Raw genomic sequence first — 49,662 nt, 5'->3', positions numbered from 1 at the left:
GACGGCTCAGAGGTGCGGGTGCGAGGGCGGCGGTAAGCAGTGGGGGGCGGGCTGCACGAGCGGGTGGCGGGCGGGCGAGGGGGTGAGGCGCGGGGGGGCGCCGGCGCCGGCGGGGCGGCCACCATCGTCTGCGCGACGGGCGGAGCGGCGGGCTCGGGAGGCGCGGGGCGTGCCGCGGGTGCGGGCTTCGCGACCGGGGGCTGTTCCACCTTGGGCGCGGCCATCGCGGCCCTGGCCTTCGACGGCACCGGCGTCTCCTTGAGCTGCTCGCCGGTGGCGCTGGCGTTCTTGGTCTCGGATGGCGGATCGGACGTCGCCTGCAGGCCGAGGACCACCGACAGCGAGATCACCAGGGTGACGCCCGCGGCGACGAGGACAGACGCCAACACGCTGGTCCTCGACATCCCGCGCAGCCGCATCATCGCCGTCGGGCCGCCGGCCAGCGAATTCACCGCCATGGCCGACGCCACCGCGGCACCGCGGGACATGGCCATATCGGCTTCCGCCGAGGAGATCACCGGGGCCGCCGCAACGGTGTCCATCGAGGCGACAATCGGGTCGAGGTCGGCCGAGCCGACCACGAAGATGGCGTCCAACTGGCGGTCGTTAAGGTCAAGGGCGATCACGCTGGCGGCCAGCTCGACGTCGTCGGGAAGGTTCTGCGGCTCGGCGGTCACCCCGTCGGCGTTCACCACCGCGACCATCGTGTAGCCGGGTTCGAAGACGCAGACGGCGACATTTTCGTATCCGCCGATGTCGGCGATGCCGCTCGCCAACGCCTCGGCGGCCTCTGACTCCGAGACGGAGATGGCGTTGTGCACGCCCCTGTCCTGCAACGCCTCGACGATCGGGCCCGCGATCGGCTCCCCTGCCGGAGTCCACGTAACACCGACGGCATGCACGCCGTTCTCGACGACCGCCTCATTGGCGTCCAGCAACACCGTGAGCAGGGCTTCGGCGTCGAATTCCACACCCTCGACGATGTCGAGCGCACCGCGGTCGACGGCATCGCCATCGCCGGTCACGCCTTCGACGAGCACCCACCGGACGGCCGTCGAGGTGACCGACAGACCGAGTACCAGGTCCATTCGCTATCCCCCTCTGCCTTACATCCGCGTCAAACACTACCGCCGCGGCCTGTCTGTGGACATACAGCGAGTTAGCGGGCGGCCCGCAACCGGTCAGCTATTAATCCAACTAATGCATCAGTCATGCCTTAAATGGTCTTGGACAAGCATGGATGTCGCTTCTACCGTTGAGGCCAGACCACCGACCAACACCGACCTTTCAAGGCCGAGGACAACATGACTTCCACCATGCCCGACACTGCGCTGACGGGACAGATGCTCATTGCCGGTGAACCGGTTCGGGGTTCGGGGAAACAGATCCGCGCCTTCGATCCGACCGCAGGCCAGGAGCTCGAGCCCGCCTATTCTTATGGCGACGCGTCCGACGTCGACGCCGCATGCGCGGCCGCAGCGGCCGCCTTCGCCGAGTACCGATCCACGACCTCCGAGCAGCGCGCCGGATTCCTCGAAGCGATCGCCACCAATCTCGAGGCCGCCAAGGACGTCATCGTCGAGCGCGCAGTCGTCGAAAGTGGACTGCCGCAGGCCCGTCTCACCGGCGAGGTCGGCCGCACGACCGGACAGCTTCGGCTGTTTGCCGGCGTCCTACGTGAGGGCAGCTGGAACGAGGCCCGCATCGACCCGGCGCTGCCCGACCGAAGCCCGTTGCCCCGGCCCGACATTCGCCAGCGGTCGATCCCTCTCGGCCCTGTCGCCGTATTCGGCGCCAGCAACTTCCCGCTGGCGTTCTCTGTCGCGGGCGGTGACACCGCATCGGCGCTCGCCGCGGGATGTCCCGTCGTCGTGAAGGCGCACGACGCCCACCCCGGTACGTCCGAACTCGTCGGCCGCGCCATCACCGACGCGGTCGCCACCGCAGGCCTGCCCGCAGGCACCTTCTCGCTGCTGTACGGATACGGGCCCGAACTGGGTGTCGCGCTGGTAACCGATCGACGCATCAAGGCCGTCGGCTTCACCGGATCCCGTTCCGGCGGAATGGCACTCGTCGCCGCGGCGGCCGGTCGACCCGAGCCGATCCCGGTCTACGCCGAGATGAGCTCGATCAACCCGGTGTTCCTGCTCGACGGCGCACTGGCAAACCGCGGCGACGACCTGGGTCGCGCATTCGTCAACTCGCTCACGCTCGGCTCGGGGCAGTTCTGCACCAACCCCGGCCTGGTTGTCGCCGCCGACGGACACGGACTCGACGCATTCATCACCGCGGCACGCGACGCGCTCGAGCAGTCATCGGCCACGCCGATGTTGACCCCCGGCATCGCAAGTGCGTTCGCCGCCGGCGTCGCCCGGCTCACCGAAGAAGCCGACCTGATCGGCCGCGGCGAAGCGAACGACAGCCAGACAACTTGTCGTGCGGCACTTTTCGCGATCGACGCCAAGAGCTTCCTTGACTCCGAGACGTTGCAGGCCGAGGTTTTCGGCTCCTCCAGCCTGATCGTCCGCTGCGCCGACGCCGCCCAGATGCGGACGGTCGCCGAGAGCATCGAAGGCCAGCTCACCGCGACGGTGCACGCAGATGAGTCCGACCACGACGACGCCGGTAAGCTTCTGCCGCTCCTCGAACTGAAGGCGGGCCGGATCCTGTTCGACGGCTGGCCCACCGGTGTCGAGGTCTGCAACGCAATGGTGCACGGTGGCCCGTCACCCGCAACGTCGGATTCGCGCGCCACGTCGGTCGGTGCGCGCGCGATCGAACGCTTCCTACGGCCCGTCTGCTACCAGGATGTGCCGAAGTCCTTACTGCCCAGCGCAATCGCTGACGGCAACCCCGACAACCTGTGGCGGCGCATCGACGGCCGACTCCAGCAGGACTGACCCAACCACTCACCAAGGAGTCGTTTTGACCGCCCCAACGTGCCCTGCCTTCGAGGGAGTTCTGTTCTTCCCCGTAACCCCGTTCACGGAAGCCGGTGAGGTCGACCTGGACGCATTGTCGCGTCACATCGCCAGCGGTGTCGATGCGGGTCCCGGCGGAGTCTTCATCGCCTGCGGCACAGGCGAATTCCACGCTCTCGAGCTGCAGGAGTTCGGCCCCATCGTGCGCACCGCCGTCGAGGTCGTCGCCGGTCGCGTGCCCGTCTACGCCGGTGCAGGCGGCTCGGTTGCACAGGCCAAGCAGTTCGCCGTGGCCGCCAAGGAGGCAGGAGCCGACGGCCTGCTGCTGCTGCCCCCGTATCTCGTCGAGATGCCGCAGGCGGGCCTCGTTGCCTACGTCCGCGATGTCGCCGGCGCCTCCGATCTACCCGTCATCGTCTACAACCGCAACAACGCCCGTTTCATCGAGGCATCCGCGATCGCCGTCTCGAAGATTTCGAACGTCATCGGATTCAAAGATGGCACAGGCGATCTCGATAACGTCGCGCGCATCGTGCATGCGGTCACAAACGCCATGAAGGGTGAGGCCAAGGACTTCCTGTTCTTCAACGGCATGCCAACCGCCGAGACCACCCAGCAGGCTTACCGCGCCGTCGGCGTCCCGCTGTACTCGTCGGCGACGTTCGCCTTCGCGCCCGACCTCGCGCTCGCCTTCTACAATGCGCTCGAAACCGGCAACGCGGAACTGACCACCGCCCTGCTGCGGGAGTTCTTCCACCCGCTCGTCCGGCTGCGCGACACGGTGCCCGGCTACGCGGTATCGCTCGTCAAGGCCGGCGTCACGTTCGAGGGCATACCGGCCGGACCGGTCCGGCCGCCGCTGATCATGCCGACCTCCGATGACCTCACCAAATTGCGCTCGATCATCGACGCGGGACGCGCCGTGCTCGCCGCGGCGCTCGCCCAGGCGCGCTAGCGATGGCGCCGAGCCCTATCCGCATCACCGGCGCCCGCATCACCCCGATCGCGTTTGTCGACCCACCGCTGCTCAACGCCGTCGGCGTGCACGAGCCCTATGCGCTTCGCGCCATCATTGCGCTTGACACCGATGCCGGTCTGGTGGGGCTAGGCGAGACCTACGCCGACCAGACGCACCTGGCAAGGCTTGAAGCCGCCGCCGACGCCATCGCAGGTCTGGACGTCTTCGCGCTCAACATGATTCGCGCCGCCATCGACGAGCGGCTGCGCGGCGATTCCCGCGCCGTCGGTACCGCCGGGATGATCACCACCGCCAGCGCGGTCGACCAGGTGCTGTCGCCGTTCGAGGTCGCCTGCCTCGACGTACAGGGCCACGCGACCGGCAGGCCGGTGTCGGATCTGCTCGGCGGCAAGGTGCGCGACACCGTGCCGTTCAGCGCCTACCTCTTCTACAAGTGGGCAGGCCATCCCGGCGGCGCGCCCGACGCGTTCGGCGAGGCCGTCGACCCCGACGGCATCGTCGCGCAGGCACGCCGCATCATCGACGAATACGGCTTCACCGCAATCAAACTCAAGGGCGGCGTCTTTGCGCCCGAGGAGGAGATGGCGGCGATCGAAGCGCTGCACGCGGCCTTCCCCGGCCATCCGCTGCGTCTGGACCCCAACGCCGCCTGGACGCCGCAGACGTCGGTCAAGGTGGCGTCGGGTCTGGCAGGCATCCTCGAATACCTCGAGGATCCGACGCCCGGCCTCGACGGGATGGCCGAAGTCGCCCGGCAGGCGCCGATGCCGCTGGCGACGAATATGTGCGTCGTCGCTTTCGGCCATCTCGCACCCGCTGTCGCCAAGGATTCGGTGCAAGTGGTGCTTTCTGACCACCACTACTGGGGTGGCCTGCACCGCTCGCGCATGCTGGCCGGTATCTGCGACACGTTCGGTCTCGGGCTGTCCATGCACTCCAATTCGCATATGGGCATCAGCCTGGCCGCGATGGTGCACCTTGCGGGCGCCACTCCGAACCTCACCTACGCCTGCGACACCCATTGGCCGTGGAAGACCGAGGAAATCGTCAAGCCGGGCGCTCTGGAGTTCGTCGACGGCTCGGTGGCGGTGCCGACGACGCCCGGTCTCGGCGTCGAGCTCGACGAGAACGCGCTGGCCGCACTGCACGAGCAATACCTGCGCTGCGGCATCCGTGACCGCGACGACACCGGGTACATGAAGACCATCGATCCCGGCTACGAGGCGGTCAGCCCGCGCTGGTAGCGCATAGCGCACTGGCCCGACATTCCACGCCATATAGCGCCATATTGATGGCGAATCGCTCGGAACATCCCTGGCCATCCATTGACCGTCCGTTGGACACGGCTACATTTTTCTGAGCGGCCCGACGGCGGTACCCATCGAGTTCGCTCGTGCGTAGCCACCGGAGTTCGGCTCAGCCGCCGCCCTGGCTTCGGCGGGCACGCTTGGCCTCGTACATCGCAAGGTCCGCGTCGCGCAGTATCTCGTCGGCCGTCCGGTTGTCACCGGGATGCACCTCGAGGACCCCGATGCTGGCACCGATCGGCAGGTTCGTCGCACCGATGCTCGCGGGCGTATCGAGCTCGAGGCGCAGCCGCTCTACCATCTCGTCGAGTTCACCCTTGGTGACCTCACGGCAGACCAGCACGACGAACTCGTCGCCGCCCAGCCGTCCCGCGACGTCCTCAGGCGCCACCACGCGACGCAGACAGGCCGCGACCGCCCGCAGCAGGTCGTCGCCCGCGGTGTGACCGTGAGTGTCGTTCGTCGACTTGAGGTCGTCGATGTCGATGAACAGGACCGCACGCAACCGGTCGCCGTCGTCGGGCGCCGCGAGCGCCCTCCTGAGCCTGCGCAGAACAGAAACCCGGTTCGGCAGCTCCGTCAACGCGTCATGCCTGGCGTAGAACAACACCCTGTCGGCGGCGTTGCGTTCAGCGGTGACATCGGTGAACGACATCAGCATGTCGGACTGCCCGGGCATTTCGGGGTCGAGGAGTCGGCAGCTGGACAACAGCCAGGAACGTTCGCGGCCGAGCTGGTCGAAACCGAACACCTGGTTGGAAAAGGGCACACCGGTCCGCAGCACAGCGCGAGCGGGTCGCACGTCCGGCGGGATGTTCACGCCGTCGGAGTCATAAAACGGGAATTGATCTGTAAGCGCGAAAAAATCCGCCCCTATGTACTCGGGTCCCACGCCCATGATCTGAAAGGCAGCCGGGTTGATCGATTTGATGCGCCCGTCCTTGTCGATCAGGATGACGGCTTGGGTCATCGACTCCACGATCGCTTCGAACTGCTTCTCTGCGCGGTGCAGAGCGGTCAGATCGCAACAGACGAACACGTATCCGTTCTCCATGGTCGCGGCCGACACGCGCACGTCCAGCGGCGCGCCGTCGGTGGAGCGGTGGGTGCAGTGCACGACTCCCCCCGACTCGACGATCGTGATGGGATCCACTGCAGCGCCGACCAATTCGCTGATCAGATTGCCGATCGCCTCGTCGGCGGGCCGCCCGTAGATAGCTTCGGCTGCGGGATTCCAACTGGTCACCACGCCCGTCGGCGTCGTACCGATGATGGCATCGCTGACGTTAGTGACGAGCGCGGCCTGGTACCGCAGCGTGACATCGGCGGCATGCCGCGCGCTGACGTCGCGGGTGATCACCTGGTGGGCGAGTCCGTCCTCCCAGACCATCAGCACGACGACGATCTCGACGGGCAGCAGTGTGCCGTCGACCCGGATCATCTGCGCCTGATAGTGGGGCGAGCAGTCACCGGGCTCACGCAGCGCAGCGACACCAGCCCGCATCGGTGGAACCGAATCGGCGGTGACAAAGTCGGTGATCGGACGACCGGTGATCTCATCGGGTGAGTTCGCGAGCATCAGCCGAACACCGGCGTCGTTGACGAAGACAACGCGGCCGTCCTTGTGCACGCAGATCCCATCGGGACTGCGTTCGACCAATCGGCGATAGCGATCTTCGGCCAGCGCGTGACCGGGATGCCGATCATCCACCCCGCAAAGCTACCGGCTCGCCGGAAAGCACGGCACGCGATTACCCCATCATTAGACTGATACATACGTTTCACATAGAAAACGCCCAGCTATGCGCGGAGTGAATCAGTGTTATCCCTAGCGAGGCTGTCCTGTTTCGTCGCCGTGGCCGAGGAACTCCACTTTGGGCGGGCCGCCGAGCGGCTGCATATGACCCAGCCGCCGCTGAGTCGTCAGATTCAACAGCTGGAGAGCGAACTCGGCGTACAGCTAATCGAGCGCAGCACGCGGGCCGTCACCCTGACACCGGCCGGAGTGGCCTTCCTGCCCGACGCCCGCAGAATCCTGCAACTGGCCGAGGGCGCAGCGCAGACGGTCAAGCGCATACCCGCGGGCGATCTCGGCACCGTCGTCATCGGCTTCACGGCAGCGTCCGCGCATGTCGTCTTGCCGCGGCTGCTGGGAGCGGCCAGAGAAAAGCTGCCCGACGTGAAACTGGATCTACGCGAGATGGTCACCGCCGTTCAGCTCGAGGGCCTGATGACGGGCGAGGTGGACCTTGGCATGGCGCGGCCGCCGGTGAGGCGCCCCGGTCTGGTGTCGCGACCGCTGCTGCACGAGCAGCTGATCGCCGCTCTGCCGGAGGCTCATCCGTTGGTGGGGCTCGGACGGCAGCTCACGTTGAACGACCTCGACGGTCAGGACGTCATCATGTACTCGCCGGTGCAGGCCCGCTATTTCAACGAGTTGCTCATCAGCACCTTCACCATCGCAGGCGCGACGCCGCGCTATGTGCAGACCGTGACGCAGGTGCACACCATGCTGGTGTTGGTGCGGTCCGGCATCGGCATGGCGCTGGTCCCCGCGTCGGCGGCCACCCTGCATCCAGAGGGTGTCGTGTTCCGCTCGATCGGTGCATTCCGCGAGCGACCCGTGGAACTCGATGCGGTGTGGCGCGGCGACAGCACCAACCCAGCACTTCTGCGTCTGCTCAGAGACGTTCTCCCGCAACGCGAATGGACGACCGATGACCTGGTCGAGGACGTGGTCGGCTAGCGGCGTCTGATGACACTTTGATCAGATTCCGCCGCCGCAACCTCCACCTCCGCAACCTCCACCCCCACCGCCCATTCGCGACGAGTAACGAATGTGGATCGCCTGGTACAGGCCGAGGATGGGTTCGATTGCGGCAAGCGTCATTTCGCGCAGCCGATCGCGGTGATTCGCGTGACCTGTGAAAGCCGAAACCACGGCCAGCTGCGCCTGTACTGCGATCAGACCCACGGCGAGCGATCTCGGTTCGACCGCTCGGTTCTCTAGGATGTCGCGGAGCGTGTCGGTGACCCGATGGGCCAAGCCGCCTACCAGGTCGTCGTCGTAGACCTCGAACCTGGCAGGAACGATTCCCACCATCCGACGGCGCTGCCCGTGGATCCAGCCGACCGCTGCGAGCTGGTGATGGACGTCCTGGCAGGTTCGGTTGCCGCTGGAAACCAGCTGAGACCAACCCTGCCCCGCGGCACGGTTCAACATGTCGTTGAGCACCGGATCATCGTGGCGCGTCTTCAATCGGCACGCCTCACCGTTGCGGTCCTCGATGTATCCGGTGAGATGCAGATCGGTCAACATGGCCGAACGCAGTGCGAACTCGAACCGCCACTGCTTGTTCCAACCACTGTTGCAGTCGAATTGGAACTGCCTGCGCTTCTTGTCATACGCCAGCAGGTACAGCTGACCATGCAGCGTCTGCGGTAGCTCCACCGGGATCTCCTTCCGGCGAGGAGTGGTTGCCCGATTATCGTCCTTCAGACGTCGATATGAGTGCGATCTACCCAGAAGCTTTCGCAGGCATCGGCACCGGGGTCACCAGCGCACCAGTCGCCAGGAAGCTCTCGAGGTTGCGTAGCGTGAGCGCCTCCATCGCAGCACGCGTCTGCACCGTGCCGCTGCCCACGTGCGGCAGGACGACGACGTTGTCCATCGCCGACAACTCCTCCGGCACGTTCGGCTCGTCGGCGAAGACGTCCAGTCCCGCACCAGCCAGGCGGCCGGCTCGAAGCGCCTCAACCAACGCTTCCTCGTCGACCACGCTCCCACGTGCGATGTTCACCAGGTATCCGTCGACGCCGAGCGCAGCGATCACCTTGCGGTCGACCAGCTTTCGCGTACCGGGTCCACCTGCAGCAGCGACGACCAGAACATCGACCCGCCCTGCCAGCTCCTCGGCCGACGACACGTACTCGAACGGTGAGTCGTCGATCCTGTGCCGGTTGTGGTAAGAGATGGTGCAACCAAAGGCAATGAGTCGCTTGGCGATTGCGCTTCCGATCCGGCCAAGGCCGATGATCCCCACCCGCGTGTTACTCACCTGACGTGTCAACGGGTACATCCCGTCGACAGGCCAACGGCCGGCCCGCACGTAACGGTCGGCCGCCGAGAACTGTCGCATCACATCGATCATCAGGCCGACGGCGGTGTCGGCCACGCAGTCGGTCAACACGTCCGGCGTGTTGCTGACGGCGACCCCTCGTTCTGCGGCGGCGTCCACATCGGTCGTGTCGTATCCGACTCCGAAGTTCACGATGGCGCCGAGCTTGGGCAACGCCGACATCAAACCGGCGTCGACGCCGGTTCGGCCCGAGGTCACCACCGCCGTGATCTCCTGGCCGTGGGTGGACAGAAACTCCCCACGACCGTCGGCCTCATCGGGCAGCACATACGCCGCGTAGTCGTCACGAAGGATCTGCGCCAGCGACGACTTCAGCGGCCCGACCTGTAGGACGGTCCCACCGTGCGGGCTGCGGGGTGAGGTACTCATGTTGCGACCACGGTACGGCGACCTGCGAATACCCGTCCAACATTGAATTAGCATCGACTGATACCTAAGCGGCATGGCTAGCCGATTCATCCCACCGCGAAGGTATCGAGGGTTAGGTCAATTGGTCGAAATGACTGGTCACGGCGTATGTAGCCAGCCCTAATTCGACCGCTGCCGCGTCGCCGACGGTGCCGATTTGGCCTATTCGCCGGGGTTGACGGCCGAGATGCCGCGTTCTTAGCTTGTGTCTGCGATCACACGTCTCATCCACATACGTAGACGTCACAACTGCAGTTCCGGGAGGATCCATGAGCCCCGCAGCACACACTCCGCGGCGCCGCACCGCAGTGGCCGCTGCCGTCGCGATCGCGGGAATCACCCTCGCCTCGACCGGGTGCACGGTCGCCAACTCACGCCACGGTGGATACGACCCCAACACCCTGCGCATCGTTCTGCAGCAGGAGCCGCCCACCCTCGAGCCCTGTGAGAGCTCGCTGACCTCCACCGGAATCGTGGTCCGGTCCAACATCACCGAGCCCCTGATCGAGCGTGACCCCAACTCCGGCGACCTGCAGCCGCTGCTGGCCGACAAGTGGCGCCAGACGTCCCCCGACGAATGGGAGTTCGACATCCGCAAGGGCGTGACGTTCTCCGACGGCACCCCGTTCACCGCGCAGGACGCCGCCTTCTCGATCGACCGCGCCGTCAACTCCGACCTGAACTGCAATGTCGACGGCTATGTGTTCGGCGACGACCCGCTTGACCTGTCCACACCGAACGACACCACCCTCGTCGTCCGCACCAAGACTCCGGATCCGATTCTCCCGCTGCGTATCTCGTTTGTCGAGATCGTGCCGCGCGGCACCAGCATGACCGAGAAGGTGCGCGAGCCGATCGGCACCGGGCCCTACGCGATCGACGACTGGGAGTACGGGCAGAAGCTGATCCTCAGGCGCAACGACACCTACTGGGGTAAGAAGCCGGCGTTCGCCCACGCCGAATACCAGTGGCGCAGCGAAGGCAGCGTCCGCGCCGCGATGATCACCAACGACGAAACCGACATCGCCACCGGGCTCGGCCCCGAGGACGGGGCAGGCGACCTCGGCGTTCCGTTCCAGAACAACGAGACCACCGCCCTGCGCATGCAGGCCACCGAGGCACCGCTGAACGATATGCGGGTACGGCAGGCCATCAACTACGCCGTCAACCGCGAGGGCATCGTCAAGGCCCTCTTCCGCGGCCTGGGAGAGCCTGCGTCTCAACTGATTCCATCCGGCGTGGTCGGATACAACGACCAACTGCAGCTGTGGCCACACGACGCCGAGAAGGCCAAGCAGCTCGTCGCCGAGGCCAAGGCCGACGGCGTTCCCGTCGACAAGCAGATCCGGCTGATCGGCCGCACCGCCCAGTTCCCGAACATCAGCGAGACCATCGAGGTGCTGCAGAGCGAGTTCGCCGACATCGGACTCAACGTCAAGATCGAGATGATGGACACCTCCAACCAGCTGCTGTATCAGCTGCGGCCGTTCCCGGAGGGCGCAGGCCCGTACCTGCTGATGATCATGCACGGCAACCAGGCCGGTGATGCCGCGTTCACCATGGATCAGTACATGCTCAGCGACGGGCCCCAAGCCGCCTACGGCACACCGGAATTCGACAAGAGGATCCGGGCCGCCGAAGCGTTGACAGGGCAGCAGCGCCAAGACGCCTTCGCCAAGCTCTTCGCTGAGGAGCCGAAGGAGACCATGCAGATGGCTTACCTCGCGCACATGCAGGGCATCCTCGGCAAGTCGGCGCGCGTCGACTACACACCCAACTCCGCCACCGGAGACGAAATGCGGTTGGCCGAGATGACACCCGCCCAAACCGGCGCCGACCGCTCCGACCAGTCCTAGAGAGTTCCGGAGGCCATCGCCCATGTTCCCGTTCGTTCGGCGCCGGATGTACACCAGCGCACTGCCGTTGATCATCGTGTTGCTTGGCGTGTTCCTGCTCGCCCGGCTCACCGGTGATCCCACCAACCTGTACCTGCCTGAGTCGGCGACCCCCGAGCAGCGCGCGCAGTTCGCCGCCCAGAACGGCTTCGACCAGCCGGTCTGGACCCAGCTCGTCGACTACTTCAAAGGCGTCATCCACCTCGACTTCGGCACCTCGCTGCGCACCGGCGAGCCCGCATCAGAGATGGCGCTGCGGGCCTTCCCCGCCACCCTCCAATTAGCCATCACCACAATGCTTCTGGCGATCGTCCTCGCCGTCGTCATCGGCTGCTGGGCCGCCTACCGGCCCAACTCGCTGGCCGACCGGTTCTCCAGCCTGCTGTCCATGACCGCCGCCAGCATCCCCGACTTCTGGTTCGCGATCACCGGTGTCTGGCTGTTCGCCGTCCTGCTCGGCGTGCTGCCCACCTCCGGTGTCGACAGCGGCATCCTGTCGTGGATCCTGCCGATCGCCACCCTGATGATCCGCCCGCTCGGCGTGCTCACCCAGGTGGTGCGCGGCGCAATGGTTTCCGCGCTTTCAGCGCCCTACGTCCGGCTGGCCCGCAGCAAGGGCGCAAGCGACTTTCGCGTCGTCACCCACCACGCCCTGCGCAACGCGGCGGCGCCCGCGCTGACCGTGGCGGGCGACCTGGCCGTCGGCCTGATCAACGGCGCCGTCGTCGTCGAGGCCATCTTCGGCTGGCCCGGCATCGGCAAGCTGATGATCGACGCGATCCTGCAGCGCGACTTCGCGGTGCTGCAGGCGGCGGTGCTGCTGACCGCGGTGAGCATCTTCGTCCTGAACATCATCATCGACGCCTGCTACGCGCTGCTCGACGCCCGCGTCCGCGAACCAGTCATGGCCTGAGGGAGACACGAGACATGAGCACTCAAATCGATCTGGTTCCCGTCAAACCCACGACGGCCATCGTCGGCGAGGCCGACACCGCCAGGAAGGGCCGCGGGTCGAAATGGTTCCGGCTGTTGGTCAACGACCGGGTCGCCACCGTCGCGGCCGTCATCCTCGGCGTGGTCTTCCTGACCGCGATCTTCGGCCCGATGCTCGTCGGCAACCTCGCCACGCACATCGATCTGGACAACTCCAACCAGGCGCCGTTCACGCTGTCGCACGGCTGGGCCAACGTGCTCGGCACCGATCCGCTCGGCCGCAGCATGCTCGCCAGGCTGATCGTCGCCTGCCAGACCACCTTGTCCGTCGCGATACCCGCGGTCGTCATCTCCGGCGTCGTCGGCTCGGCGATCGGCATGTGGGCCGGTTACTACCGCGGCTGGCGTGAGACCGTCGCGATGCGGGTCGCCGACGTCATCATGAGCTTCCCGTCACTGCTGCTGGCCGTCGTCGTCCTCTACGTGTTCTCGCCCAGCGCCGCAAACATCGTTGCAGTGCTGGCGATCACCCGCATCCCGGTGTACCTGCGTACCGCCAGGGCCGAGTCCGCCGAACTGCAGAGCCGGCTGTTCGTCGACGCCGCCCGCACCTTCGGCGCCAGCGCACGGTCGATCATCTGGCGCCACGTCCTACCGATTGTGCTGCCGACGCTGCTGACCGTCGCGACGCTGGACTTCTGCTACGTCATGCTGGCGGAGTCCTCGCTGAGCTTCCTCGGCATCGGGATTCAGCCGCCCGACATCAGCTGGGGCCTGATGGTCTCGCAGGGCCGCACGTACCTGCACACCGCCTGGTGGCTGTCGTTCTTCCCCGGCGTGGCCATCGTCATCACCACGGTGTCGGCCACCATCCTGGCCGCCTGGGCCCGCATCGCCACCGATCCAGGGCAGCGCTGGCGTCTCACCGTCCCGCAGAAACGGCTGTCCAAGTTCACCAAGACCACGAAGGCACTGTGATGACCGCTGTCATTGACCATCAGGCTCATACCGACCAGGTAGACGCCGACCCCGTGCTCGACGTCGAAGGCATGAGCGTCGAGATCCGCACCATCACCGGTGTTGTGCGGGCCGTCAACGAGGTGAGCTTCCAGGCCCGCCGCGGTGAAACACTCGCGCTGCTCGGTGAATCCGGCTGCGGCAAGTCGATGACGGCCACCGCACTGGTCGGCCTGCTCGAGCCCGTTGCCGACATCGTCAGCGGCACGGCCACCCTCGGCGATGTCGAGATCCTCAACGCGAGCCGCAAGAAGCGGCGCGAGATCGCGGGCACCGAACTCGCCATCGTCTTCCAGGACGCGCTGACCGCGCTCAACCCGCTCTACACCGTCGGAACCCAACTGGCCGAACCCTTCCTGATCCACCACGGTATGAGCGCCAAGGAGGCCAAGGCCAAGGCGATCGAGTTGATGATCCGCGTCGGCATACCGCAACCAGAGACCCGGGTGAACTCCTACCCACACCAGTTCTCGGGCGGCATGCGCCAGCGCCTGCTCATCGCGATGGCCGTCGCACTGAACCCGAGCGTGTTGATCGCCGACGAGCCCACCACCGCGCTCGACGTCACCGTTCAAGCCCAGATCATGGCCCTGCTGCGGGATCTGCGCACCGAATACCGGATGGCGGTCGTGCTGATCACCCACGACCTGGCGCTGGTCGCCGAGGAAGCCGACCGCGTCGCCGTCATGTACGCAGGCAACATCGTCGAAACCGGACCGGTGGCAGAGGTTTTCGCCAACCCGCAGCACCCCTACACCAAGGGTCTGCTGAACTCGGTTCCCGTGCACGCCAGACGCGGCGACGAGCTCAAGTCCATCGGCGGCTCGCCTCCCGACCTGCACGCGATCCCGCAGGGCTGCGTCTATCAGGCGCGCTGTCCGCTGGCCCGCGACATCTGCGCCACCAAACGACCCACCCTCGACACCATTGCCGGCACCGCCGGCTATGCCCCAATTGCCGGCACCGCCGGCTATGCCCCAATTGCCGGCACCGCCGGCTATGCCCCAATTGCCGGCACCGCCGGCGCAAGCCGGAAGGCCGCATGCCACTTCCCAGAAGAGGTCACAAATGTCTGAGTCGGAGAACCTGCTCGAGGTCCGCGACCTTCGCAAGTCGTTCCATGTACCCAACGCAGGCAAGAAGAGACTGCAGGCGCTCGACGGCATCACCCTCGACGTCGCCCGCGGGCAGACCCTCGGCCTCGTCGGTGAGTCCGGCTGCGGAAAGTCCACGCTGGCAAGGACATTGCTCATGCTGGAGCGACCCGATTCCGGCACCGTCCGCTTCGACGGCATCGATCCGTTCAGCCTGCGGGGCAAGGACCTGCTGAAGTTCCACCGCCGCGTACAGATGGTGTTCCAGGATCCCTACGCCTCGCTCAACGCGCGAATGACGGCGGCCGACATCATCGCCGAGCCGTGGCGCAGCCACCCGGGCATGTACAAGAGCAAGCGCGATCGCGACATGCGGGTACGCGGCCTCCTCGACCTTGTCGGCCTCGGCGCGAAGGCCGCCGACAAGTACCCGCAGGAGTTCTCGGGCGGTCAGCGTCAGCGCATCGGCATCGCCCGCGCGCTGGCGCTGGACCCCGACATCATCATCTGCGACGAGCCGGTGTCCGCGCTGGACCTGTCCGTGCAGGCGCAGGTGCTCAACCTGCTCAACGATCTTCAGCAGCAGCTGCAGATCTCTTACGTGTTCATCTCGCATGACCTGTCGGTGGTCCGGCACGTCGCCGACCGGGTAGCGGTGATGTACCTCGGCCGCATCATCGAATCCGGCCCGATCGAAGCGGTTTTCGAACGACCCAACCATCCCTACACCGCGGCCCTGATGTCCGCTGCACCGACGCTGGACGGCGAACAGCGACGCGAGCGGATCCTGCTCACGGGCGAGGTGCCATCGCCGTTGAACCCGCCATCGGGATGCCGATTCCGGACCCGCTGCTGGAAAGCCACCGAGATCTGCGCGACGACAGCGCCGCCGAACGCACTCGATCTCGAGGTCGTCGGACACGCCGCCGAATGTCACCACCCCCTCCTGGAGGAGGGCAGCGTGCTGGTCGGCGCGTGACTGTCCTGGGGTATTGCATCGTGGCAAGCGCGGTCATGCTGGCATCGGCGCTGCAGGCATCGATCGGCTTCGGCATCGGGTTGCTCGCTGCCCCGATCGTCGCGCTCGTCGACCCGCGCCTCCTTCCAGGAACGCTGATCATGGTCGCAACCGTCGTCACCCTGATAGTGGTGATCCGCGAACGCGAGGACATCGACCTGCGCGGCACCGGCTGGGCGCTCGTGGGCCGCGTGCCAGGCACGATCGCCGGAGCCCTGCTGCTGGCGATGCTGCCACATCGAGCGCTGGTCATCCTGCTCGCCGCTGTCGTTCTCGGCGGTGTCGTCGTCACCAGCCTCGGCTGGATCCCGGTGGCACGCAGGCGCAATGTGGTGCTCGCAGGCGCCGCGTCCGGCGTCCTCGGCACGGCGACCGCGATCGGCGGCCCGCCGATGGCGCTTGTGTGGCAACGTAATACCGGCGCGCGGCTGCGCGGCACGATGAGCGGATTCTTCCTTGTCGGTTCGATGATGTCGATCGCCGCGCTGGCCGCCACCGGGGCGATCGACGGCCGGACGATGTGGGGGGTCGTCGTGCTTGTTCCTGCGGCGGTTGCGGGTTACCTGCTGTCGCGCCCGATGAACAAGTTCCTCGACCCGAAACGATTGCGCTGGCTGGCGATCGGCGTCTCCTCTGTGGGCGCCACGGTGCTGATCGGCCGCGAACTGCTGGCGATAGGAGGGTGACGTGACAGACGAATCCCAGTCCGATGCCTTCGCCTCAACGCCGGCATCACCCGACCTCGTGGTCCGCAAGGTCAAGTCCGCCGTACGGACGGTCGAACTGCTGGAGTACCTCGCCGCCCGGCACGACAACCCGGCAAGGCTGCGGGAGATCAGCGACGCCCTCGACATGCCGCGCAGCAGCGCCCACGCCCTACTGCGCACGCTCGTCGCGCAGGGCTGGGTGCGCTCCGATGCGTCGGGCACCCTGTTCGGTATCGGTATCCGCGCGCTGCTCGTCGGCACGAGCTACCTCGACAGCGACCCGTACCTGCCGCTCATCACCCCGTTCCTCGATGAGCTGCGTCAGGACCTCGACGAGACATTCCATCTCGGCCGGCTCGACGGCACCGACATCGTCTACCTGGCCACGCGGGAGTCCAAGCAGTACAGCAGGATTCAGAACCGGGTCGGCCGCCGGCTACCCGCCTACGCGACGGCGTTGGGTAAGTCGCTGCTTGCCGAGCGGTTCGGCGTCGAGCGCGACACGCACGTGCCCGCCGCGCTCACCCCGTTGACCACCGAGACGATCGTCGACCGAGCTGCTCTCGACGAGGTTCTCGAGGAGGTACGGGTACGCGGCTATGCCACCGACAACCAGGAGAACACAACTGGTTTGAAGTGTTTCGCCGTGGCGCTGCGCTACTGCAGCCCGCCGCAGGACGCGATCAGCGTATCGATTCCCATCGAGCGGCTTAACCCGCAGCGCGAGCAAGCGCTCGTCGACGCCATGCGTGCCACGGGCGACAAGGTGACCCGTGTGGTCCGGCCACTGGCCAACGGCGACAAGTGGTTTGCATCTTGAGCAATAGGAGAGCCCGATGAATGTTCCAACCGTCCGCGAGATGACGGTGATCCCGGTCGCCGGCCACGACAGCATGCTGTTGAACCTCAGCGGCGCTCACGGCCCGTTCTTCACCCGAAACCTGGTGATCGTCACCGACTCCGACGGCAACACCGGTGTCGGCGAGGTGCCCGGCGGAGAGCCCATCCGGCGCACGCTCGAGGATGCGCGGGCGATCGTCACCGGTCGCAGCATCGGTGATTACAACGGCGTTCTCAACGACCTCCGTCGTGCGTTCGGCGACCGCGACGCCGGCGGCCGCGGGGCGCAGACGTTCGACCTGCGGGTGGCGGTGCACGCGGTGACCGCCGTGGAGTCCGCCCTGCTCGACGTGCTCGGAAAACACCTCGACGTGCCGGTGGCGGCGCTGCTCGGGGACGGTCAGCAGCGCGACCGGGTGCAGGCGCTTGGCTACCTGTTCTATGTGGGCGACCGCACCAAGACCGATCTGGCGTACCGGTCGGCGGCCGACGAGAACGCCGACTCCGACGAGTGGCTGCGCATCCGGCACGAGGAGGCGCTGTCGCCCGAGGCGGTCGTCCGGCTCGCCGAGGCGGCCAAGGCGCGCTACGGCTTCGCAGACTTCAAACTCAAGGGCGGCGTGCTGCCCGCCCCCGACGAGGCGAAGGCGGTGATTGCGCTCGCCGACCGCTTCCCCGAAGCCCGGATCACGTTGGATCCCAACGGCGGATGGCTGCTCGACGATGCGGTGAGGACATGCCGCGAGCTGACCGACGTGCTCGCCTACGCCGAGGATCCCGTCGGCCCGGAGGGCGGATTCTCCGGGCGCGAGGTGATGGCCGAGTTCAAGCGCGCCACCGGGCTTCCGACGGCGACGAACATGATCGGCACCGACTGGCGCGAGCTCGGCCACGCGCTCCGCGCCAACGCAGTCGACATCCCGCTGGCGGATCCGCACTTCTGGACGATGGCCGGCTCGGTGCGTGTCGCGCAGCTCTGCGACGCCTGGGGGCTGACATGGGGTTCGCACTCCAACAACCACTTCGACGTATCGCTGGCGATGTTCACCCATGTCGCCGCCGCGGCGCCCGGCACCGTCACCGCCATCGACACCCACTGGATCTGGCAGGACGGTCAGCGGATCACCAAGGAGCCATACGAGATCGTCGACGGCTACCTGACGGTGCCCGATAAGCCCGGCCTCGGCGTCGAACTGGACGACGAGGCGGTCGCCGCGGCGCACGAGCGGTATCAGCGCGAGGGCCTTGGCAGCCGCGACGACGCCGCTGCCATGCAATTCCTGATTCCCGGCTGGACGTTCGACAGCAAGCGTCCAGCGCTACAACGGGATTGAAAGGAGAAGACCGCTGAAGATTCTAGTTGCCGATGCCAACCTGGCCCCGCACCGCGAGCGGTTCGAGGCAGCACTGCCCGGCGCTTGCGTGTGCTGGCAAGGCAGCGGGGTGGCACCCGACGACCTGCGTGACGCCGACGTGTACGTCGGTAGCCGCTTCACCGCGGCGATGGCCGCTTCCGCGGAGAAACTGAAGCTGATCCACATCGCCGGTGCTGGAACCGACAAGGTGGATTTTGCCGCACTCCCGCCCGACATGTTGGTGGCCAACACATTTCACCACGAGCAGTCCATCGCCGAGTACGTCGTCGCCGCCGCGGTGATGTTGCGCCGCGGCTTTCTCACCCAGGACCGACTGCTACGCCGCGACATCTGGGCCACGTCGGTGTACGAACCGGCGATACCACAACCGGGGACGCTTGCCGACGCCCATATCGGCTTCGTCGGCTTCGGGCACATCGGCCGGCGCACGTGGGATCTGTTCCGCGGCTTCGGATGCACGGGCGCTGCGGTGACGGGCTCGGGCCGGGTTCCCGACGCAGGCCTTGCGTGGGCGGGTGACACCGGCGAGCTGGATCGACTACTGCGCGAATGCGACGTGGCCGTCGTCTGCGCACCGCGCAACGAGCACACCGAGGGCATGATTGGCCCGCCGCAGCTGCAGGCGCTCGGTGCGGACGGGGTGCTGATCAACGTCGGACGCGGGCCTTTGGTGGCCGAGCGTGCGCTGTACGAGGCACTGGCCGGCGGCGTCATCCTGGCCGCTGCCATCGACGTCTGGTACCGCTACCCCTCGGGCGGCGACATCAGCGCACCCGGGCACCTGCCCTTCGCTGATCTGCCGAATCTCCTGATGACGCCGCACTCCTCCGGGGTCACCCGCGACACCTTCGCCGGCCGCGTCGATGACGTCGTCGCCAATATCGGGAGGCTGGCGCGCCGCGAGCCGCTGCGCAATGTCGTGCACGGCGGCTGAGTCTGTCGGTGTTAACTAGCCTGTCGGTGTTAACTAGTCGGCGTGCGAGTCGACGGGCGGGAAATCACCGTTTCGGGCAGCTTGCTGCAGCCGTTGACGCGACGCACCAGCGACATCCTGCGGCTGCTGCTGGCGGCGATCTTCCTCGCGGTCGTCATCGCCAGCTCTCTGATCACCCGATATGACTGGGTATCCCTTGAGAGGTCGATCTCCGACATCGTCGGAGTCCTCACGCCAACCCAGTCCAACCTGGTCTACCTGGCCTACGGCATCGCGATCCTGGCGCTGCCGTTCGCCATCCTCATCGGGCTGATCGCAGGCAGGCACTGGAAACTCCTTGGCGCGTACGCCGCGGCGGGCATCATCGCCCTGCTCGCGTTGTCGGTCCGGCCGGGGGGCTTCGCCGCACCGCAATGGCACTGGGACCTGGCCGACCAGCCCAAAACCTTCCTCTCCCAGTTCCTCGACGACCCGCGCTGGATCGCGATGCTCGCCGCGATGCTCACCGTGTCCGGGCCGTGGCTGCCTGCACGGTGGCGGCACTGGTGGTGGGCGCTGCTGCTGGCCTTCGTGCCCATCCACCTTGTCGTCAGCGCCGTGGTGCCTGCCCGCTCACTGCTCGGGCTTGCGGTGGGGTGGTTCGTCGGCGCGCTGGTGATTCTGGTCGTCGGCACGCCTGCCCTCGAGGTGCCACTCGAGGGCGCGGTGCGGGCGATGGACCGGCGGGGTTGCACGGTGACCGGGTTGAGGGTGCTGCGGCGCGCCGGTCGCGGGTCGCTGCTGCTGGCCGCCAATTGTGCCGACGGCGCCACGACCGAGATCGAGTTGTACAGCCCGAACCAGCGCAGCGGCGGGACGGTGCGCCAACTCTGGCGCAAGCTCACGCTGCGCGGCGGGGAAACCGCGCCTTTCCACGCGTCGATGCGACGCATCGTCGAGCACCGCGCATTGATGGCGATCGCCATCGGCGACCTCGGAATCGCCAACACCTCACCGATGGCCGTTACGCCGCTCGATCGCGGGTGGACGTTGTATGCGCACACGCCCGACCGGGGCACTCCGCTTGACGAAGTCACCGAAACGACCTTGATGCCGCGGATCTGGGGATCATTGCGGACCCTGCACGATCAGCACATCTCTCACGGCGACCTGCGCGCCAAGAAGATCACCGTCGACGGTGACACGGTGTTGTTCGGCGGCTTCGATTTCGCCGAGTACGGGGCGACGGACGCGCAGCTGCAATCGGACGTCGCGCAATTGCTGATGACGACGAGTGCGCTTTATGACGTCCCAACGGCGGTGCGCGCAGCGATTGGCGTCTTCGGCAAGAGCGCGGTTTTGACGGCGTCAGCGCGTCTCACGAAAGCCGCTGTGCCCAAGCGTATTCGGGAGGTCATCCCGGACCCCAAGCGGATACTCGGCACGGTCCGCGATGAGGTGAAGCTGCAGACCGGCGCCGACGAGATTCAGACGGAGACGGTAACCCGGTTCAACCGCAACCAGATCATCCAGATGGTGCTGCTGGTCGCGTTGATCTACGTCGCGTTGCCCTTCATCAGCACTGTGCCCACGTTCCTGTCCGAGCTGCGGACGGCGAACTGGTGGTGGGGCCTGCTTGGCTTGGTGGTGTCCGCGCTGAAATACATCGGGGCGGCGGCGGCGCTGTGGGCCTGCGCCGACGGGCTGGTGAGCTTCCGCAATCTCACGTTGATGCAGGTGGCCAACACCTTCGCCGCCACCACCACGCCCGCGGGCGTCGGTGGACTGGCGTTGAGCGCACGGTTCCTGCAGAAGGGCGGACTCGGCGCGCTCCGCGCCGCCACCGCCGTGACGCTGCAGCAGTCGGTGCAGGTGGTCACCCACGTCGCGCTGCTGATCCTGTTCAGCGCGTTCGCAGGGGCATCGGCCAACCTCTCTCATTTCGTGCCGTCGACGACGATTGTGTTGGTGGTCGGCGGCGTCGCGCTGCTGTTCGCCGCGGCATTCGTCATCGTGCCCAAACTACGAAGGTGGTTGACGGCGACGGTTGGCCCGCGAGTACGAGAGGTGCTGCGCGACCTGCGCGAGTTGGCCAGCGAACCGAGACGGCTTGCCCTGATCGTCATCGGCTGCGCAGCAACGACTCTTGGTGGGGCACTGGCGCTGTGGGCATGCATCTTGGCGTTCGGTGGAGACACCTCGTTCGTCACCGTCACCGTGGTGACGATGATCGGCGGGACGCTGGCGTCGGCCGCACCAACACCCGGCGGCGTCGGCGCGGTGGAAGCGGCGCTGATCGGTGGTCTCGCGGCATTCGGGGTGCCCGCTGGAGTTGCGGTGTCGTCGGTGCTGCTCTACCGGGTTCTCACGTGTTGGCTGCCGGTGTTCGTCGGCTGGTTCCTGATTCGCTGGCTGACCGAGAAGGACATGATCTAGCGGGGCGGCGCTACCGTGACGATTCACGTGAACATTTGCGAGATTCACTCGAACGTCGATTTCACTAAGCCATTGTTGGCCGATTAATAAGACGTTCATTAGCTGTTGGAATTTCGAAGCGCGATTGTCTCCAAGGTATGTCAGCATTGCGCGGTGAGGCGACGCAATATCGCCATATTCGTGGGGGCGGCGACCATCGTGAGTCTGACTCCGGTGGGCGCCGTCCAGCCCGCGTTCGCGCAGCCGTGTCCCGACGTAGAAGTGGTGTTCGCGCGCGGCACCGCCGAGGCGCCCGGTCTCGGTCCGACCGGTGAGGCCTTTGTCGATTCGCTGCGACCCCGCATTGGCGCAAAAACGCTCGAGGCGTATCCGGTGGACTATCCCGCCACCACCGAATTTCCCAAAGCCATGGACGGAATCCGGGATGCGAGCAGTCGAATCGAGTCCGTGGCGGCGAGCTGTCCCGACACCAATATCGTGCTCGGCGGATTCTCCCAGGGCGCAGCTGTCGCGGGCTTCGTCACGGCGAACGTGATTCCGGATGGGGCGCCCGAGGGCGTGCCGAACCCGATGCCACCCGACGTAGCGAATCGTGTCGCCGCTGTCGCGTTGTTCGGCAAGCCCAACGAGCGATTCATGCGCGTTATCAGACAGCCGCAGGTCGAAGTGGGGCCGTTGTATGCGAGTAAGACCGTCGAACTCTGCGTCCCCGATGACTTCGTCTGCTCCAGCGGGCGCGACTTCAATGCGCATACGCAGTACGTCGAGATGGGAATGGTCGACGAGGCAGCCACATTCGCCGCGAATCGCATAGCGGCGGCTACGCCCGCTCCCGAAGCGACCCCGCAGACGCCGGCGCAGGCCGGTCAGGCGCATTTGCCTTCGCCCGCCGCACCGTCGCTGTCCACCATTCCCGTCGCGCCGCCATCACCGCAACCACATCTGCAGAGCAGTCCGGAGACGATCAACTCGTGTGCAGTCGAATGCCGTGTCGTCGGACCACAGTGAGGGAGTCTCACGACGTGAGGTCCTCAGATACGCGCTGTGCGGTCCAGTCGTTGCCGGCCTCGGCGCGCTGACCGGCAACGCACCGAAGGCATCAGCCGACAGCTCCAAGCTGATCGATTTCGCCGAGCGGCTTGTCCCGGCGGACCAGGTTGCGGCGGCCGGCTATGCAGGCGCTCTGGTCTATGTGTCCGAGCTGCGCCCTGGCGCCACCTTCGACTTCAAGCCCGTCACTCGCGATTACGCGGACGCGCTGCGCGCGTTAGGACTTCACGTCGTCAGCTGCTACCAGTACGGCAAGCCCGGATGGCCGACTCCGTCTGACTACACCCGCGGTTACGACGGCGGCATCTCCGACGCCAAGACCGCCCTTCGCCTACACGCCGCGGCAGGAGGCCCGGACTCGGCGCCGATCTTCTTCAGCATCGATGAGGACATCAATTCCGGCACATGGAAAAGCGTTGCAGTCCAATGGCTTCGGGGCATCAACTCGGTGCTGGGTGTGCAGCGCACGGGCGTGTACGGCCACGCCGCGGTGTGCGGGTGGGCGATCGCCGACGGAGTCATCGGGCAATCGACCACTCCCGGATACCGCTGGGCATGGCAGACCAGGGCGTGGTCCGCCGGCGAACGCGAACCCGCCGCAGTGCTCTATCAGAGAGTCATCGTCACCGCGTCAGACCCCGGTATCAGCCTCGGCGGTACCCACGTGGACGAGGACGACATCCTCGCAGCTGATTTCGGGCAGTGGGATCTGTCTCGCTGATCCGAAACAATCGAGTAGTCGAATACACACGCCGAGCGCACTGCGCCGCAATACCGTTACTTCGAGGAACTCGTACTGAATTCGTGAGCAGTGAGTCAGTCTTCGCACGGGAGGGGCAGGCGCATGACCATGACGATTCCGCGCCGTCTCATCGAGTACATCCTGCTTGGCAGCGGGGACAGCAAGCGCCAGATCCAGGACTCGCCGATCCTCATTGACGTCTGGGTGGAGTACGCCCTGCACCCCACCGACGGTCGACCTCCTGATCACGTCACACGACGAGAGCAACTCACCAGACCTGGCACGCAAGATCTACACGGGGATCAGGCGTCCGGACGGTGCGGAACACGATCCGGGCATAGCCCCGCTACAGAACCTGGTTGCCGCGCGGCTGTACTTGGGCGAGATGCTCAAGCTTCTGGTCCCTCTCACCGAGTGGTGGCAGGACAACCGAACACAGGAGGAGCTCAACGGCTACGACGACGCGGGTTCGGAGAAGCTCACTCAAACGGTGGAGGACGTCCTCGAACTGCGTGACCGATGGCTGGCGGGTGACACCGCCGCTGCGATGCCGAACAACCGATCGGCATTCGAGCGATTCGTTGCCATGTGCACCCTCGTCGGGCTAGCCGGCCTCGACGCTTGGAACGAATCCGAGGACTTGGCGCTGGGCGTCAAGACGCTCGCCGCCGCGACGACAACGCGCATAAAGGCGAAATCAACGTCGGACATCGAGACGGCCGTGCTGGGATTTCTACAGACTATGAAGCCGCAACCCAAGCCGATGGTGTTCACGATCGCTCTCAATCGACGTGCCACCACGGCTATCCAACATTCGGTGCCGACCGTCAAGGCCGACGCCGGCCGCCGGGTTTTCGAAGTCGACTGTTCCCGCATCGATTGGGCAGTGCTCGACACCGGTATCGACCAGACGCATCCGGCGTTCGGCAAAAGAGTCAAGGCGACATACGACTTCACCAACTTTCGCGAGATCGTCTATCTGGGCAACGAGAGGCAGCAAGTCCGCGAGATGAGCCTGAAGATGCTCGGGGAGGCGCGCGACGGCAAGCTCCCGGCGGGCGCCGACGCCAAACTCAAGCGGATCGCCAAGGCCGGCGTCGCGGGACACCCGCTGCCGTCCTCGGCCGATCTCAGATACCGCCCGCGGCTGCCGAAGGCATACCAGGTCGAAAAGGAGCCGTGGTCTGGCCCTCCGTCCGGATAGCCACGGCTAGGCTCGCCGGTATGAGCGAACCGAGTCGCACGACCGCGGAGCTTATCGTCGAGTGCCTGGAGAACGAGGGCGTCACGCATGTCTTCGGCATCCCCGGCGAGGAGAACATCCGCTTCACCGAGGCGGTGTCGAGATCGTCGATCGAATACGTGCTGACGCGCCACGAGCAGGGCGCCTCATTCATGGCCGAGGTATACGGCCGCCTGACCGGCCGCGCAGGCGTGTGCTCGGCGACGCTTGGCCCGGGAGCGATCAACCTGCTGCTCGGAGTCGCAGACGCGACCACGAATTCGACTCCGGTGGTGGCCCTCTCGGCGCAAGTGGGGATGGGTCGCAGTTACAAGGAGTCACACCAGAGCATCGACCTTGTGTCGATGTTCGCACCGGCGACGAAGTGGTCCGCGCTCGTCGCGACACCGGGTGCAGTGCCGGAGATGTTCAGGAAAGCTTTCAAGCTCGCCCAAACCGAGCGTCCCGGCGCCGTCTATCTCGCGGTACCCGAGGACGTCGAAGAAGCCGCCGCCCCAGCGGATGCAAGCCCCTTACCAGTCAATGTGCCACGGCCAGAAGATCCCTCGGCTGCGCAGCTGGATCGGGCCGTGGAGATTCTGTGCTCCGCGCGCAATCCCATCCTGCTGGCCGGTCACGGGGCTGCCCGTGGCGGCGCCGCCGAAGCGGTACGACGATTCGCCGAGGCGCTCGATATCCCGGTGGCGACAACGTTTCACGGCAAGGGCGTCATGCCCGACGATCACCGGCTCGCGCTTGGTGCCGTCGGTTTCATGCGCCACGATTACGTCAACTTCGGCTTCGACCAAGCCGACGTCATCGTCGCCGCCGGTTACGAGCTGCAGGAGTTCGACCCCGTCCGGATCAACCCGGGCGGCGATACCAAGATCATTCACATCCACCGATTTCCCGCTGAGGTGGATGCACACTACGACGTCGCGGTCGGTTTGCAGGCCGACATCGGCGGCGCCCTAGATGCACTGGCAGCCCGGGTAACGCGCACTTATCCGTCATCACCGGGTCATGAGCGCATCCGTGAACTGCTCTTCGCCGAGCTCGACCGTGGGCGCGCCGACGACAGATTCCCGCTCGCGCCTGCCCGCATCGTCGCCGACACGCGAGCGGCCATGCGCAGCGACGACATCGTCTTGGTCGATACCGGCGCGCTCAAGATGTGGATGGCCAGGCTTTATCCGACGTACGAGCCGAACACGTGCCTGATCTCCAATGGACTCTCGACCATGGCATGGACGGTGCCGGGGGCCATCGCCGCCAAGATCGCGCGGCCCGCCGCGAAGGTTCTCGTCGCCACTGGAGACGGCGCATTTCTGATGAACTCGCAAGAGATCGAGACCGCGTTGCGAGTCGGTACACCGATGGTGATCCTCATCTGGGACGACAACGCCTACGGGCTGATCAGCTGGAAGATGGACCTCGAGATCGGCCACAACGTGGAAACCCACTTCGGAAATCCCGACTTCGTCGCCTATGCCGAGAGTTTCGGCGCGAAGGGCTATCGAATCACCGCTGCCGCAGAACTGCTGCCGACCCTACGCACAGCGCTCGCCGACGACACCGTCAGCGTCATCGCCTGCCCCGTCGACTACTCGGCCAACAGCGCCCTGATCGCCGCGCTGGGTGAATTGGACGAGTCTCTGTCCTGATCACCTCTGCGGCCGATGCGGAGCCTGATGTCAGAAGACGATGGTCTGGTTGCCGTGTCGGATGACGCGGTCCTGGCAGTGCCACAGGACTGCCCGCGATAAGACGGCGCGCTCGACGTCGGCGCCGAGCCGGACGAGATCGCCGACGCCGTGCCGGTGGTCCACCCGCACGACGTCCTGCTCGATGATCGGTCCCTCGTCGAGGGCTCCCGTCACGTAGTGGGCGGTGGCGCCGACGAGTTTGACGCCGCGCTCTCTGGCCCGGCGATACGGGGCTGCGCCGACGAACGACGGCAGGAAAGAGTGATGGATGTTGATCAGGGGGCAGCCGACCGCGGACACGAACTCCGGGGTGAGGATCTGCATGTACCGAGCAAGGACAACCAAGTCGACGTTGTTTCGCAGCGCGTCGAGTTGGCGTCGTTCTGCCTGCGCCCGAATATCTTTGGAAGCGGGCACATGCAGGAACGGCACTCCGAACGGGCGGGTCTGATCGGCGAGCTCAGGGTGGTTGGAGATGACCATCACCACCGACATGTCCAATTCACCGCGTCGGTTGCGCCACAGCAGGTCCAACAGGCAGTGGTCGTCCCTCGACGCCATGATCGCCACTCGCTTTGGTCTGGACGCTTCGGCGAGACGGAACTCCATGTCGAACGGCACCGCCACCTGATCAGCGAAGTCCCCTTCCAACGTCTCCCGCCCGGCCGCCAACCCCGGCAGGTGAAAGATGGTGCGCTGCATAAATGTTCCGCCGGTCTGCGTGGTCGAATGCTGATCCAGCGAGACGATGTTGGCACCCGAGTCGGTCAGGAAGGTACTGACGGCGGCGACCAAGCCGGGCCGGTCGGCGCAGCGCAACAACAACCGCCCGACGTCGGCGACCGGCGATATACGATGATCGACTTGGGGGTACAGCGCAGTGTTCACCGCATCTGCGGCGTGAGCACCGTTGAGGACTTCCATGGCTGTCCCTTCTCTTCGATCTCTTCGATCTTGATGTGACATGAGACCGGGGGCGCCGGCATAGCCGACGCCCCCGATGTCGTTCAGCAGTGGCTTCTCAGTGAAGCCGCCGCCTTACTGCGTGTTAGGAAGAGGCGCCGTCGGCGCCGTCTGCGCCTGCGGTCCCGCCTGCTCCGTTGGCACCCGCGGTGCCGTCAGCGCCTGCGGTGCCTGAGGCACCGGTAGCACCTGTGGCACCGGTAGCGCCTGTGGCACCGGTGGTGCCGCTACTGCCGGTCGTGCCAGACGAGCCAGTCCGACCGAATATTCCGCCGCCGCCAGCTGTGCCGGCTGCTCCGCCGGTTCCGCCGGTTCCGCCGGTTCCGCCCGCAGCACCGGTTCCGCCTGCGCCGCCTGCGCCTGCTGCGCCGCCTGCGCCCGCAGCGCCGCCCGGGCCGCCTGTGGCGCCCGAACCGCCTGCGCCGCCGGTCCCGCCGACACCGGTGCCTCCGGCACCAACGCCTGCGCCGCCTGCGCCGCCGACCCCGCCGTTGCCGCCGTCATCGCCGTCGCCACCGTTGCCGCCTGTGGCTCCGTCACCGCCGGTTCCGCCTGCGCCGCCGGCCTGGCCTTCGCCGCCGGTTCCACCGGTTCCGCCGGTTCCGCCGCTACCGGCATTGCCGCCGCGACCGAAGAGTCCGCCGGTGCCACCGTTACCGCCAGCGCCTGCGGCGCCGCCGTTGGTGCCACTGGTGCCCACTACGGTGCCGTTGGCTCCCGCGCCGCCAGCCTCGCCGGCCTCGCCGGCACCGCCAGCCTCGCCTGCCGCGCCGATTCCGCCGCTTCCGCCGTCTCCGCCGTCGCCGCCTATACCAACACCGCTGGTACTGGTCGCAGCACCGCCTGCGCCGCCTGCGCCACCGGTACCGGTACCGGTTCCGCCTGCGCCGCCATTAGCTCCGCTGCCGCCGATGGCTACTCCGCCGACGCCCGTCGTGCTCGATGCGCCGCCTGCGCCGCCTGCGCCGCCGTTGGCACCCGCGGTTCCGTCGCCACCTGCTGCGCCGTCACCTCCGGTCGCGATAGGCGCTGTGCCTGCCACTGCGCCGCCGGCACCGCCGGCACCGCCGCCGTTGCCCTCACCACCGGGGAGGCCGTTACCACCGGTGACGGTTCCTGCACCGCCAGCTGCGCCTTCGGTCCCCACTGCACCACTGGGAACCGTGTTCGTCCCGTCGGCACCGTCGGTGCCCACCGTGGTTCCGTCGGCACCGTCGGCGCCGTCGGCTGCTGGGGCTACTGCCGCCAGGGCTGCCAGGGTTGTGACGTCGCTTGCGCTTGACCGGGCGACCGTGGTGTCCACAGCGTCGGTGCCTGTGGTCCCGTCGCCGCCGAGGCCGCCGTTGCCGCCGTGGCCGAACAGCCCGAACTTCCCGGCGTTGCCGCCGTTACCGCCCGCGCCGCCGCCGTATCCGCCTTCGCCGCCGTCACCGCCATTGCTGAACAGCGCGAAGAAGCCGGCGTTGCCGCCGTCGCCGCCCGCTGCGCCGGTTCCGCCGGTACCGCCGGTGCCGCCGTTACCGAAGAACAAGCCACCGTTACCCCCAGTACCGCCGGCCTGCCCCTCGGCACCCGACCCGCCCTGGCCGCCGTAGCCGATCAGCAGCCCGGCGTTGCCACCGTTGGCACCCGTGCCTGCCGCGCCGTTGGTGCCGTTGGCGATAAAGATATTGACGATCGGGATCTGACCCGCGATTTCGATGAGCCCGTAGAGCGGCTGGTCCAACCCGCCGCCGATGAGTCCCGCAGACAGCGAGTTGGGTGTTGGGGTATTCGGGGAAAGGACAAGCGAGCTGGCCCCGACGAGTCCACTAGGGAGACATCCGGAAGTCGGCACCACACACGTCACTGGTGACAGTGACGGCGAAAGTACCGGCGCGGCCTGTGCTGTGCCGGCGCCAAGCGCCAACGCCACGCCGGCTCCGGCGATTGCTATTCCCGTTGCGCACGGGTAGACGTAATTCTTCATTTCAAAGTTTCCTATTCAGGCTCTCAGAGCCAAACCGCACATTGTGACGTGATCCGTCATTGACGCCTGTGGCTGTAGCGACGAAGTCGCCGTCGCCCCCTTCTATATCCAGTCCACTGCGTATGCATGCGACCATAGCAGTATGCGTGTGTGCATGCAAGAGCAGAGTTTGCTGGAGGAGTTGCGTCTCCGATCGGCCATCGGAGAATTGGGCCGTCCCGGGTTCGTTTGACCGGTTTCGTGGGACTGAGATTCAGCTCACTGGAGGCCTCATCACCGTTTTCGGTGACGGCATGCCATACTCTGGTCAACGTGAAGCAACAGCCGACATCAGCGCCATGGTGGCGCTATGTCGTGACGGTGACGGGAAATGCCGCCCAGAAGGACATCGCCGCCGCAACGGGCATCGATCAGTCCAGCATCTCGCGCTGGCAACGCGGAACCCACACCCCCCGCGCCGAAGCCGTAGTCGGATTTGCCAGGGTCTACGGTCGATCACCGGTCGAAGCGCTGGTGGCGGCGGGCTATCTCTCCAGCAGCGAGCTGGGCGTGGTGGAACTTACGACGCTGACCGGTGACCTAACCGGGGTGTCTATCGATTCGCTGTTAAGCGAGTTGAGGCGTCGGGTCCTCGCTGCGGCGCCCAACAACGCGCAAGCGTGGCCGCCCGGCTGGTCCGCCGATGACCCGGGAATGAGCGGGTATCAAAATGGCGAGAAGAGCGGCGACCTCGGCGGCTGACAGGTCCTCCGGCCGCACCCGCGACATCACCGACTCCAGCTCCCACCGCAGATGCGGCAAAACCGCCTCTGAGTCGACTTTGACGAAGCTGCAAGCCGCGATTATGCGATCGCTTACCTCGGAGAAATCCGTGTCGAGCAAGAAACACATCCCGTCTTAGCACAGTCAGTTGAAACCGGTGTCCCCACCCCTGGCTGTCTAAGGGCAGTTATTAAAAGCGTGCGACGTGGATCACAATCCACACGGCCTTGGCCCCATCCTGCACGGAACCACCGCATATAGCAAGCAATCGCGTTTCACCGTAATACTTATCGTTAGAGCAACTCACCATAAGTTACATAACCACAGTTCAGAAGCTAAACCTACTGATCTTCAGCTAAGTCTAGTGCATAGATGCCAGCTAACATTGGCCAACACCACCGCGCCTCTCGCAACTCTCCACTGCGAACGCATCCATTCTCGTCATTGGGGCCGTGCTGGCCGAGCCACGCCAGCCCCGCCGTCGCCAAGCGGCGGCGGTGTTCTTTTACCTAGAGGACCACGGTTTCGAGTTTGCGGTCCGTGGATCGCCACAGCATCAACTCCAACCTGACCACGAGCGACACAGAGCCTTCCAAAGCACATCAGGCCGCCGGCGAAACGATATTCGGACGCGGAGACGACATGGCATTGACGGAGCGACGTCCGGCAAGCGCCATTCAGCTTCGACAGGCGGTTCCCCGTAGTCGGACCACGACGGCCGATGCTGCCGAACACGTTGCGCCGCTTGCGCCCTCATTGCCGGCTTGTCGAACACAGATGAGACGCCTACGGCGCGCACCATCCGCACGTTCGCACCACCATGCAGCACCGGCTGTACTTCTTCGGTAGCGCGCCATCTCAGGTGGTGGGTCGTTGCTCGTGCGCGCAGAAGCTCCGTCAAACTTCTCCGCGTCGATTGCAGGCTAGACGTCGCTGGACTGAGCCCGAATTTCTTGGGCTAACCCCACCCGCCGACACATCGGCTCCCCGACGCCACCCGACGCCGGAGACGAAACGAGGTATTTCGTCACCACCTCTGCGGCTCTGCTAGGCCGCCAACGAGCAACCCCAGCAGGCAGGCCACGCAGCGCTTTATCACACAGGGTCGGAGTGTTAGCAAATCGCCTTCGTCACAGCCACCTTCTGTGTGTCAATGTATGAACCAAGGACACTCTTGACGGATTGCCGTCGGGAGATCCTTGTCGGTTGCGGGATTGGCTTCTGCGTCAGTGACGTGGAATCGGGTGATAGGTTTGAGGTTTCGCCATGGGGGTATCTCGATCTTTTCTTCGTCGTGCAGCACGCGTAGGTGGCTGTCCTGATGACGGCCGGTCGATCTTGCCGCGGCGGCGTGGGCCGAGTTCGATGTTCTGTCAAGCGACCATGATGCGGCTGCCGGCGTGGGCTTTCGTTGTGCACGCAACGATTCCGGGGGTAGCGGCCGTGGCGTAACCGATGTGGTTTTGTCGTCGCGCCGCTGAGGCGGCCGAGTTGGTCGGTGTTGATGCGGCAGGGCCAGGCGCCGATCAGCTCGTTTTCGATGAAGGCGTGCAACAGTTGCCCATCACAGTCGCGGGTGACGCGTGCCCCCCGCCGAGAAGAGCCCGATCAGATAGCTGGCCCGCGATGGAGACCACGCCATCCTTGTGACGGTTCTATCGACCTGCGCACGTGCCGGGTCGGATGACGGCCACGCCGCTGGAGCGGCGTAACGCGGGCCGGTCAGATTGCCGCCGCGCGGGATCAGTAGATGTTCGAAGGCCGAATCATGCCCTCTGCGAGGTCGCCGAATCCGGGTGCCATGATCGCGCCGGGTTGTCCGATCAATTCCTCCACTACCGCGGTTTCGGTCGTGATGAGTAGGGCTGCGATCGACGCTGCGCTCTCCAGCGCGGCACGGGTCACCTTGAACGGATCGATGATCCCTTCATCGAACATGTCGCCGTATTCGCCGGTGAGCGCGTTGAAGCCATGCCCAAGGGGAAGGTCGGCGACGACGTCGACGACATCGTCTCCTTCGAACCCGGCGTTGATCGCGATCCAACGCAGCGGCTCGGCCAAGGCGCGGCGGATCACGTCGCGGCCGATGGCCTCGTCACCGACGAGCTCGAGGGTGTCCAGCGCCCGGTGTGCCTGGGCGAGCGCGGTGCCGCCGCCGGAGACGATGCCGGCCTCCAGCGCCGCTCGCGTCGCCGCGAGTGCGTCCTCCACCCGCAACATGCGTTCCTTGAGTTCGACGCTGGTGGCGCCGCCGACACGGATGACAGCGACGCGGCCGGTGAGCCGCGCGATCCGCAGATCAAGCATGTCCTGGTCGGCGTCGAGCTTGGCCCGCTCGCGCTGAGCCTCCAGTTGCGCCACCCGGGCATCGACGAGATTCTGCTGCCCGTGAGGGCCGACGATTGTGGTGTCGTTCTCCGTGGCGGTAAGCCGGTCGCAGGATCCGAGGTGTTCGCGGGTGATCTCGGAGAGTTCGATGCCGGTGTCCTTGGCGATGACGTGCCCGCTGAGCGCGACGGCCAGGTCTTCGAGCTCTGCCACCCTTCGGTGCCCGAAGCCGGGCGCCCGCACCACGACGGACTGCATTGTCTTGTGCATGTTGCCGCCGACAAGGAGTTGCAGCGCGGGTCCGTCGACGTCCTCGGCGATCACGACGAGCGGGCGGTCGGCGCGCTTAGCCACCTCAAGGGTGGGCATGATGTCCTGAACCTGGCTGATCTTCTTGTTGGTCAACAGGATCAGTGGATTGTCCAGCACAGCTTCCATGCGTTCGTGGTCGGTGACCATGTACCCCGAGATGTAGCCATGGTCGAACTCGATGCCGTCGACAACGTCCACCGCCATGCCGAGGGTGTCGCTTTCCTCGGTGGTGACTACGCCCGATTTGCCGACGTGTTCGACCGCGGCGGCGATAACGCCACCGATGGTCTCGTCGTCGCTGGCGGCGAGGGCGGCGATCCGTCGCAGATCGCTGCTACCGCTGACCTCGACGCTGTGACTGCGCAGTGACTCGACGACCACCGGTACCGTGCGCTCGATGCCGCGGCGCAGACGCATCGGATTGGCGCCGCCCTCCACGGCTCGCAGCCCTTCGCGAACCATCGCCTGGGCCAACACGGTTGCCGTGGTAGTGCCGTCACCGACGACTCCATTGGTCTTCATCGCCACTTCCTTGACGAGCTGAGCGCCCATGTTGGCGAACGGATCCCGAAGCTGGATCTCCCTGGCAATCGTCACGCCGTCGTTGGTGATTGTCGGGGGGCCCGTCAATTTCTCCAGGATGGCGTTGCGACCCTTCGGGCCGAGCGTCACCTTCACGGCGTCGGCGAGTGCGTTCACACCCTGTTCGAGTCGGGAGCGGGCATCTGCGTTGAACCGCAATTCCTTGGCCATGGCCGTTGTTCCTTTCAGGCGAGCTGTCTAGGTGAGTTCACGGAACGAGGATCGCGCGCCCGCGGACGTTGCCGTTGTCGAGATCGGTGATGGCGGACTGGAAGTCGTCCAGCGCGTATTTCTGCGTATGCAGGTTCACTGCACCCCTGGCGGCGAGCGCCATCAGATCGCATAGATCGTTGTAGGAGCCGACCAGGTTGCCGATGAAGTTGATCTCGGTGGAGATCACGTCGATCGTCGGGACGTTGATGTTCTCCCCGTAGCCGACGACGTGATAATCTCCCGCGCGCCGCAACATCGCGATGCCCTCGATGGTAGCCCCATCTTCGCCGACGAAGTCGACCACGGTCTGGGCGCCGCTTCCGCCGGTGAGCTCCAGCACCTGATCGACCTGGGTGCCGTCCGCGATGACGCCGTGATCGGCGCCGATCGCATCTGCAAGCTTCAACGCTTCCGGATTACGGTCCACCACAATGAGTTCAGCGGGAGACAGCGCCTTGAGCACCTGAATCCCGATGTGCCCCAATCCGCCCGCGCCGATGACGACCGCACGGTCGCGCGGGGTCAGCCGCTTTGCCGCCTTGGCGGCTGCGTGATACGCCGTCAAGCCGGCATCGGCCAGCGCAGCGACGTCCGACGGCTCCAGTGCATCGTCGATCTTGACCACACTGCGCGCAGAGGTCTTGAGGTGCTCCGCGTACCCGCCGTTGGTGTCGATACCCGGAAACGCGTTGGCCTCGCAGTGCACGTCGTCGCCCGAGCGGCACGCGCGACACAGCCCGCAGGTGATCAGCGGGTGCACGATGACCTTGTCGCCCTCTGAGACGTTGGAGACCGCCGATCCGACGGCCTCGACCCAGCCGGCGTTCTCGTGGCCGATCGTGTAGGGCAGCTGCACCTGTGACTTCTCGGCCCACTGACCCTCCAGGATGTGCAGGTCGGTCCGGCACACACCCGCGCCGCCGATCTTCACGACGACGTCGAACGGCCCTGTCGGCGTCGGCTTGTCGACGTCGGCCATCTCGAGATTCTGGTGGTAGCCGACCACCTGCACCGCTTTCATTTTCTGCTCCTTGTGGACTTGGTGTTGGTCACGACGGGCACGCCGCCTGCGGGTTCGTGGTCCGCGTAGCGAGTGGCAAGCAGTCCCCGGCAGAAGTGCGAATTGCCTTCCATCGAGATTCGCACCGACTTGGCGAACCGCAATCGCAGCGGAACAGCTTCGGGCGCAACGGGCTTGCCCTCGTCGTCGACCAGCACTCTGCTGTTGGGGCAGTTGCTCAAACCGAGCGCGTACCGGCGGCGCAGCAGGGCCACCTTCGCCCTGTCCTCGGGCAGGTCGCGCAGTAGCAGGTGCCCGATCTGCTCGACATCCATCGGCTTGTGGCGCAGTAGCGAAGCGATCGCACGCTCCATCGCCGCGGCATGGGCTTTGCGCCGGAACACATCCCGCAATTCATCGAGGCTTTCCTGCGCCTCGACGCCGAACGTGCCCAGGTAACCCGCGTCAGCGGCAAGACCGGAGTTGATCTTGTCACTGTCGTGATGGTCATCGAGCACGACCCGCACCCGCCCGATCTCGTCCAGCTCCCGCAGGGCGTCAAGAGCGTCGGACGCCATCAGATAGGCGAAGTTCGGTGAGCAGAACGCCGTCGGGAGCCGCAGGTGCACGGTGACTCCGTCATCGTCGATGAACACCGAACGCACGAACCCGAGATCGGTGATGGGTTCGTCGAGTTCGGGGTCGGTCACCGTCGCCAAGGCGTCCAGGATCTCCGCTTCGGCGGAGAGCACGGCGGTGCTCATATCGTCACGCTCTCCTTGGCGCCGGCCGCCACCTCGACGGTGTCCTGTCCGGGTGTGGGCAGCTTCAGTTCGGCCGGTACGTCGATGTCGTAAAGCGAGGCGGCGTTGAGACCGAGGATCTTGCGCTTCTGCTCGACGGTGATCGGGGCGTACTCGCCCTGCATGTCCTCGGGGATCTGGAAGTCGACGAACTTCTCGATGAGCCATTTCGGCGTCCACAGGGCGTAGTCGCTGGAGAACAGGATCTTATCCTCGCCGATCCAGTACAGCAGCTCGCCGATGATCTGCGCGAAATACCTTGGCCGGGTGTGGATGAACGGGATGGCAACGGCCAATCCGCCGTAGACGTTGGACTCCTGGGTGGCGATCCAGCAGAAGTCCTCGAGCCGGGGCAGACCAACGTGCTCGACGACGAAGTTCAACTCCAGGTAGTCGGTGGCCACCTTGTCGATGTCGGCGACGTCGAACGCGTCGCGGTCCAGCGGCCTGATCGTCGGGCCCTTGTGGACATGAATGTTCTTGATACCCAGCTCGATGGCCTCTTCGAGGTAGCGCCGCGACCAGGCTTCGTCGAGCTTGTAGCCCCGCGAGTCGCCGTGCCACTCGGCGGTGTAGAGCTTGACCCCCTGGAGCTTCATCCGGTCGGCATCGCGGCGCAGCTGCTCCAGGCCGGCTTCGCCGTAGCGTGGGTCGTAGGCGTGGTTGTAGGTCAGCTTGTCGGGATGCTGCCGGGTGAGCGCGAACGCTTCCTCGGTCTGCCCGAAGCCGGTTACGTAGAAGTCGCTGAGCAGCGTGGCCTGAAAGATCGCGTGATCGACGTAGCCTTCGACGAACAGGTCCTTCATCAGCCTGTCGCCGCCGTAGTAGGTGTAGGTGTCGTAGTCCCACAGCGCCTCTTCTGGGCTGAGGTTGCGGTGGTAGTCGTAGAAGCAGTCGATGAACTGCTTGCCGTGCACGTTCTTCAAGTTCGAGGCGCGGCCGTCCCACAGGTGAACGTGTCCGTCGACGATGAAGTACTTCTGGCCATCTTTTTCATACATCGCAAAATCCTTGCTGGTTGGGCTGTTTCGGTGACGGATTACTTCGCAGTTAGGTCGAAGCCGATGTACTCGGCGGCGTCCTCGGGGCTGGCGAACAACATCGTCTTGTCGTCGAGGTGCACCATGCGCCCGTAATGGGTGGAGCTGATCTCCTCGAAGATCGAGCCGTCGAACTCCTCGCCGAGGGCTTCGGAGAGTTCGTCGTAGTCGAAGCTCAGCAGGCGCACGCCGTCGACGCGGATCATCGACGGGTACTCGGTGAGCTCGACGCCCTCCTTGGCGCCCATCACTTCGGCGACGACGCGACCGATGGGCGTATTCATCAGGGTCACCCCGCACATGTTGGAGAACTCGGTTGCCGATCCGAACTGCATTGTCATTTGGTCAACTCCTTCGGGATGTCGAGATCGATGTCTTCAAGCAGGGCAGTGAATTTCGCGACCGCTGCGTCCAGGCTGGACGCGAAGGTGACCGCCTTGTCGGCAGGCGTGGACCAGATCGGCTGTAGTGCGCGCGCAGCGTCCAGGCAGCGCGGCACCCAGATGCCGAGCCATTCGGTGAACAGCGCCTTGTTCGCCTCGCCGAATTCGGCATCACGGGTCAGCAGCCGGAAGAGGTTGCGGGTGTAGTTGAGGTCGCGGTCGTAGTCATGCTCGCCGGTGCCCACGATGGTCGGGGTGATGTAGTCGCCGTTGCGGGCGGCGATCTGCATCACCAGTTCACTGCGGAACAGCGACCCCACCAGTTGCTCGAAGACGATGTTGGTGGCGAACAGCAGTTGGCACCAATCCCCCACGGCCGTCAGTTCTTCGACAACCTTGCGGGTCGGCTGCCACTCCGGTGCGTCCTGCCACACCGCTTTGTGGGCACTGCCGTCGAAGGCTTGCGTTGCCTCGGCCAGATCCAGGTTGAACAGCGCGAGGTCCTGCGCGAAGCGCATCTTGTGTGCCGCGTTGACCGCCACCGCGGTGTTGATCATGTTGGTCGGGCCGGAGCGCTGGATGGAGGTGAAGACGTGCAAAGCCAGGCCGTTCTCGGCGTGCATCCACGCACCCACGTTGCGCTCGATGAAGGTCAGCCACGCCGAGTTCCAGCCGTTGTAGACGTTGGCGCGCTTGGCGTTCTGCAAGCACAGCTCCACCTGCCGCACGACGGCGGAGTTGTTGCGGTAGATGGTCTGGTTCCATTCCTCGTTGGGGTCGAGGAAGGCGTGCCAGTCCGACGACTTGGCGGCCGTCCAGTCCTGCGGGTAGCCGCCGGGACCGTCGCCGAAGCCGTAGACCCAGCCCTGGCTCAGGTGCCGTTCGGGGTCGGGTTGCACGTCGACGGTGACGTCCTCATACATCGTCGCGCGCAGTTTGGCCGGCTTGAAGTACGAGTATTTGCGACTCTTGGAGCTCGGGAACTCGCGGGCGCCGGCCTCGGAGTCGGTGAATTCGATCTTCGGGAAACTGCGTTCCGTGGATTTCTCGGCAGTGGACATCGTTGATTCCTTTCAGTCGAACAGGGGGCTGGTGAAGCTGTCGTAGAAAACTTGGTCCTTTGGCACGGAGTTGGCGTCGAGGAAGACCAGCGCGGCGTCGACCATCGGCGGCGGGCCGCACAGGTACACCTCGGTCTTGGCGATGGCGGCTTCGTGGCGCGCGACGACGTCGGTGACCATGCCCTCCTCCACCGTGACGTCGGCGGAGACCGTGCCGTCGGCGGACTCGGACAGGCAGGCGATGAACTGGAAACCGGTCAATCCCCTTCCCAGTTCCAGGATCTCGTCGAGATAGAACAGGTCCGCCGCGGTGCGCGCCCCGTAGTAGAACCGCGCCGGCCGGGTGTTCTCGGTTTCGTTCATGTGCCGCAGCAGCGAGAGGATCGGAGCCATGCCTGCACCGCCACCGATGCACACGACCGGAAGGACGTGCCCCTCCTTCAACGTGAAGGATCCATAAGGGCCGGTGAGTGCGAGTTCGTCACCCACCTGGATAGCGCCGTCCAACAGCGAGGAGAACTTGCCGCCCGGATACTTCTTGATCAGGAACTCGACCTGATCGGTGGACGACTGGGTGGTGGCCATCGAGAACGACCGGTGTTCGCCAGTGCCGGGGATGTGAAGGTCGGCGTACTGGCCGGGTTTGAAGTCGAACTTGCCGGGCTCGATCGGCTTCAGCCGCAGCGACACGATGTCTCGGGTCTTGGGTTCGACCGCCAGCACTTCGGTTCTGACGTCTTGGATCGGGATTCCACCGAGTAGTTCGTCCTCGTCGAAGTTCAGCAGTTCAATGGTGCAGTCGCTGAACGCATGCGAGCGGCACAGGAGCACGAAGCCCTCGTCGACTTCGGAGTCGTTGCAGGCGAAGGTGGAGTAGTTCTCCATCTGGATGTCGCCGTCGAGGACGTAGGACTTGCACGCCGAGCACCGACCTTCGCGGCAGCCGTGCATGAGGTGGATCCCCTGCCGGAACGCGGCGTCGAGGATGTTCTCGTCCTCGCCGACCTCCATCTCGATGTCGACGGGCTCGAAGTTGATCTTGTGCGATTCCGCCATGGCGGAGCCTCCTGGCTGCAAGCTGAGGTGAGGTGGAAAACGGCGGGCGACACCGCGGTTGCGCTAATGCCGCCCGCCGCCGGTACTTAGACGGGGACGCCGCCGGCGCGATACGCGGCGACGTGCGCGTCGCGCTCCTCGTCGCTCATCTGGTTCAGCAGCACATTCGGGCTGTTGAACGTGTTGCCGCGGACGTCGGCGAGAGTCCACATCTTCGACGGATCCAGGTCAAGGTGCGGCTGCCCGACGAGTGTCTTGCCGTCGTCGCGGACATAACCGAGGTCGCTGACGATGTCGGCGAGGTCCTTGCCGTGATGCAGCGTTTCCCATTCGCGAAAACCGGTGAGACGGCCCATGTTCGGGGTCTGCCGGCCCTCGTACTCGCCGCGGAAGGCGACCGCGTCGGTCCAGTGGCAAGTCTCGGAGCAGTAGGTCCGCCACTGCCCGTCGACCTTGTCGACAACCATGTCCTCACGGATCAGTGCGGGCACCATGCACGTCCAGCAGCGGTGCGGGTACTGATACCCGACCTCTTCGAAGGCGATGGGCTTGTTGCGGCCCGGGTATGCCAAGCGGTTGTATTCCTCCCACCACTTGCCGTACTTGGAGTACCAGCCCGGGTACTTGTTTTCGAACCATTCGAAGTCGGTATCGGTCATGGTGTCGATGCGCCAGTAGTTGACAGGCCAGCCGGTGGCAAAGAAGCGGGCGACTTCGTGCACGTAGCCCTTCTCGGTGATGCGCTTCCACGCTTCCTCGACCAGGTCGTGCGGGATGGTGAGGCCGTACTTCTCCAGCGGCAGAAGGTAACTGCGGTAGTAGTCGTCGTAAATCCACCGCCGCCACATTTCGGCGTAGCTCTCGCGGTCTTTGCGGCGGTCCTTGGTGCCGTACTCGATGAAGGTGCCGATCGCGGCATCGACTACGCAGTGGTTGTTCCACCACGCGTACCGCAGATCACGTTCCAGCAGCGGCCGGTTCCGTTCGTCGGCCAGTGCCATCAGCAAGATCGAGTACCCGTTGGAGATATGGCGAGACTCGTCGGACTGCACCGAGTGGAAAACAGTTGGCAGCAGGTAGTCGCCGTTAGCCGCGGCCTCATCGGGCATGGCCACGAAAAGAGTGTTGGTGAACGCGGTTTCGGCGACTACGGTCAGATAGATGTTCGCTGCGGTGATGGCATCGCCGGTGATGAACCCCTCGCCGAACTGACGGCCGATGGTGCCCGCGTAGTTGTTCGCGAAGGCCTTCTCCGTCATGTCGAAGCCGGCCGGGTCGATGTAGTTGTTCATGTACAGCTTCTTGAGGTTCATCTGAATCGTCGAGTGACGAACCTCGTCGATCATCTGAACGGCGAGCCCGTTGTGGATCTCGGGGTTGGGGACCGCGTCGATGGCCATCGGCATTGCCCTGGCCGCCGAGATTTCGGGGAACGGGATGATCGATAGGAACAGCTTTTGCCATTCGAGCCAGCGCTGCTGCACCTGGCGGAACATGTTGCCGCGGATCGCGCCGTCCATGGCTCCGTAGACGCGGTTGTCCTTCTCTTCCTCCATCGGGAAGTAGGACCGCATGATCTGCTTCAGCGGGTCCTTCTTGGGTGCCTTTTCGAAGGTGTAGTCGGTGCCGAACCGGGTTGCCGGGGTGGCAAACGTCGGTTCCCAGGTCAGTTCGCTGATCTTCGCGTGCGCCTTGGTCAGGCTTTGTCTGCTCAAGGTGAGCCTCCTGAATTGATGGGCCACTCATCCGCCGGGCTCGGGGACGATGCGTGACCGATGTAACCGTGTGGCGTGGCGCACAGGCGTCTCAGTCTGAGACGAGCGTCACACCGCAGTAGAGTTCGAACGAACGTCTGTATGAGGCGGCCGGGATTCTCAAATTGAGACGGCGCGGTCGGCACACATGCTTATGCTGCGGGTTGCAGCCTTTATGGACCGAGGTACAGCCACCATGGTCAAAGATGCCGACACAGCCGTCGGGGCCCGTCGCGCCAGAGAGCAATTCTTGACGGCAGGCGCCCTGAGGGCCGATGCGGTCGCACCTGGCGTTCTGAATTCGTGGCGCCGATCCCGCGACCTGCAGGTCCATCCGGACCGCGTCGAGCTGCCCTTTGTGCGTGAGCCGGACACCGACACGCCCCTCACCCACGCCGCCGCACCGGTTCTGCGCCGGATCGCCGAGGACCTGTCCGCGCAGGCGGTGAGCGTTGTGCTCACCTCTGCCGACGGTGTGGTCCTCGACCGGATCGCGGCCGATTCCAAAATCTCGCGGACGCTCGACAACGTCCGCCTCGCTCGGGGCTACAGCTACGCGGAGGAGTTCGCGGGCACGAACGGCATCGGTACCGCTCTTGAGACCGGTCAGCCAGTGTTCATCCAGGGCAGCGAGCACTACGTCGGAACCCTTGGCAGGCTCGCGTGCGCCGGCTCACCCATCCGGGAACCGGTCACCCGGCGAGTTGTCGGCGTAATCGACCTGACGTGCTGGGCCAAGCAGGCCGATCCGCTGCTCTTCGTCCTCGCCAAGAGCGCAGGCAGTCAAATCGAAGACCGTATGCGCGCGATGAACAACGAGACTGAAACCGCACTGCTCGACGCCTACCTCAAGCAGAGCCGTCGCTACCCCGCCGGGGTGCTCGCGATCGGTGGCGACGTGGTCCTGATGAATCCCTATCTCCGGCAGGCCCTCAATGCCGCCGACCAGACGGCATTGCTGGATCACGCCGCAGAGATGACGCGCACCTCATTCACCACGACGACGGTAGCCAGCTTGCCCAGCGGTGCGTCGGTGAAGATATCGGCCGCGCAACGTATTGCCGTCGGTGTCCGCAGTGACAGCGTGGTGTTCCATGTGTCGTTGCACATCACCGAAAGCGCTCCGGCCCGCGGGCGTCAGCCCATCCCACGGCTGGCCGGCCGGAGCAGCTCATTTCGGCGCAGCTCCCAGCAAGTGGAACGCTGCTACCGCGACCGCGAATGGGTGGTGATCGAAGGCGAACGCGGGTCGGGAAGGACGCGGCTTGGCCAGGCCGTCGCACAATTCGTCACCCCGGAGCGCACCATCCGGATATTGCGTGCCGAATCGTTTGAAACTGCAGACGACTTCGTCGCAGAGTTCGAAGCAGAGACGGACTCCGCCGACTTCGCCGTCATCGTCGCCAACGTCGATGAGCTCGCCGACGACGCGCTCGAGCCGCTGGCGGCGGTGTTACAGACTCGGGCCGGCCGCGGCTGGATAGCGGCGACTACGAGCACCGAGAGAAGCTCACCGTTGGTGGACATGCTCGTCCTTCCCTTCTTCACCCATACCGTGACGGTCCCCGCCTTGCGGCACAGGATCGAGGATCTGGAAGAGCTCGTCCCCATGTTGCTCAACGAGTTGACGCGCGACGAGGTGCGGATGGACCGCGAAGCGATGCGTCAGCTGAGCAAGTTGCCGTGGCCCGGAAATGTTGCGCAGCTGCGAAACATCTTGGCGGAAACCGTTTCCCGACAGCGTTCAGGGATCATCGGCGTTGAAAAGCTTCCCGCCGAGTGCCACTCGCTGACCCGACGCAAGCTCACCCGTCTCGAAGCCATGGAGCGCGATGCCATCGTCCGCAGCCTCTCGGAGAACGACGGCAGCAAGGCCGACGCCGCAGAGGCCCTCGGGATGTCTCGCGCCACGATCTACCGAAAGATCAAGGACTTCGGCATCGCCTAGTTGTCCGAGTTCCGCATCAGATCGGCCAGCGCGGAACGTCCGGCGACTCCGGCCTTGGTACTTGCCCGATAGATGTGGCTTTCGACGGTCCGCACGGACAGCGACACCGCTTCGGCGATCTCGCGATTCGACAGCCCCCGGGCGACCAGCACCGCAATCTCGCGCTCCCGGTTGGTGAACGGCGGGACGAAGGCGGCGGCTTCGATCGCCGGGCTCGTCGCTCCGCCACACATGTGCGCCAGGCGTCGTACCCGCGCGGCGGCAGTCATCGCGCTGCCCGCACGGCCTGCCCGACGGTGCGACGTCGCAGCCTGCCCTGCAGTGTCCGCCGCGGCGAGAAGATCGCCGATCGTCTCGAATTCGGCTGACACCGCGTCGAGTTCGACGGCGTCGTCGGTACTCAGCGCCGCCGCGTGACGTGCCGCGACCACGGCACGCGGACCTTCGACGAGTGCGGCCAACTCGGCAAGTCGCCCGCCGGCTTCGACGTCGTCGAATTGCACCGCGGTCTGTAGGCACCACACCTCACGGGCGAATTGGTCGTGCTCTCTGGCGAACTCGGCGGCATCCCGCGCCACCCGGCGTGCCTCCGTGAGCCGCCCGCAGCACGCGGCCAACCACGCCTCGGCCAGCATCTCGGTGGACGTGACGAAGACGTAAGCTGGATGCCGTAGCGTGCGAGCCCTTTCCAGCGCATCGCGGGCGGCATCGACATCGCCGGACCGGGCCAATGCCTGGGCGCGCAGCAGATGGAACCGGTGAAAGCTGTTCGCCACGTGGAAGCTGTTGGCCACCTCGTCGCCGACGATATCGGTATCCAATCCAAGCGGAAGCAGACGCAGCGCGGCGCCGAGGTCGCCTGCGGCCAACTTCGCCATGCCGAGGATTTCCGATGCCAGCACTTGTACGGGCATCGGCTCCCGATGATCCCGGAGATGCCGTTCAGCGACATACATCGCTTCTTTGATTCGTCCCGCCGCCGCGAGGGCGAACGTGTGGAACTCGGCCAACGGCTGGCGGAGGTACTCGCCCTGGTCGCTGCGGGTGAGCGAGCGGCCGGACTCGATCGCCTTCACCACGGCGCGATCGGTTTGCCCGAGCTCGCCGTAGGCCATGGCCTCGGCGCTGAGACCCATTGTCGCCCCGTAGTAGTCGAGGTCTCCATAGTCGACGTCGACCAGCGTTTCCAGGACTTCGACGGGCCGTGCGGCCAGCGCGAGTTGGTTCGCGCGGAACACCAGCAGCTGCTGCCGACGTACACCCGAAGCGCCGACCAGCGCCTCGTCGATGGCACGCCACGACTGCTCCGGTGAACGCTTCGCCCACAGAAGATTGACAGCACGCATCACCGCGTCGTTGACGAATGCAGTCTGCGTCGCGTCGTTCTCCATGCCATCGAGGACTTCGAGGGCGAGTTCTCCTTTCTGCATCATGAAGAGCGTGTAGGCGAGAGGTATTCGCGCCTGCGCGCCGACGCCGGTTGCGGCCGCAGCGGTGTAAAGCCGCTCGGCCGTTACGAAGTCCAGCAGCGAGCTGGCCGCCGTCGCTGCGGCGAACAGCACATCCGGGTCGGGCGGAAGATCGGACTCCAGCCACAGCATCCCCCGCTTCATGACAGCTGCGGGACTACCGCCCTCCTTCATCGCGGTGGCGATCTGACCGCGGAGCCGCCGCAGTCGCGAAGGACCACAGCGGTTCACGCGGACCTCCGCGTACATCGGGTGACCGATGAAGACTTCGTCCTCCACCGTCCGAATGAGTTCGCGCTGTTCGGCCGCTTCGATCGCAGTCGGGTCGGCAAGCAGCCTCAAGCAATGCCAATCGAGCGGTTCAGCGACGGCGACGAGATCGACCACATCGCGCACATCACCGGGAACAGCCCCGATCTGGGTGTCCACCAGCTCAGCCAACGAACCCGAGAGTGGTCCGCTGCCATGCCAGCCCAGCAGGCCATCCTCAACGATCAGCCGACCGGCCCTGTACTCCTGCTCGACGAGCTGACGCAGGAACAGCACGTTTCCACACGTGAGGCGCCACAGCCTTTCCCCGGACTGCGGATCCGGCGGCCCTCCGAACGCTGCCGCCAACAAGTCATCGATCTGGTCACGGGACAGCGGCTCGACCTCGCGTCTGCTCAGCAGGCCGTCCTTCCACAACGCCGTCACCGCGGCCGGGGCCGACTCGCCCGTGCGGATTGTGACGATGAGGGCCGCGGCCCGCGAGTGCACGATCTGGTGCACGACCAGCGCCGACAAATCGTCGAGCAGGTGACCGTCATCGACGAAGACAACCAGCCGTTCGGGCCGTGTTCCGGCCGTCAGGGCCTCGACGACCCTGCGTACCAATACGAAGGGCTCGCCGTGCACATCGTCGGTCCATTGCGCGAACGCTCCCAGCGGGATTGCTCGGCTCGTGGCGGTGGCAGCCACGCTGCGGACGTCCCATCCGGCATCTGCCGCCGCCCGCAGCGTTTCGCGCGCCAACCGCGACTTGCCGACGCCGGGCTTGCCCGACAGTGCAACGCCGCGCGCGGCATCGTCGGCGATCAAGTGGCTGACCTCGCCGATCTCTGAATCCCGGCCGGTCATCGGCCAGTGTTCGAGCACGCGAGAATATTAGCCAAATGCAGTAGTTCTGCGCTGACGGCCGCGAAAATTGCAGTAGTTCACACCGGAACGTACTACGGGCTGCCGCGCGCACCATCAGTGGTCAAGCGCATGGAGGGTCTTCGCTGGCGTCGGGCCTGCCTCTTCGGTGCGGTGAGGAGGACCCCGATGACGACTGGTGCCATGTTTGTCGGTCGCGTCGGCGCCCTGGCCGTCGCGCTGGGAGTCGGGATGGCGGTCACGAGCACGCAGTCCTCGGCGTGGGCCCGCCCCGACTCACCCAGCGACACGGATACGAAGCCGCACAGAATCCACTCGCATCACGAAACGAACGCCTCCGATTCGACGCCCGACAAGGATTCAGCGACCGAATCGGATCCGACGTCCGGGCCCGATCCGGCGTCGGCCGCCACGACCACAACCCGCCGCCCGCCGCGGTTGAGGATTCACGAGTTCGGATCGCCGAACCTAGTCGGACGTGACGAGTCTCGGGATGACACCGTCGCACCGAACCTCACGCAAAGCAGATCCAACGTGCCCCGGCCGAGACACGTGTTCGCGCCGCGACCGAATGACACCGCACCCGAGCCGACGACGTTGGCGACCAGCAAGACGTCGACGCCACCGATGCTGCCGACACCACATCAGGAGCTGAAATCTGCCGTCAAGCACACCATTACGTCGTTCGCGCAGAAGGCCGAAGCCGTGAGCACGCCCCCTTTCGTGGAGCCGCGCACATCCGTCGTCGAATCCGTCGTTCCCGCCACGCAACGCCAGGCGGCGCTCGTGGCACCGGCGCCGGCCACCGGAGTCGCGGCGTTCAACGCGTTGCCTGCCACCATCGTCAAGACGATATCCAGCGTGGCGAACATCGTGCTGGGGTCGTTGGCTTCGCCCAAGCCCGGCGTACCCCAAGATTCCCCGGTGATGTGGGCCGTGCTGGCCGTCGTGCGGAGGGAGTTCTTCAACCAGACCCCCGAAATCAAATCAGCTGTCTCCGAACCGAATTCCGAGGGAAAGATCACCATCAGCCTGAACCAGACCGACGGCGACGGCGACAAGCTGAACTACACCGCCACCACCAACGGCGACAAGGGCACGGTCGCGGTCAACGCCGACGGCCACACCCTCACCTACACGCCGAAACCAGGAGCGACGGGCACCGACACCGTGACGGTCACCGCATCCGACGCCACGACACCCCACATTCACGGACTGCCCGGCCTGATCAACGCGCTGAGCTTCGGCCGACTCGGCGACGCCGGACACACCGCAACCACCACCGTCACCGTCACCCTGAACACTCCGCCCGAGCTGTCGCTCACGGCCGACGAACCCGATGACACAGGCGAGGTGACGGTGACGGCGGTGGCGACCGACGCCGACCACAATCCGCTCACTTTGACGATCACCCAACCCGCGGGCGCCAAAGGCACCGTGGGCACGCCGACACTGGTCGACGCGAGCACCGGCACCTACGCGATCGTCTACACCCCCAGCGAGCAGGCCCGCCACGCCGCTGCGGGCGCCACGGCGCCACAGACCGACAGCTTCACCGTCACCATCACCGACGGGCACGGCGGCACGGTGACCAAGACCGCCACCGTCACCATCGATCCCCAGAACACGGACCCGAACTTCGTGGAGGTCAAGGATCGCTCAACCGACTCTGACGGAACCGTCACCGGCACAGTGGTATTCGCCGATACCGATATGGACGCGGTGACGTACTCCGGTACCGGGAAAACCGGTAAGGGCAGCGTGGTGGTCGACGCAGGCGGCGCGTTCACCTACACCCCCGATGCAGGCCAGCGCTTCATCGCCGCGTTCGCCAGCGGCGCCTACACCGACACCTTCACCGTCACCGCCGCCGACGGCCACGGCGGTACGAGCACCACAGACGTCACCGTCACGATCACGCCGGCTGAGATCACCGCATCGAACGCGCAGGAGGCACTTACCGCGGCGCAGGCCGCCATCGCGGCTGACACCGCGGCGCTTGCCGAGGCGCAAGCCGCGTTCAGCGAGACACTGCAGCAATACCTGGCTTCGCACCCGCAACAGAGCGACGACACCCAACTCGCCGCGTTCACGGCGCTGGACGCCGCGACCGACCCCGGCAGCACCTTGTCACCGGAGGACCTGATGCGACTCAACGCTCAGGCGCAGCTGATAGCGGCCGCTGCGAATAGCGGGGCAGGAACCATCGAACTCACGGCCGCAGTGAACGGGGCTCGGGTTGTTGGGCAAGAGGGTACGAGCCTTCCGCCCGATCTCGTCATGGACGAGCAGTTCGCGAAACTGAAAGCCCAACAAGCCGACGTGGACAAGAGGAAAGACGATCTGCAGGCGGCACTGAACGCCTCCGCCGAGGCGCAGGCGCAAATAGTTTCCCAGACGGCGAACGGGCCCGTGTATCAGAAGGTCTCGTACACGGTCAACGCGGACCACAGCGTCAGCGGGCAGATCTATTTCGTCGGCGCCCCCGACAATGATCCGATCAAGATATACGGAACGGGCATCGACGGTTCGTATTACTACTTCGACGAATCGGGAAACTCGGGCGGCAAGTTCTTCATCCCGGCACCTACCAGTTCGTCCTACTCTTCGACCGTCACGGTGACGGCTTATGCGGTCGACAAATACGAGAATCCCACCCAAGTCACCGTCACCCTCGACCGGTCGACACCGACCGTGCCCCCGAGCGTGATCCCTCCTGGCGCCAGCTCCCTTGGCACCTACGCGGGATTTGGCCAGAGCTTGCAATCCGGCTACAACTCGGCCAGCGCGAAGTACGAAGAGGCAGAGGCCCAACACCAAATGGCTCTTGAACAGCAAAACGCTGAACTGATCGCCGCGACGCAACAAGCGCGCAACGACATCAACTCCCAACTAACGGCCATCCTCAGCGGAATGTCCGCCAACCAAGCCGCGTTTGTCACGGCCATCAACCAGGTCTGAGAACAGAAGCGTTCAGCTCGGTCGTCCGGTCGAGCAGCCTATTGGTGGTGACCCGGCCCTCCACTCTGGCTAGAGGTGACCCCGCACATGTGTGAATGCCTCTGCCGAAAGTGATTTTCGTGAGTCACGATTGGCAGCTCCACGATCCGTTGTTGGCCGCAGCTACTCCTGCGAGCGCATCCTCCCCGGACGCCGTCGCGCGCACCGTTACAGCGAAACGCGATCTCGGAGTCTCATGAAGCCGAGTTCCCGCGGGCGATGAGCTGGTCGGTCTCGGCGGAGGCGGGTGCTTGGAGGAATCCCGCGAGGCCGTCGACGACGCCACTTACGAACAGCGCGAATGGCACAACCGCGTCGTCGCGCCGCACCGCGCGCTCGCGCTCCGCAGCGAGGTGCACCGCTAAGTCCTGAACCTGCTGAATCCTCATCGACCGTGCGGGTTCAGGGATGTGCGATAACAGGCGTTGCATCCCGGAAGCAAACTCTTGCTGCGATCTCGCCGCGTCCGACTGATGAAGTAAAACCTCAACCGCGCCGACACGTTGCAGCTGCTCCACAAAGGACACGTACGAGCTGTCGGGCGACTCCGCCAGCTCGATCAGCGGAAGTATGTGTGCCTCCAGCTGCTCCCGAAGGTCGTCGGGATTCGCCCTGGCCCGCAGGAGCGCGCGGCGTTGCATCAGGTCGCCCAGTCGGTAGGCGAATATCGCGCGGAGAAGATCATCTTTGGAACCGAAGTGATATTGGATCGCCGAATTGTTCGACGATCCCGCCTCAATCGAGATCTGGCGCAGCGAGATGCCGGCGAGCCCATGCTCGGCGAATAGCCGCTCGGCTGTGAGAAGCAGCTGCAGCGCCGTCGCAGGGGGTGGTCCGGTCGTCGGGTTCACCTTGAGATCATTGCGCATCTGGCGGCGCCGAATCGTTGAGGTGCATGGCGTCGATTGTGGCCGTCGCCATCTGGAGCAACCCGCGAGAGTTCGCGCCCACCACGGCGGCGAAGATGGCGACGTCTTTTGCGAGAAGCGGCCCGGCCAGCTCCGCCATCACAGACAGGCTGCGGCCCGAATTGGCGATGACCTCGGCTGCGTAGCTGCGGGCGCTGCCGGCCGAGAGGACATCGGCCAGGGCGTCGAGATCCAAGCCAAGGCTGCCCGCAACAGAAAAGGTACTGGCGGCCAGGCCAAGATGAGCGGTGAACAGCGAGTTGTTCAGCAG

39 protein-coding genes (1 of these 39 cut by a window edge) are annotated in these 49,662 nt (G+C 65.5%); 21 read left to right on the top strand and 18 right to left on the bottom strand.

Annotated elements, in window-relative coordinates; genetic code table 11:
- Nucleotides 1-1,088: DUF7159 family protein (locus D6M19_RS34575; protein ID WP_206428612.1), on the bottom strand; the 1,088-nt coding region annotated here is incomplete at its 3' end.
- A gap of 216 nt (nucleotides 1,089-1,304) precedes the next feature.
- Between D6M19_RS34575 and D6M19_RS23465 the strand changes: the two genes are divergently transcribed.
- The 3 genes from D6M19_RS23465 to D6M19_RS23455 are packed head-to-tail and all read left to right on the top strand — an operon-like array spanning nucleotide 1,305 to nucleotide 5,144.
- A complete protein-coding gene (locus D6M19_RS23465) occupies nucleotides 1,305-2,900 on the top strand; it encodes an aldehyde dehydrogenase (NADP(+)) (RefSeq protein ID WP_123027667.1) in 1,596 nt (531 codons plus the stop codon).
- A gap of 25 nt (nucleotides 2,901-2,925) precedes the next feature.
- Nucleotides 2,926-3,876 carry a 5-dehydro-4-deoxyglucarate dehydratase gene (locus D6M19_RS23460; RefSeq protein WP_234835008.1) on the top strand — a complete coding sequence of 317 codons (951 nt, stop codon included), beginning with the start codon at nucleotides 2,926-2,928 and terminating at the stop codon, nucleotides 3,874-3,876.
- A 2-nt stretch (nucleotides 3,877-3,878) separates the two neighbouring features.
- Entirely contained in the window at nucleotides 3,879-5,144 is a 1,266-nt protein-coding gene (locus D6M19_RS23455) for a glucarate dehydratase family protein (RefSeq protein ID WP_123027665.1), read from the top strand.
- A gap of 172 nt (nucleotides 5,145-5,316) precedes the next feature.
- Here D6M19_RS23455 and D6M19_RS23450 read toward each other — a convergent pair whose 3' ends face one another.
- The gene (locus tag D6M19_RS23450) at nucleotides 5,317-6,918 is read right to left on the bottom strand and encodes a diguanylate cyclase domain-containing protein (RefSeq protein WP_123027664.1); all 1,602 of its coding nucleotides are present in this window, start codon (nucleotides 6,916-6,918) and stop codon (nucleotides 5,317-5,319) included.
- A 108-nt stretch (nucleotides 6,919-7,026) separates the two neighbouring features.
- Between D6M19_RS23450 and D6M19_RS23445 the strand changes: the two genes are divergently transcribed.
- Nucleotides 7,027-7,953, top strand: coding sequence for a LysR family transcriptional regulator (locus D6M19_RS23445; RefSeq protein ID WP_123027663.1), 927 nt, complete (start codon nucleotides 7,027-7,029; stop codon nucleotides 7,951-7,953).
- Nucleotides 7,954-7,974: 21 nt separating this feature from the next.
- Here the strand turns inward: D6M19_RS23445 and D6M19_RS23440 are convergent, their stop codons facing one another.
- On the bottom strand, nucleotides 7,975-8,658 hold the full coding sequence (locus D6M19_RS23440; RefSeq protein WP_164478652.1) for a GPP34 family phosphoprotein: 684 nt from the start codon (nucleotides 8,656-8,658) through the stop codon (nucleotides 7,975-7,977).
- A 67-nt stretch (nucleotides 8,659-8,725) separates the two neighbouring features.
- A complete protein-coding gene (locus D6M19_RS23435; RefSeq protein ID WP_123027661.1) occupies nucleotides 8,726-9,715 on the bottom strand; it encodes a 2-hydroxyacid dehydrogenase in 990 nt (329 codons plus the stop codon).
- Nucleotides 9,716-10,023: 308 nt separating this feature from the next.
- On the opposite strand from D6M19_RS23435, the gene D6M19_RS23430 reads away from it, so the two are divergent.
- The 14 genes from D6M19_RS23430 (at nucleotide 10,024) to D6M19_RS23365 (ending at nucleotide 26,661) form a co-directional block, all read left to right on the top strand.
- Nucleotides 10,024-11,610: an ABC transporter substrate-binding protein gene (locus D6M19_RS23430; RefSeq protein ID WP_123027660.1), complete on the top strand. Its 1,587-nt coding sequence runs from the start codon at nucleotides 10,024-10,026 to the stop codon at nucleotides 11,608-11,610.
- Nucleotides 11,611-11,632: 22 nt separating this feature from the next.
- Entirely contained in the window at nucleotides 11,633-12,562 is a 930-nt protein-coding gene (locus tag D6M19_RS23425; protein WP_123027659.1) for an ABC transporter permease, read from the top strand.
- A 14-nt stretch (nucleotides 12,563-12,576) separates the two neighbouring features.
- On the top strand, nucleotides 12,577-13,560 hold the full coding sequence (locus tag D6M19_RS23420) for an ABC transporter permease (protein ID WP_123027658.1): 984 nt from the start codon (nucleotides 12,577-12,579) through the stop codon (nucleotides 13,558-13,560).
- Nucleotides 13,560-14,675 carry an ABC transporter ATP-binding protein gene (locus tag D6M19_RS23415; RefSeq protein WP_123027657.1) on the top strand — a complete coding sequence of 372 codons (1,116 nt, stop codon included), beginning with the start codon at nucleotides 13,560-13,562 and terminating at the stop codon, nucleotides 14,673-14,675. The genes D6M19_RS23420 and D6M19_RS23415 overlap by 1 nt, the downstream gene beginning before the upstream one ends.
- Nucleotides 14,668-15,672: an ABC transporter ATP-binding protein gene (locus D6M19_RS23410; RefSeq protein WP_123027656.1), complete on the top strand. Its 1,005-nt coding sequence runs from the start codon at nucleotides 14,668-14,670 to the stop codon at nucleotides 15,670-15,672. Before D6M19_RS23415 ends, D6M19_RS23410 begins: the two co-directional genes overlap by 8 nt.
- Complete coding sequence (locus D6M19_RS23405; protein WP_164478651.1) at nucleotides 15,624-16,397, top strand: sulfite exporter TauE/SafE family protein; 774 nt, start codon at nucleotides 15,624-15,626, stop codon at nucleotides 16,395-16,397. The genes D6M19_RS23410 and D6M19_RS23405 overlap by 49 nt, the downstream gene beginning before the upstream one ends.
- Before the next feature lies 1 nt (nucleotide 16,398).
- Nucleotides 16,399-17,238 carry an IclR family transcriptional regulator gene (locus tag D6M19_RS23400; protein WP_123027654.1) on the top strand — a complete coding sequence of 280 codons (840 nt, stop codon included), beginning with the start codon at nucleotides 16,399-16,401 and terminating at the stop codon, nucleotides 17,236-17,238.
- 16 nt (nucleotides 17,239-17,254) lie between these two features.
- On the top strand, nucleotides 17,255-18,592 hold the full coding sequence (locus D6M19_RS23395) for an enolase C-terminal domain-like protein (RefSeq protein WP_123027653.1): 1,338 nt from the start codon (nucleotides 17,255-17,257) through the stop codon (nucleotides 18,590-18,592).
- Nucleotides 18,593-18,605: 13 nt separating this feature from the next.
- A complete protein-coding gene (locus D6M19_RS23390) occupies nucleotides 18,606-19,568 on the top strand; it encodes a 2-hydroxyacid dehydrogenase (RefSeq protein ID WP_123027652.1) in 963 nt (320 codons plus the stop codon).
- Nucleotides 19,569-19,610: 42 nt separating this feature from the next.
- Nucleotides 19,611-21,983 carry a lysylphosphatidylglycerol synthase transmembrane domain-containing protein gene (locus tag D6M19_RS23385; protein WP_123027651.1) on the top strand — a complete coding sequence of 791 codons (2,373 nt, stop codon included), beginning with the start codon at nucleotides 19,611-19,613 and terminating at the stop codon, nucleotides 21,981-21,983.
- Between the two features lie 153 nt (nucleotides 21,984-22,136).
- The gene (locus D6M19_RS23380; RefSeq protein ID WP_123027650.1) at nucleotides 22,137-22,991 is read left to right on the top strand and encodes a cutinase family protein; all 855 of its coding nucleotides are present in this window, start codon (nucleotides 22,137-22,139) and stop codon (nucleotides 22,989-22,991) included.
- A complete protein-coding gene (locus D6M19_RS23375; protein WP_123027649.1) occupies nucleotides 22,957-23,754 on the top strand; it encodes a DUF1906 domain-containing protein in 798 nt (265 codons plus the stop codon). Before D6M19_RS23380 ends, D6M19_RS23375 begins: the two co-directional genes overlap by 35 nt.
- A gap of 214 nt (nucleotides 23,755-23,968) precedes the next feature.
- On the top strand, nucleotides 23,969-24,979 hold the full coding sequence (locus D6M19_RS23370) for a hypothetical protein (RefSeq protein ID WP_123027648.1): 1,011 nt from the start codon (nucleotides 23,969-23,971) through the stop codon (nucleotides 24,977-24,979).
- 20 nt (nucleotides 24,980-24,999) lie between these two features.
- Nucleotides 25,000-26,661: an acetolactate synthase large subunit gene (locus D6M19_RS23365; RefSeq protein WP_123027647.1), complete on the top strand. Its 1,662-nt coding sequence runs from the start codon at nucleotides 25,000-25,002 to the stop codon at nucleotides 26,659-26,661.
- 30 nt (nucleotides 26,662-26,691) lie between these two features.
- Here the strand turns inward: D6M19_RS23365 and purU are convergent, their stop codons facing one another.
- Together purU and D6M19_RS23355 are read right to left on the bottom strand one after the other, a co-directional pair.
- On the bottom strand, nucleotides 26,692-27,627 hold the full coding sequence (gene purU / locus D6M19_RS23360) for a formyltetrahydrofolate deformylase (RefSeq protein WP_123027646.1): 936 nt from the start codon (nucleotides 27,625-27,627) through the stop codon (nucleotides 26,692-26,694).
- A gap of 124 nt (nucleotides 27,628-27,751) precedes the next feature.
- A complete protein-coding gene (locus D6M19_RS23355) occupies nucleotides 27,752-29,392 on the bottom strand; it encodes a PGRS repeat-containing protein (protein ID WP_123027645.1) in 1,641 nt (546 codons plus the stop codon).
- 555 nt (nucleotides 29,393-29,947) lie between these two features.
- Here D6M19_RS23355 and D6M19_RS23350 point away from each other — a divergent pair.
- On the top strand, nucleotides 29,948-30,376 hold the full coding sequence (locus D6M19_RS23350) for a helix-turn-helix domain-containing protein (protein ID WP_164478650.1): 429 nt from the start codon (nucleotides 29,948-29,950) through the stop codon (nucleotides 30,374-30,376).
- 113 nt (nucleotides 30,377-30,489) lie between these two features.
- Here D6M19_RS23350 and D6M19_RS35325 read toward each other — a convergent pair whose 3' ends face one another.
- The 9 genes from D6M19_RS35325 to D6M19_RS23305 all read right to left on the bottom strand — a co-directional run bounded on the left by D6M19_RS35325 (nucleotide 30,490) and on the right by D6M19_RS23305 (nucleotide 40,890).
- Complete coding sequence (locus D6M19_RS35325; protein WP_123027643.1) at nucleotides 30,490-30,654, bottom strand: 2Fe-2S iron-sulfur cluster-binding protein; 165 nt, start codon at nucleotides 30,652-30,654, stop codon at nucleotides 30,490-30,492.
- 1,486 nt (nucleotides 30,655-32,140) lie between these two features.
- Nucleotides 32,141-33,790, bottom strand: coding sequence for a chaperonin GroEL (groL, locus tag D6M19_RS23340; protein WP_123027642.1), 1,650 nt, complete (start codon nucleotides 33,788-33,790; stop codon nucleotides 32,141-32,143).
- A gap of 37 nt (nucleotides 33,791-33,827) precedes the next feature.
- The gene (locus D6M19_RS23335; protein WP_123027641.1) at nucleotides 33,828-34,853 is read right to left on the bottom strand and encodes an NAD(P)-dependent alcohol dehydrogenase; all 1,026 of its coding nucleotides are present in this window, start codon (nucleotides 34,851-34,853) and stop codon (nucleotides 33,828-33,830) included.
- Nucleotides 34,850-35,596 carry a metal-sulfur cluster assembly factor gene (locus D6M19_RS23330; RefSeq protein WP_123027640.1) on the bottom strand — a complete coding sequence of 249 codons (747 nt, stop codon included), beginning with the start codon at nucleotides 35,594-35,596 and terminating at the stop codon, nucleotides 34,850-34,852. The genes D6M19_RS23335 and D6M19_RS23330 overlap by 4 nt, the downstream gene beginning before the upstream one ends.
- On the bottom strand, nucleotides 35,593-36,636 hold the full coding sequence (locus tag D6M19_RS23325; RefSeq protein ID WP_123027639.1) for an amidohydrolase family protein: 1,044 nt from the start codon (nucleotides 36,634-36,636) through the stop codon (nucleotides 35,593-35,595). The genes D6M19_RS23330 and D6M19_RS23325 overlap by 4 nt, the downstream gene beginning before the upstream one ends.
- A 38-nt stretch (nucleotides 36,637-36,674) precedes the next feature.
- Nucleotides 36,675-37,016: a propane 2-monooxygenase effector subunit MimD gene (gene mimD / locus D6M19_RS23320; protein ID WP_123027638.1), complete on the bottom strand. Its 342-nt coding sequence runs from the start codon at nucleotides 37,014-37,016 to the stop codon at nucleotides 36,675-36,677.
- Nucleotides 37,013-38,119 carry an aromatic/alkene monooxygenase hydroxylase subunit beta gene (locus D6M19_RS23315; protein ID WP_123027637.1) on the bottom strand — a complete coding sequence of 369 codons (1,107 nt, stop codon included), beginning with the start codon at nucleotides 38,117-38,119 and terminating at the stop codon, nucleotides 37,013-37,015. Before D6M19_RS23315 ends, mimD begins: the two co-directional genes overlap by 4 nt.
- A 12-nt stretch (nucleotides 38,120-38,131) precedes the next feature.
- Nucleotides 38,132-39,175 carry a 2Fe-2S iron-sulfur cluster-binding protein gene (locus tag D6M19_RS23310; RefSeq protein WP_123027636.1) on the bottom strand — a complete coding sequence of 348 codons (1,044 nt, stop codon included), beginning with the start codon at nucleotides 39,173-39,175 and terminating at the stop codon, nucleotides 38,132-38,134.
- An 86-nt stretch (nucleotides 39,176-39,261) separates the two neighbouring features.
- The gene (locus D6M19_RS23305) at nucleotides 39,262-40,890 is read right to left on the bottom strand and encodes an aromatic/alkene/methane monooxygenase hydroxylase/oxygenase subunit alpha (RefSeq protein ID WP_123027679.1); all 1,629 of its coding nucleotides are present in this window, start codon (nucleotides 40,888-40,890) and stop codon (nucleotides 39,262-39,264) included.
- A gap of 289 nt (nucleotides 40,891-41,179) precedes the next feature.
- Here D6M19_RS23305 and D6M19_RS23300 point away from each other — a divergent pair, with 289 nt between their 5' ends.
- A complete protein-coding gene (locus D6M19_RS23300) occupies nucleotides 41,180-42,877 on the top strand; it encodes a sigma-54-dependent Fis family transcriptional regulator (protein WP_327389818.1) in 1,698 nt (565 codons plus the stop codon).
- Here D6M19_RS23300 and D6M19_RS23295 read toward each other — a convergent pair.
- Entirely contained in the window at nucleotides 42,874-45,483 is a 2,610-nt protein-coding gene (locus tag D6M19_RS23295; RefSeq protein WP_123027635.1) for a helix-turn-helix transcriptional regulator, read from the bottom strand. The genes D6M19_RS23300 and D6M19_RS23295 overlap by 4 nt on opposite strands.
- 111 nt (nucleotides 45,484-45,594) lie before the next feature.
- Here D6M19_RS23295 and D6M19_RS23290 point away from each other — a divergent pair, with 111 nt between their 5' ends.
- Nucleotides 45,595-48,444, top strand: coding sequence for a cadherin-like domain-containing protein (locus D6M19_RS23290; protein ID WP_407665396.1), 2,850 nt, complete (start codon nucleotides 45,595-45,597; stop codon nucleotides 48,442-48,444).
- Nucleotides 48,445-48,677: 233 nt separating this feature from the next.
- Here the strand turns inward: D6M19_RS23290 and D6M19_RS23285 are convergent, their stop codons facing one another.
- Nucleotides 48,678-49,334: a TetR/AcrR family transcriptional regulator gene (locus D6M19_RS23285; protein ID WP_206428611.1), complete on the bottom strand. Its 657-nt coding sequence runs from the start codon at nucleotides 49,332-49,334 to the stop codon at nucleotides 48,678-48,680.
- A gap of 7 nt (nucleotides 49,335-49,341) precedes the next feature.
- Nucleotides 49,342-49,662, bottom strand: partial view of an NAD(P)-dependent oxidoreductase gene (locus D6M19_RS23280; protein ID WP_123027632.1) — the 3' portion only. It continues 513 nt past the right edge of the window; 321 of the gene's 834 nt are visible here — the last part of the coding sequence; its start codon lies beyond the right edge, outside the window; the stop codon is at nucleotides 49,342-49,344.

Source organism: Mycolicibacterium stellerae, from assembly GCF_003719305.1.
Lineage (GTDB): Bacteria > Actinomycetota > Actinomycetes > Mycobacteriales > Mycobacteriaceae > Mycobacterium > Mycobacterium stellerae.
This window is presented reverse-complemented; position numbering and strand designations above follow the sequence as displayed.

Excerpts from the sequence above, each read along its gene's own strand:
- D6M19_RS23395 (WP_123027653.1), top strand. The coding sequence starts at position 17,255 with ATGAATGTTCCAACCGTCCGCGAGATGACGGTGATCCCGGTCGCCGGC.
- D6M19_RS23405 (WP_164478651.1), top strand. The coding sequence starts at position 15,624 with ATGTCACCACCCCCTCCTGGAGGAGGGCAGCGTGCTGGTCGGCGCGTG.
- D6M19_RS23410 (WP_123027656.1), top strand. The coding sequence starts at position 14,668 with ATGTCTGAGTCGGAGAACCTGCTCGAGGTCCGCGACCTTCGCAAGTCG.
- mimD (WP_123027638.1), bottom strand. The coding sequence starts at position 37,016 with ATGACAATGCAGTTCGGATCGGCAACCGAGTTCTCCAACATGTGCGGG.
- D6M19_RS23435 (WP_123027661.1), bottom strand. The coding sequence starts at position 9,715 with ATGAGTACCTCACCCCGCAGCCCGCACGGTGGGACCGTCCTACAGGTC.
- D6M19_RS23365 (WP_123027647.1), top strand. The coding sequence starts at position 25,000 with ATGAGCGAACCGAGTCGCACGACCGCGGAGCTTATCGTCGAGTGCCTG.
- D6M19_RS23310 (WP_123027636.1), bottom strand. The coding sequence starts at position 39,175 with ATGGCGGAATCGCACAAGATCAACTTCGAGCCCGTCGACATCGAGATG.
- D6M19_RS23315 (WP_123027637.1), bottom strand. The coding sequence starts at position 38,119 with ATGTCCACTGCCGAGAAATCCACGGAACGCAGTTTCCCGAAGATCGAA.
- D6M19_RS23325 (WP_123027639.1), bottom strand. The coding sequence starts at position 36,636 with ATGTATGAAAAAGATGGCCAGAAGTACTTCATCGTCGACGGACACGTT.
- D6M19_RS23465 (WP_123027667.1), top strand. The coding sequence starts at position 1,305 with ATGACTTCCACCATGCCCGACACTGCGCTGACGGGACAGATGCTCATT.
- D6M19_RS23335 (WP_123027641.1), bottom strand. The coding sequence starts at position 34,853 with ATGAAAGCGGTGCAGGTGGTCGGCTACCACCAGAATCTCGAGATGGCC.
- D6M19_RS35325 (WP_123027643.1), bottom strand. The coding sequence starts at position 30,654 with ATGCGGTGGTTCCGTGCAGGATGGGGCCAAGGCCGTGTGGATTGTGAT.
- D6M19_RS23425 (WP_123027659.1), top strand. The coding sequence starts at position 11,633 with ATGTTCCCGTTCGTTCGGCGCCGGATGTACACCAGCGCACTGCCGTTG.
- groL (WP_123027642.1), bottom strand. The coding sequence starts at position 33,790 with ATGGCCAAGGAATTGCGGTTCAACGCAGATGCCCGCTCCCGACTCGAA.
- D6M19_RS23430 (WP_123027660.1), top strand. The coding sequence starts at position 10,024 with ATGAGCCCCGCAGCACACACTCCGCGGCGCCGCACCGCAGTGGCCGCT.
- D6M19_RS23290 (WP_407665396.1), top strand. The coding sequence starts at position 45,595 with ATGGAGGGTCTTCGCTGGCGTCGGGCCTGCCTCTTCGGTGCGGTGAGG.
- D6M19_RS23415 (WP_123027657.1), top strand. The coding sequence starts at position 13,560 with ATGACCGCTGTCATTGACCATCAGGCTCATACCGACCAGGTAGACGCC.
- D6M19_RS23420 (WP_123027658.1), top strand. The coding sequence starts at position 12,577 with ATGAGCACTCAAATCGATCTGGTTCCCGTCAAACCCACGACGGCCATC.
- purU (WP_123027646.1), bottom strand. The coding sequence starts at position 27,627 with ATGGAAGTCCTCAACGGTGCTCACGCCGCAGATGCGGTGAACACTGCG.
- D6M19_RS23455 (WP_123027665.1), top strand. The coding sequence starts at position 3,879 with ATGGCGCCGAGCCCTATCCGCATCACCGGCGCCCGCATCACCCCGATC.
- D6M19_RS23330 (WP_123027640.1), bottom strand. The coding sequence starts at position 35,596 with ATGAGCACCGCCGTGCTCTCCGCCGAAGCGGAGATCCTGGACGCCTTG.